Below are 57,671 nucleotides of genomic sequence, written 5' to 3'. Positions count from 1 at the left end.
ATCGATTACCGTCGGAGGGGTTGTCATCGCCTTGGGCAAGAATGTACAGGTCCCGTTGATGCTTAACGGGGTTCTGACGGAAGGCATACTTCTGGCCGATATCGAGGCAAGTAACAATGCCTACAAAGTAGCAGTCAAGCCGGTGCGAGACAAGCTGCTTGAAGCGATCGGCAATGGACATCTGACGCTATCGTTCCCAATGAAGGGTGCTGTCGACACGCTTGACTTCCAATTGGATGCTGAATTGGTCAAGCGTATGCAAGACAAGGACGTTACGCTTGAAATCGAGACGGATATCGGCAAGTATATTCTCTCGCCGAATGCCATTGACTTGGCTGGGTTGAGCAAGCAATTCCCTGGAATCAACCTGAAGGATATCCAATTGACGATTAAGGTAGCGAAGCCGGCGGAAACTTATATGAAGCTGGCGGAGCAGGTCGAGAAAAAAGAGGGCGCGAAAGCAATTGGCGAGCTTGCTGAATTTTCGATTACGGCAAACGCGAGCGGCAGGACGGAAGAAATAAGGCAGCTCGCATCCTTCGTGCGAAGAGAAATTCCGCTTCCTGACGGCGTTACCGAGAGGGGCGTTACAACGGCGGTCGTCATCGAGCCTAACGGTTCGGCGCGTCACGTGCCGACCAGCCTGCAAGTACATGAGGGCAGATATTATGCGCAGATCAGCAGTATAACCAACAGCGTGTATGTGCTGATCAGCAATTCCCGTACGTTCAAGGATACGACTAAGCATTGGGCATCCGATGCGATCAATGATTTGGCTTCGAGATTGATTGTGTCCGGCGACGGCAATGGAAACTTCAAGCCTTCTTCTGACATGACGCGCGCGGAAGTTGCCGCTATCCTGGTGAAAGCACTGGGACTTACGACAGTGAAGCAGGAGCGTTCACTCTTTAGCGACGTGTCCGTAAACGACTGGTATTACGATGCTTTGCATACGGCCAATCAGTACGGGCTGATCAGTGGGTACGGCAACGAACGGTTCGGTCCGAAAGACAAGACGACCCGCGAACAGGCGATGGTCATTATCGCGAAGGCGATGATGCTAGCGGGACTGGATTCCGCACCAAACGAGTCCGAGATGAAGCATCTACTCGGCAGCTTTAAGGATTCCGCGAAAGCATCGGCATGGGCGAAGGAAGGCATAGCATGGACCGTTAAATCAGGCGTTATCACCGGCCAGAAAGCCGATTTGCTGGCCCCTAAGGCCAACATGACGAGAGCAGAGTTCGCGGTTGCAATTCGCAGACTGTTGCAGAAAGCGGAGTTTATCGACTAGGCTGTGTACGCGGGGAACATGCGATGACGGCAGTCGCCAAGGTAATGTAGGTTGCCGGCTTGAAAGATAAGCTTCCGGAGCAATCGACAGACACGGCGCTTCGTACGTTCGTGCACACGGCACGGTAGTGGAATACGGTTGATCGAAGGTTGGCATTATCGAAAACGTGCAAGCCGGCATCGTTCGGATACTGCTTCTATAGTTCAATCTGATGTTACCACTCAATAGCAAGAGCCTTCGAGCCGATGAGGTTCCGAAGGCTCTTGTTTGTTCGTAAGATCTTGGGAGGCGGGATTCACCTCGCCAGTCTGTACGTCTCGTCGCTTTATGTGCAACCGTAGATGTGTTCCTTGCTAGAGATCAGGTTGAATGTTCTTGATGATGTCTTTTTAGAGATGAAAATAATTTATTTAGTCAAATAAATTGACACGATAAAATTGGATTGATATTATGGTAGCAGATGGGGGTGGGAGAAAATGGAAACGAGGAATAAACAAAACGCTCAGATTGCTTGTTTACAAAAAAATCTATCTGCAATCAGAAAAATTGCAGGATGGACGTCTGAGCAACTCGGCGAAAGAATTGGCGTTACGAAGCAAACCATTAGCAATCTTGAGAATGCAAAAACTTCGATGACACTAACTCAATATATTGCAATTCGATCAATCATTGATTTTGAAATCCAAACAAATAAGGAAAACACTGTCTTGCCGCAAGTTGTAGATATACTACTTAATAGAGAGGAAGAGTATACCGACGAAGAGCGTGAGAAAATATCTGAAAGTGTAAGGACTATTGCAGCTACTGCTTCAGGAGGAATAGGCGGGCCAGCTTTAGCAGCTGTTAGTGCAGGATTATTTGGAGGAATTTTAGGTACCCCACTTTTAGCTATTGGGGGAATTGTAGCCGGCTCTACATGGCTAGCGAAAATTCTAAAGGAAAAAGACAAAAATAAATAAAAATAAATTTATGCCGACGGGCTGACGCAGGGGTGAAAGATGGCGAACGAGAATGAGATGTTAGAAATTACAGAAATCGAAAATGCAGATTCGTTCGATTTTAATGAGTTGGAAACTAAATTGCAAAACGATTTGGATTCACAACTATCGGAACTGGAACTTTTGAAAGAAGATCGAGAAAAAATAGGCAGTCCCGAAAATTTAGGAAATACTGTTATGAATGTGGTTTGGGAACAATTTCTTAATCAGCTGACAGCTACTGCTGGCGAAGACTTTATTAAAGATAATCGTGGTCTAACGTTGGATTTGAGGAATAATGCCCATATTCAAACAACAGAAAATTTTGAAAACGGTAAGATAGCAAAACATAATAATAAAATAGATTACCAAAAACGGCATGACGATTGGCAAAATAATTTCCAAAGTGAGGATAATGGCAATATTGAAAAATATCAAAAAGTCAATTCAGATAATATTAAGATATATCGAAAAGACGATAATGGTAATATTGAGAAATATGATAAAAGGAGTAAAGCCTACAAAAAGGTTTTAAAGAAAGATGCCCGTGAGGCGTTTGATAAAAATAGGGATAAGGGTTCCGCCGCCGTAAATAAAGACCATACCGTATCGGCGGCGGAAATTATACGGGATCCTGAAGCAAACGCCCATCTCGACAAACGAGAACAAATTGATTTTGCAAATAGCAATAAAAACCTTAAAGACTTGGATGCTGCGGCCAATCAATCAAAAGGTGATAGCAAAATGAAAGACTGGCTGAATAGCGAGCGAGATGGAGAAAAACCAGCAGAGAGGTTTAGCCTTGACGAAGAAAAATTAAGTGAAGATGACAGGATTGCCCGTGAAGAATACGAAAATCGGAAAGAAGAAGGGGAACGCAAATCCATTGAGGCGGGAAAGCAATCCCAAAAAGAAGAAGCGTTCAGAATAACGGGCAAAGCGCTTAGAACTGTAGTAATGCAGCTTCTTGCAGAATTAATAAAAGAAGTAATCAGAAAATTGATTTTATGGTTAAAGACAACCCAAAAGAATCTGGAATCCCTGCATAATACCATTAAGTCGGCGATAAATTCATTCATTAGCAAGTTAAAAACGCATTTAGTAAGCGCCGGAAGCACGCTTATCACCACTATTGCTACAGCCATATTGGGACCTATTGTGAGAACCATTAAGAAAGTATGGACTATGCTTAAACAGGGATGGAGGTCGCTCAAAGAAGCAATTACCTATCTTAAGAGTCCAGACAACAAAAATAAACCATTTGGCAGACTGATACTTGAAACAGGGAAAATAGTAATCGCGGGGTTAAGCGCGACTGGTACGCTTGTATTAGGAGAGGTTATTGAAAAAGGTTTGATGTCAGTACCCGTATTTGCATTTGAGATTCCGATTCTTGGCAGTTTGGCCAGCTTAATAGGCCTGTTTATGGGCGGCTTGGTTGCGGGGATTGTAGGCGCAATTGCAATGAGCTTGATTGACAAAGCTATCGCCAAGCAACAGATGGCGGAGGCGGTAAATAAAGAAGTGAATAAAGGCAACGAGGTATTAAATACACAAAATGCGGTTATCGCCCTAAATGAAAATAAGCTGGAACATACTAAAAATAGTGTTGCTAGTTCTATACAGGAGAGGCATGAAATTGCCGCAAATATTATTAAAGAATCTTTAACAAATATCCATGATGAAAATGTCAATAATGAAGTTGCTGTCAGCGGAAATGAAGTTGCATTTGACAATATGCTTGATATTCTAAACAATTTATCGAAATAGAGGTATAAAATGGACCAGCTTACAATTCAAACACACGACTTCAATAATGCAAAAAAACAACTTAAACAATTCTCCGAAAAAATACCAGCGAGTGTAGATTTACAAACGGTTGCCTCAAAGGGGGGAATATTCAATTGGTCTGACCACAAAGTAACAGGCAACGAACTTAATCATTTAACGTCCCAAATTCAAAAACATCTAATCACTTTGAACAACCTGCATATTGAATCTATAAAAGAATTCGGTCAGGTTTACAAAGCGTTAGAAGCGTTGGATAAAGATTATATCCAAGCTATAATTCTGTCAATCAAGGCAGCTGAAAAAGCAAGCAGCCAAGCGAAGGAGAGCGCTTTTGAAGCCAAAAAAAATAGCGTCGATATCGCTAAAACAATAAAAGTGCAAACACAGATGATAACTGTTTTGAGTCAATTCAAAGAGCAAATTGATAAATACGAGCAGCTTAAAAATATCGATGAAATATGGAGCGACAGCCAGACATTTAAGAAAGACATTAGATCAATTAGTCTCGGAATCGAAAATATTGTTGAATCGATAGAAGGGCAAACGAAGACGATAAATGCTTTGGAACAGTTCAAAGAACAAATTGATAAATACGAGCAGCTTAAAAATATCGATGAAATATGGAGCGACAGCCAGACATTTAAGAAAGACATTAAATCAATCAGTCTCGAAATTGAAAATATTGTTGAATCGATAGAAGAGCAAACGAAGACGATAAATGCTTTGAAACAGTTCAAAGAACAAATTGATACATACGAGCAGCTTAAAAATATCGATGTAATATGGAACGACAGCCAGACATTTAAGAAAGACATTAGATCAATTAATATCAGAATCGAAAACCAAAAAGAAGAAATTGACATTGAAATCAAAGAACAAATAAATTATGTACGTAATCTGCTAGATGAAGCTAAAATGAATTATGAGGATCGAAGCAAGAGACTATTAAAGAAATTGAAAATTGCCTATATATTAGCAGGGAGTTCTGTCGGGATTACTTTGATTAATTTTGTTTTGTATATATTGGGGATTATATGATAGAAAATAAATATAAAAATGATTTATTAAACTATGCTTCGAAACTAGACGCGCTGGTTGAGGGATATGGAAAAATTACCGAATATGCGACAGCTATTGTAGAAAAACAGGATGAAGCAAGGACAATAATGCTGCTTAAAAAAATATCCATAGTAGTTGATTCAGGTAAATATCCTATGGAAGTTAAACAAATATCAAATGCATTAAAGGATAGTTTGATTAAATATTATGGATATATGAAAGTACTGGATATTTGTAACCAGGATCAAATGGACGAAGAGACGCGAACATTGCCTGAATTATTAGCAGAATTAAATCAATTGATTGGACTGAACAGAGTTAAAGAAAAGGTTAATAACCTAATGGCCTATCAAAAAGTACAGAAATTGCGTGAGAACCAAGGATTAACCACAGCAAAAAACACCCTTCACCTTGCTTTTACGGGAAGGCCAGGAACAGGAAAAACGACAGTGGCAAGGATTGTCGGGCGGATTTATAAACAAATAGGATTACTTACAAAAGGTCATTTTATTGAAGTTTCTAGAACGGATTTAATAGCGGGTTTTCAAGGGCAAACGGCATTAAAAGTAAAAAAAGTTATTGAAAAAGCAAAAGGCGGCGTGTTGTTCATTGATGAAGCCTATAGCATAACAGAGAACGACCACAGCGATTCTTATGGGCGGGAATGCTTGACAGAATTGACAAAAGCATTGGAGGATTATCGAGACGATTTGGTTGTAATCGTGGCTGGCTACACAGAGTCAATGAATAAATTCTTTGAATCGAATCCGGGGCTTAAATCACGTTTTAACACATTTATCGAGTTCGATGACTATACGGCTGACGAGCTGGAAGAAATTTTAACCATGATGTGTAAAAACAACGATTATGTTTTAAGTGAAGAAGCGAGAAGCAGAATCAAACAAGCTTTAAACAATCAAGTAGCCGCGAAAGATGAGCATTTTGCTAATGGGCGTTTGGTTAGAAATATATATGATGATATAGTAATGAATCATGCAAAAAGAGTAGTAGATATTAATGAACCGAGCCATGAGATCTTATCCTTAATAACCGATGAAGATTTTATAATAGATGGGAAGCTGTGAAGCACTTCCAAGAAGACATCAAATCCAGAAACTTAAGATAGATTTTCTTTACGACTCTTAAGAGGGCTTATGTATCTGATTGAAAAAGAAAAGAAAGTTAAATCACAAAAAAACTATATACAACACTTTTCAACAAGAATTCCATGGAAGGATAACGATTATACTGGGCGAATTGACGATAAACCGAAGTATAATGTAGCTGCTCAAGTAATCCCCAACATTGCAGCATCACGGGACTTAGAGTTTGAGGAAACAAATAAAGGTAAAAGTTACGAACAGGTAGGAACAGTAAGAATGCAAAGCTGGATTACAGAGAATGCCGCGTTCATGAGTGATACCAAGCTTTATCTTAAAATGAACCATCCATATAAAAAAGGAAATGCTAAGTTCAAGCATTTCGAAGAAACAATTTTCGAGATGGATTCCTATTCATTCTTATTGCGCCTCTTTTCATGGACTTTAAAGGATAATGCTAATGAGAAACAAAAGTATTACAATTTTAACTTTGACTTAGAAAAAACAGAACAAATGCTGAACTGGTCAAGTACATGGGTATCGCATGGAGAATCTCAAAAAGGGATTTTTGATTACTTCTTTTCCGGGATTAATCCGCACAATTCATTGATATTTCCATATTACAAACAAGTCCCATTTATTGAAGATAATCGGCGTGTAATTGCAGGAATGGGAAATATATCATGTAATGTAAAAATTCATGAGTATGAGTCTGATGGAAGTAATGACGAAAAAAACTACATTTGGGAGACGAATGTAGCTCATTCGATAAGAGTTGATGGCAAAGATGGCTTTTTAATGCCATATCTTGAAATTTCCGAGTATGTAAAAGAGCATACTGAATTTGATGTATCGAGTGTCACATTGTTTGAAGCGGCAGGTTTTAGATCGGAATTTTCATATGCAGTTGAATGGGTCAGCTACGCTGCGGCTATTGATGTGCTAAATATCAAGCGAAAATTGCATTGAAAAATATAGCTAAACTCAAGCTAAAAGAAGCTAATCATGAATGGGTTAATGTTCAACTTGAATATACTGTTAATCAATTAAAAAGCGTTTGGAATCACTCATCTAAGATATCCGTCTTATTGGGGAGAGCTGGGACGGGTAAAAGGCTTATAAGATGCCAAGCCAACCTAGTTCGAGTATTGCCAAAACAGTTATCGATAAGCGCCGATTTAGAGCTATGGTGATATTTGTTTTAGTGAAATTTGATAATTACAGAGGATGGATTAGACGAAAGTATGGATGCAACGTTAATAGAGAGTAAAATTCAAACATGGATAAAAAACAGTTGATTTTCAGGTACCAGGTTCTACACGATATTAAATTGTGTCAGAATCCGGTACCTAAGAGATGCTATGTTCCCGCCTACCGATAGCCCAAAATACCGTAAATATGTTTCCGAGAACGGACAATTACCTCATCGAGTGAGACTATACCAAAAATTGATGCGGCGTTATAAATTAATTATTATAAGTCAATGTAAACACTACTACATCATGTCTGCGATCAGCACTCAAGCCATGTGGAGTGTGTGGTAAGGATATATCGGGAGGTGTAAAGAATTAATAGACCCCTGATATTACCAATAAAGCCGTGCTAAAAATCGAATAAAGTCGTGATAAATTCATCGAATCGCTAAATGGAGCACGTTGTAAACTCAGATCCAAGTGAATTCCGCTGAGCCGACCGATTTTCAGGATTTCCTCCTGCTTTTCGCTCGGTTTTTTTATCTTTCTTTTCCTCAGCCCATCCTCGCCTCATCACCCAAATCCATTTTTATCAGGTAATTTTTCTCTCTCTTTTTTTACTTGCATAACATCAAGGATCTTGCGCCACGACTGCATTAAAAGGCTTTACTCGGATCTTTAATCGATCATTTTAATCAGCTATTCGCTTCAAACCAAAGCATAATCACATGTCTTTCTCATCAAGCTTTAATGGCTCATTTTATGCTCCGTTAACCTTCTGGCTCCGCGGCAGGCTTCGTAGTGAAGAAAAAGGCGAGAGAAGGGCTGAGATGCCTTACTGGGCGTGGGATTGCGGCGATTGAAGCGAGAGGGGGCGGGATCTTCGGATATTAGGCTTTTACCTGTGTTTGTAGCAAGAGTTTATTCAGATTATTAATAAAGTTGTAGAAAAGTTGGGTCAAAATTGAGGAAATGACCGTTTTGTAGCAAGGGTTTATTCTTATTGAACAGGAGGATATGTTAGAAGAGTACAAAATCAAATAAGCCTGCACTCCATACCAATGATTTTGTTAAAGTGATTACCGATTATCCGGGGTGAGGCCAAGCCTAACGATCCGATTTGTTCATTGTTCGAAAGCGAGCAGGAGCGATCCCATTCCAATCGCGAAACATTTTGCCAAAATGAAATTCATCTGCAAATCCGCAAGCGTCCGCGATCGCTTTCATTGGCTCATCCGTCAGCAACAGCAACGTTTTTGCTTGCTCATTCCGAACCTTACAAAGCTTTGCCTGTTGGAAAGCTTTCATATAAGGATTGTGCGACGTCGTATCCGTATCCTTCATGAAATAAATCAATCGAGACAGCACATATTGGAATTCTGCTTGCCGATCATGGGGTTCAGTTCCTTTAATCGACCAAATGCGTGTGAACTGCGATTCGATCCAATCCGACTGCTCTGGTGAGTATACCTTATAAAAAGGTATATTCAGCGAGTCAACAGGGACGGGCTTCAGCCAGTGATTATGCTCGTAGGGAATATTGAGCACATCAAAAAGGAGCATGCGAATGCATAATGGCTTGTCCATAGAGGAAACCATCGTCAATGTAAATCCATATTTCAAATACAATAAATCACCCGCCTGCACGTGCAGCGGTTCTTCCTCCACTCCATGAAGAAATTCGCCTTCGCCGCTATGAATCAAGTACAAGGAATGGACGTCCGTCGTATTGCGAATATCCTTCCATCCGGGAACAGGAGGCTTCTCATAAGATAGCCGATGATGGTAAATACGATGGTTATTCAAGGTGAAGGATCACCATCCTTGTAGCGATTTTGACAAATAGTGAAGAGGTTTATCCATTCAATTGTGCTCTTCTTTTATGATACGCTTTACGAAGCATACATAAAAGGGGCTTGTTTATTGTGATACGTACTTTTCAGCAGCATAGTTTGCGTCCTACGAGGCTTTTGAATGGATTATGGGATTTTATAACGGACCCTGACAATAAAGGTATTCAAGAGGGATGGGCCTCTCAATTTCCTGAAGGTTCGCGGAAGCATGTCGTGCCCTCCTGTTGGAATAATGAATTGGGCACTTATGATTATATTGGCGCGGCCTGGTACCGTACTTATTTTGATAATGTGCAAGAAGCGAATATTCGTCTGGTCTTCGAAGGCATTCTCCATCATGCAGATGTGTACGTGGATGGTCAGCATATAGGGTACCATTTTGGCGGATTTACACAATTCTCACTCCTTCTGCCGCAGCTTGCTCAAGGAAAGCATGAGCTCGTTATTCGAGTGGATAATACGGTGGACTGGCAAACGCTGCCGACGGACATTGCGGACTGGCATTCTTATGGGGGGATTATCCGCTCTGTCGAGCTGCAGGAGCTGCCTGATGTGTACATAAACTCGATGAAAATTAATTATCAATTGAAGGATGACTCAGCGGATATTCAATTGCAAATTGAGCTCCATTCACTTAGCAAGGGAGAATGTCGGGTTGAGGTGAGTGCCTTCACGGAGGGGCTTTCACTTTCTGCCTCTTATGTGCAGGTTGCTGCCGGTCAGGCTGTGAGTTTGACGCTTCAGGGGAGCCTTGAGGAGATTCGTAGATGGGAAGTAGGTGAGCCTGCGCTTTATACATTTACCGTTCAAGCGGGGGAAGATGACCTCATAGACCGTACAGGGTTCCGCACGGTTGAGGTGCGGGGCAACGATATTCTGTTGAATGGCAAAAAGCTATACCTCCAAGGCGTGAACCGGCATGAGGAGCATCCCGAGTGGGGATTTGCTTTCCCGCCGAAGCTGATGCTGAAGGATCTTGATATTTTGACCGACATGGGCTGCAATATCGTGCGCGGATCGCATTATCCGCAGAGCCAGTTCTGGATCGATTTGCTCGATGAGCACGGGATGCTGCTCTGGAGCGAGATTCCGATGTGGGGCTGTTTTATGAGTAGAGAAACACTGGCAAGCCCTATCTTCATAGAGCGTGGCGTCAAGATGCTGGATGAAATGATCTCCCGAGATTATCATCATCCGTCCATCATTTTCTGGGGAGCCCACAACGAAATTGATACGCGGACAGAAGAAGCGCTCGAGCTGACGAGAACTTTCGTAGGCAAAATTCGCAGTATGGATAGCAGCAGACTCGTCACCTACGCGACTATGCATCCGGAGCAGGATATTGTGCTGTCCTATTTCGATGTTATCGGTATTAATAAATACTACGGCTGGTATGAAGGCAGCGTGGATGGATTCAGCAGGATGCTGGAGAACTACTACATTCATGCCGAGAAGCAAGGCGCAGGCGGCAAGCCTGTCATCATGAGCGAGTTCGGCGCAGCGGGTATATTCGGAGATGCGGGCTGGGAGCCGCGCTTATTTAGCGAAGACTATCAGGCGGATGTGGTAACGCGTGCGTTGCAGATATTCCGCGACGACCCTCGCATCGCTGGCACGCTTATCTGGCATTTCGCCGACATTCGCGTCGATGTGCGAAGCGACCGGCCTTACTTCCGCGATCGTGCGCGGAGCTTTAATAATAAAGGATTGCTGAGCGAGTATCGCAAGCCGAAATTGGCTTATCGGTTAGTGAAGGAGATTTATCGGTCTGATCGGTAAGAGGAAGAGAGCAATAGAGTAAAGGAGTAAGGGAGTGGGGACTCATCCTAGTGGGATGGGTCCCTTTTTCTGTGCTATAACGTTGATATCTCCGCCATTAGCTTGGCACCTTGTGAACTGATCACGCATCTGATATATAGAAGTTTAATAGAATCAAGGTGATCGGATTGGCTGGATTAAAAGCTCTTCGTCAACCTGACTTAGTGTTGATCACTTGGACAAGAATCCCCCTTGTTCCCGGCTCTGCACGCCGAATCATTGCTGTTCGTGTGATCGGCAGCGCTGAGCCCTGCAAAGCTACTTTGGTAACGAATGGATTGCTTATCACAGCTTTGAACTGTCTGTTAGACGATTTTAAAAATCGTTTACAAGAAGAAAAAATCAAATGTGAGCGGTTATTTGTTGCTGCAGCGTTTTTGGAATATTAATGTGGGGAGGAGCGGCGGAGCTGCTCCTTTTTCTTATGACGAAGTGTATTATGAATTGCGACAGCTAGAAAACAAAAGGCCTGCTAGCTTCCTTTGACAAGTTTTAAATTTATTTTAAATTGGCTTCAGGTGAAGGATAGGTATCGCAGTTCGAAAATATCCATTAAAGAAAGAACTTAACAAAATGCACAATGCGTTAAGTTGGAGATATGCTTACTGAAAGTTGGAAAAACTATGTATTTAACATTTTGAATATATTGTATAATTAATCTAATTAAATTGAATAAGAGGTGGCCTATAATCAGAACATCTTTAGGAGCGAATACCGTTCAACCAATCAGGGACTAAATTAAGAGAGATAAAAGAATTGCTGAACCGTCGATCTTACCGAGACTATTTTTTATGAGTATTAATTCGGACCTAAGAATTAGTGATATTCTACCGCTACGTGTGAGGGATGTGAAATGGGCTACGCATTTAATGGTGCGTGAGAAAAAAACTAGAAATACTCGTCGTATATTAATAACTGAAACGCTTAAAATGAACTGGAAAAGTACTGTTATTCATTGGACGATTATGATTATTTATTTCCTTCTCGAAAGGGAGACAATCCGATTAGTCGGGTGCAGGCATGGAACATTATTAGCGCCGTAGCACGAGAGGTCGGCATCCAAGATTCGATAGGGACACATACCATGAGAAAGACCTTCGGTTATCACTTTTATCAAAAGTATAAGGATTTAGCTTTGCTTCAACAAATTTTAGGCCATTCATCACAATCCGTGACAATGCGATATATCGGTCTAACAGATGACATGATTGATCAGTCTATGAGAAACTTTGCTTTGTGAAAATAACTAATGTCTTAAAGCTGTTAAATAAATATATGGTACATACGTAATAGATTAACCGCGATTAGCAAATTAGAAACTAACCGCATTATTTTCAATACCTTCGGAAAGACATGATATCCTAAAGCTATCTAACGCGATTTAATAAATCCTTACTAGCAATTTTTTTTTGAACAGTTTGCTTTTTTCAGAAAATAAACTAGTTATGTTTAAAATTAAAAAACAATAGAATAGGTGATGAAAATGGCGTTAGCTGAAATTATGGATCTGACAGTTGCATGTCTAAGTTTCCCAAGTTTACCTACTGATATGGTTTGGAGAGACAACTTGCTTGATACAATTGAATCGTTATTCGAAGATGGACATCAGAATGTTATATTGGAGGCTAAGGAGGGTTTTGGAAAAACTATATTTCTGGGACAACTTGCTACAAGACATCCGAATAAAACTTTGTCTTTATTTATAAGACCAAATAACATGTATGGGTATGATCCTAGTATTATTAAGTATGATTTATGTAATCAGTTACAATGGATTCTTTATAAAGAAGAAATAAAAGATTTCAGCAATGTAGATGATACAGCATTGAAAATGAAACTTTTTGAATTACATAAAAGGCTTAGAAGAAACAAAGACAGATTTTTTTTCATAATCGATGGTTTAGAAGATATTCCAAAAGAGAATGAGTATATTAAAGAGTTAATTATAGAGATGTTACCGCTTGGTTATGAATCATTTAAATTTGTCTTTGCAAGTAAGAATGGATCCATAATTAAACTGCTAGATAATAAAGTAGAGACAAAAGGTTTCCCGTTGTCTGGTTTTTCTATTGATGAAACAAAATTATTGTATCACAACAATAGCATTACAGAAGACTCAATAAAAGAATTACATAAAATATGCAAGGGTATCCCGGGAAAGTTATCTGCTGTTAAAAGGAACATAAACTCAGGTCTAGATACTGAAAGAATCATTTTTGAATTACACAATCAGTTTGTTGATTTATATGAGCTAGAGTGGAGACAGATTGATGAGACGAATGATAAATTAATTGAGTTATTATCTATTACAGCACTCGATAGAAAGCTTAATGATATTAGTTTCTATTCAAAGTTATTAGATATTGATGCAAAGGTAATTGAAGGTTTCATAGATTCTATTTCCTTTTTAGAATTGAATAATAGTAAGCAAGTTACTTTTTTATCGGAAGAGATTCAGAAGTTTGCAGCTAAAAAACTAGCGCATAACAAACAACACGTTCATGATCTTTTAATTTCATTTTTTCTTAATGATCCGGAAAGTGATTTATCGATTGAATATTTACCTAATTATCTGGAATATGCAGGTAGATTTGAAGATTTTCTTAACTACTTATCACCTGAGCTGTTCGAGAAAATGCTAGTTCAAGCTCAGAGCATATATACAGTTCAACACAAGACAGATATTGCAATAAAAGCTGCAGATAATCTTTCAAGGGATGGGGATTTAATTAGATTTTGTTTGAGCAAATCTCTAATCAAGCAAAATAACCAGCCTAAGATATGGATCTCTGAAATTGAAGCAAGAATGTTACTAAATGATTACGACAGAGCTGTGGCTTTGACCCAAACGACTAACTTATTAGACGAAAGACTACATATGCTTACAATAATAGCAAAAATAAAAAAAGAGCAAGGATTAACTCCGGATTTCGAGATTTTGGAAGAGATAAAAAATCTCTACAATAGAATTGATTATAAACAGCTAGGGGAAAAAGCAGTAGTAATAGCCTCAAATTTACTTTATTGCTTTCCTGACTTGGCAATTGAGTTAATGGAGAAATTAACTGGAGGAAAATCAGGTAAAAGAGAAAACGAACTTGATTGGGCATTGGCTACTCTTTCATTAGCAGCTATTAGTACAAAGGTTGAATCTGATTCTAATCTTGAATTTACAGAAACTATTAAAGATATTAGAAGTAAAATTAAGAATCCAGAGGTAAAAAAATTCTCCACAGAAGCGGCCTTGTTGATAAGCGATTACTCTGCAAAAGAAGTGTTAGGAGAAGTTCAAAAATTAGAATCAAACACTGACCAACTTTATTTCTTAGGACACTGGGCAAAAGGGGGGAAATTCAAAGATGGAGCGGAGGACGTGCTTGAATATGCTTTGAATTTAACACTAAACAAAGCAGCGTATGCTCCAAATGCTCTGATATATCTAAACATTTCACAATTAATTAAACATATTGATGATGTATCTAAAAAGAAAAGTTATATCAATATATTTGATAGCCAAAAAAAGAATATTGAAAAATCAGGACCTACTGAAGATTACATATCATTACAGTTAATTTTAGCAGAGAATGAGAAATACTATGATGAGAATCATGCTTACCAAAGATTAATGGAAATTTATTTCTACATCTCCGAGATAGAGGATATTGAAACAAAAACTAGTGGGTTTGCAATGTTGTATATGGGAATAGCAAAAATAGATTTAGATAATGTATTAGAAGAAAAAGAAGGAATAAATACTGTTGTAAGGTCTGACTTAAACGGTGTTCTAGATAATCTATTACAAGGAACAGCAGATCAGATTCACCATCTAAAAACTTTTATTAATCAGTTTTCAAAAGTTGACATGGAATTTATATTGAACATAATTGAAAAAATTAATACAGAAATTAATAGAAATGCAGCCTACTCTTTGTGTATTCAATCTTTACTTGAAGAGAGGATAAGCGCTGTAAATATTAAGATAATTACAGATATAATCACTAAGATTACTGATCATGATTTAATAAATGAGGCAATATATGATGTAATTCATGTAGCAGCAGAAAAGGTAGAGGAAATAGATGATGATATCTTGTCAAAATTAATGTCTATATTTGATAGGGTAAGTTGGATAACAGAAGCAGAGATAAGATGTGATGCATGTTGTGAATTAATTAAAATTTTCAAATCTAATCTAAAATATAAAGTGTTCAATGAGAAAATACAAGAAGAGTTAAGACATACATGGGATAATATAGATATCGGTTGGAGAAAAATAGACATTGGTTTTAAAATTATTAGCGAACTATCTCATCATTCATTAGAACTTGCTAAAGAATATCTGGAATTGACTGAAGCATTCAGAGAAAATACTTTGTTAGATGATCCAAAAGGATCATGGACTTTTATTTCAACTTTACGACTTGTTATTCGTAGCTTTTCAGGTTTGCTTAAAGAAAAGTTTGATGTAAAGCCTGATTTTGAACGAATTAGCTTTTTAATAAAGACAATTCCTTCTAGTGGTGAAAAGGCAAGGTTATATTCAGAATTAGCAGTTTCATTTTTCCTATCAGGAAGAATTGAAGAAGGTAAATTAGTAGTTCGTGATTTTGTGAAGAAGAATGTAGAGCAAATTGCAGAAAATGATCGGCGTTATAAATATTTTATTATTAGCAACATATGCGTTTCACTTTATTTGGCACACAAATTAACAGCATTTGAAGTAATAGACGAGCTTCCGTCTCTTGAAAAAGACGTAGCTTATTTAAAGATTTGTGAGTATATTATGAGAAAATTATCTCCAACTCAACCGTTTGATGAGGTGTATGCTCAGACATTTAAATTAAACTATGAAGAGATTATAGATATATGTGAATTGCTGGAGAAAATTACCCACGATACAATCGTATATGATGTTATTAAAACAATATCATTTAGCTTGACTACTAAAGAATCAAACTCATTAATTTCAAAACAACAGAATTCAAGTATAATACAAAAATTACAGCAGTTAATTAGTGATAAATTTCCAAATCCAAGACATATTACACACGAAGGCTATAAAATCGCGTCTCTTGCATATGTATGGAGAATGGATAGAAACAAATCAATGAAATACTGGAATGATTTGGTTATAATGGCTAGGGATATTCCTAATACATCTGATAAAGCATTAGTGATTTCAATCTTATTAGGATGTTTAAATAGAAAAGAGTTTAATAACCAAAGTGATATATTGATTGAATTGGAGGGGATTGTAAGTAATATCCCAACCATGCTGGATAAAATTCAATCATATGAATCAATTTCAAATATTCTAATAGATATAGATTCTACGATGAGTAAGAAGTATTTAAAAAAGGCTATGGAGTTAACATTGAAAAAAGAGGACGAAGAGATTAATTCTGCTCAGAAAAGAATTATTGATTTTGCTCATAGAATTGATCCGGAACTTGCTAATTCTTTGGTTTCTTTAACAGATGATGACACTGCGAGAAAAAGTATTAATAAGAAACTTAATGAGCAATTGGGTGTGTTAGAACTAAGGAAGAAAATGCTCGAGAAAAAGAAGGAAAATAAACCCGAAGAAAATGGATACTCGAGGGAACAGTATGTAAAAGCATCATATAGGCTATTAGCGTCACTAAATGCTGGTAGGGTTGAAACAGTAAATTTCGAGAGTACAAAGGAGTATTTGTTATTAGCATCTAGTATTTTATTCGACAAATCATACACAACATATTCTTGGATTATTGAAAATGCAGTTAAGAGGTATTCAAATACAAACCACGCTATTACTTATTTGAGGCCAATTCTTGAATCGTGTTTAATTGCTGCTGAGGTTTCTTTAAAACTATCGAGTAGAAATACAAAACAACTTAAACTATTAAAGATAAATACAATAAAGGCAAATGACGAAAGTTTATTTATTAAGTCTGGTGAAAGAGAAGTAGCAATACAATATATTCGAGATTGGCTAGAAAAAGAGTTAAGCGACTATATAAAGATTTGTGACCCATACTTCGGCGTTGAGGATTTGGAGATATTACAATTAATTCGAACCGTAAATCCTGATTGTTATATTGAGATTCTTACAAGCGTTAAACACCACGAAAAAGTTGAGAAACCTTGGGAGAGTACCTATAAGAATTACTGGAGGATTCATCTTTCAGATCAAGATCCACCAGACACCAAAGTGGTAATAACAGGGACAAAGTCTAAAGGGGTTTTACCAATTCATGATCGTTGGTGGATTACAAAAAACTCTGGCGTAAGAGTAGGGACTTCATTTAATTCAATTGGAAAAAGAGAATCGGAAATATCTATATTAACGAAAAATGAGGTAGAAATTAGAGAAAAAGAAATGGATAAATATTTGAATATGGTTGAAAAAGAACATGAAGGTGAGAGGCTACAGTACTCAATTTTCAATTTATAAGGTTATGATAGTTTTCATCCTCATACCTCGGAAGCACCGATTGTGATCTCAAAAGTCTTTGTGAGTAGTCAGATGTGATGAGAAATATAACGGATAACTATATTTCTGTGTTCTTCTGCTAGCACACTCAATAAAGAGGTTGTTTTATTCTACGAATGAAACGAAGGACTGTATTAAAAGATAACTGAGTTTTTTGAAAAAAGCCAACACCAAATTATCAATAAGGTGTTGGTTTTTTTATGTTCGATATGCATTGCAGCAAAAGTCTAATATACGATCAATGCATCTGTTGCACTCTTTATATCGTATGCAAAGTAATGACAAAGGACATTAAGAAGGCTAAATGGAGAATAAGGTTGAGACGTATGCGAGATTATAGCAGCGTCTTTTTCTTTTCATGCTTTACTATTGAGTATTGAGATTTAATAATTCACAAAGAAGGACTATTGTACTATTTTGTCGAAATCTACCAAAGTTAATTATTTCCGTTTAGTGTTAATACATGGCGCTTAAGAAATTTCAATAGTTTACTTTAGTTAGTCATAAACAGTCCTAAGAAAAAATAATGAAACTCGACTATGAGCAGTAAACATAGCTACCACATTTAATTTGAACTGGAAGAGTCAATCAACTAGGAGGATCAGATGAGCGAGAAACAAATATCAACGACAGCATTAGCAAAAGAACTGGGGTTACAAGCAAAGCACCTGTTTCAATCTTTAACGGATGCAGGATGCATTCTAAGAGAAAACGAGGCTTGGGTATTAACCAATAAAGGTGTCGAGATGGGGGAAACAATGAAGAGTCATCCACAGCATGGTACCTATATAGCGTGGGATGGAAAGATAAAAGAATATCTTTCAGAAATTGGTGGCTCTGATAAATTATTGAGTGCAATTACACTGAGTAAGCATTTTAATATATCAAAGTTTAGAATTAACCCAATCTTATCAGAGCTTGGAATGGTTCAAAAAAATGTAAAAGGTTGGACAGTAACAAAGCTTGGAGAAAGCCTAGGTGGAAAACAATTTGAATATGAGCAAACGGGAGTCCCTTATGTTTGTTGGGATTCAAGTATACTAACAAACAAAAGACTTCTCGAGACCTTCCAGTCCGTTCAAGGAACACCTGCGGAAGATATTAAAGAAGATAAGCTACCTTCTAGTTCTAATTTTCGTGATAAGTTTGAGGCAAAGCATCGTGCAGCCGATGGACACTATGTTCGTTCTCGAGCAGAAATGTTAATTGATAATTGGCTGTATATGTCGGAAATCGTCCATGCCTATGAACGGAGATTACCAGTGGAAGAAGAGATTTATTGTGATTTCTATCTTCCTGTTGGAAAAGTATATATTGAGTTTTGGGGTCTAGAAAACGATGAAAGATATGCAGAACGAAAAAAAGAGAAGATAAAGGTCTATTCAAAATATGGATTTAATTTAATAGAACTTGTTGATAGCGATATCCAAAACCTTGATGATCTCTTACCCAAGAAGCTTTTAAAGTTCGGAATTCAAGCGTACTAAGAATAATATATTAAATATTTATTGATTTTATATAACTTTACTTAATAAGGAGTATTCCTGTTGAATAACGAATTAGCTCAATTAATGAATCAAAGTTTATTAGCTCCATTAATCTTTATATTCATGTGCATCCTCTTCTTCTTATTTCTAGGGGCAGTGTTGTATTACAGATTCCTCAGCCCTTGGATACCAGAAAAGCTTGCGAGCTTAGTTGGGTTTGCTGGATCTGCTTATATTTTAATAACCTGTGCAAATCAATATGAAAAAATAAAAAGCTTAGTTGCTTCTTGGAATGTGATAGCTATGATTATGATCATGTTTTTCTTGATAGTCACGCTTGGCGTTGTTATACGTTTAATTCCAAGTAAAAAGAAAAAGAGAGATAGGAAAACAAATCGGAAATCAAATAACAGTATTAAATCTCAACGACTGCATTCAAAGCTAAGTAGACCGGACCAAGAGATTTTAAGCAGCTCATTAGAAAGTATGTCTGGTGCTGAATTTGAACGAATACTCGCCCTCTATTTCCGCGATCAAGGATTTACGGTTCTTGAAGTCGGTATTGGTGGCAAGGATGGTGGTGTAGATCTTGTCATCATTGATCAGAGAGGTGAGAAAACAGCTGTACAGGCCAAGTGTTATGCAAATCACAATCTAATTGGCGTACAGGTTGTTCGAGAACTGGTCGGAGCTAAGCGAAACCATGATTGTATTCTTAGCCTTCTTATCACAACATCAGATCTAACAGGCCCAGCTAGAACAGAGGCGGAGAAGTTTAAAGTTGATTATTGGCACGGAGGAATAATTGAACAAAAATTAAAAACATGGGGCAAATGGAAACCGGGGAATAAGGAGTCTAAGAAAATACCTAAAACCATGAAATCCACAATTTCTGAATTACAGACAACTCAAAAACAACTAGCTGTGTCATCAGAATCTACTTGCACGTGTGGAGCTCCAATGATAAAAAGAAAGAGCAGAGAAGGTAGGGAATTCTGGGGTTGTACTTCATTTCCTAAATGTAGGAATACAAGATCAATATAGATAGATTCTATTTTTTACCGGTGATACACTTAAAGTCAGGAAAAGACGCCATATCTTGATTAAAGCCCAACACATAGAAAAGCCAAAAAGTCTAACTGATAGTTTGGAGCGAAATCATATGACATTGCCACAAGAGCTTGCTTCGATATTTCGGAGCCGACAAAAATCCTACAAAATGGTCTTAGTTCTATCTATTCTTGATGATTACAAAGAGTCATTTAATCGAAGGTTACCGCTCAACCAAGTGGCTGAGCGGTTTTTATCGTATTACCGGGATGGTAGCATGAATGGAGCACAAGTAGATTATCCGCCACAGGGATCTGCGTTTAAGTGGAGTGACTTTACACTGGGTCAAACCAAGTCGTTACTTAAAACACCCATTGATGCTTTATCCTCCATTCTGGAAGTAACACCTGATACTATTACCTTCAAACCTCATATATGGGATAAATTGAATGAAGATGTTATAGCCGAACTAAGTGAATATGCTCGCATTGAATTGTCGAACTACAATAGCCAATTGAGCTCAGCTCCGACAATATCCTTACAGGAGTCACTATCACTGATTCTAAATACGTACATTGAAGCTAAAACCCAACAGTTTGCTAATCATCAGCTAGGCAGGCTCTTTAGGCAATCGTTACCCGAGTATCTGAGAGAATTACCATTTATGAATGGAGACTATAAGGTACAAGGCTCGATAGGTCAAGGCAACTGGGCCAACATCCCTTGGCTGGCTATTCTAGATAAACGTCTTACAACAACTACTCAGCAAGGTGAATATATCGTTTACTTGTTTGCTGAAGACATGAGTGCTGTCTATTTAACTCTACTTCAAGGGGTTACTGTGCCTCTGCGAGAACGGGGAAAAAAAGACGGCTACCAGTATTTTGAGCAAAAGGTGAGAGAGATGAGGGAGCTCTTGCCACTTCAGAATCTACATAAAGACGAAAATATCCATTTAACTTCCAGTGGGATAGGGCGAGATTATCAGGTTTCTACTGTAGCGTATGTACGTTATGATCGAAACAACATCCCCGAAGATGACATTCTTATTGCTGATCTAGAAAACATGATGTATAACTATAAGCTTTACGCTGATCAAGTAACCGAACAACAGCAACCAACAGCCCCTTCAACTTTTAAATACACATTGGCACATCTCTATTTGGGTCAAGGAATTATCTCTTACTTAGGTAACAACAATTATTCTCCTATACACATCAACGAACTAGTCTCCAATCAAGCAACCGTGCTTATCTCGGGGGACGATGTTAAAAACCCCAAAGAACGGATTCAACATGTGGGGAGAGCCTTACAGGAGCTAGGTCAAATTTCGGTAGAAGATGGGTACTACTCATTAACTCCGCAAGGGACAGAATATTATTTAGCTTTTGATGAAAATAAGTGGAGATTGAGCCCAGAACAGGTTCAATTAATTAGACGTTATCTGGGAGAATCAAATGGTGACCATGCTACTAATCTCGCTAAGGTAATGAATCTAGCTATTTCAATAGTGGGGGAGCTTGGTACATTTACGCTAGACGAATTCAATACCGCTTTTATTTCGGCAATGGGGCTTGAAGAAGAATGGGGAACGGTTACGCAAGAGAACAGATCTCGCTTTATGCTGAATTGGTTAGAGGAGCTTCAATTTGTGAAGAAAACGGGAGATCAATATATGTTCCAATTAGATGAGGAGGCCGAGCCTTTGGATACAATGACGGTTTCGGACCGCTTAAGTTATATTAAATCCTTCATCCGTAACAAAGGATTTCACTTTCCGAATGAGTTAATAGAGAACTTATACCTATCTCTCAAAACAAAACCCTTTGTCATTCTAGCAGGTGTCTCTGGGACGGGAAAGACGAAGCTAGTGAAATTATTCGCGGAAGCGTTAGGTGCTCTTAGTCATAACCATCAATTCACTCTTATTCCTGTGCGTCCAGACTGGAGTGATCCGTCGGACCTTATAGGCTATAAGGATTTATCGGGTGCGTTTCGTCCAGGACGGTTGGCGGAGGCGCTTGTCGAGGCTTCAAAACCAAGCAATCAACGGAAGCCGTATTTCATTTGTTTGGATGAGATGAACTTAGCTAGAGTAGAGCATTATTTCAGCGATCTACTTAGTATTATTGAAACGCAGGAGTGGCAGGGTGAGGCAATCGTGACGATGCCTCTTATTAACAAGGACACTCTTGCATCAGATGACCAACCAATTTACGGGAACCTATCGCTCCCGGATAATGTTTATTTAATTGGGACTGTCAATATGGATGAGACGACGCATCCTTTTAGCAAAAAGGTACTGGACCGCGCCAATACGATTGAATTTAACTACATTAATCTTGAGCAATTTCCAGATCAAGTTATTCAATCGAATGAAGCAACAACTATTAAGACCTCTAATGCTTTTCTACGCAGTGAGTATTTACAGCTCATTGATGCTTACGGGGAGAATCAAGAGCTGGTGAAGCAAGTGACAGCGAAGCTGGTCAAAGTGAATAACATATTGGAGCAGGTTCATTCGCATGTTGGATTCCGTATACGAGATGCCGTTTGCTTCTATATGATCTATAACGAACGGTTCAGTCTTATGGGTGAGGATGAAGCATTCGATTTACAGCTTTTGCAGAAAATATTGCCACGCGTACAAGGCAGTAGCTCATCGGTCAAGCGCGTGCTTCTTCTCCTTATGCAGGAAGCGTTAGGCAAAGCTTTGTCAGTGAATAGCTTGATGGATGACGCCTCCGATCTGTACATGAAGTGGAGTGCACATGAACCGGAAGAAAGAGCTAAATACCCGATGAGTACTCGGAAAATAGCCTTTATGTTACGGAGGTTAGAGGAAGATGGATTCACCTCCTATTGGCTCTCTTAATCAGAGTGTTGAGCTGCTACGGGTCGAAACGAGCCTGTTTAATTTGTACATACAGGGTAAGCCGTTCCATCCAACGGTAGATACGCTGCAATTGCATAGAAATGATGACAATCAGCTTATAGAAGCACAACTGCAAATTTCTGCGCCCTCGACTGCACTTTCAATAGAAAAGGTTTCAATGTTTCATCCTGAGACAAAGGAACTATCGGATTGGAAGACGGGAATACCGAGCTATCCGCTCTTTTATGAAACGCAGGCTTACGAGATCGTCATCGAAAAAAAACAAGACATTCCGCTTACCTTTTTTCATGAAAATGTTTATTTGAGGCAAGCGGTCAAGCCGCTGGGCAGTATGATCCTATCAGGCGTTTTAAACTTTCAGAATGAGGTTGGACTGACTGATCTGGAGCTGCGTTTGAATGGACAGGCTATTTTACTGCTTCAGCTTGAAGTTTTTCCAGTCAAAATGGATTATAAAAATGATTATCAAATGATATTAAACGACGTCAATCAACAAATCTATAACTTATCTTTCGATTTTTTGCGTAAAACGTACAATCTCACGGGTCTCAAGGAAACACGCCATCAAAGCTTAACCGAGTTCTTCACGATCCTTCAGCATGTATTCGCTCAGCTTGTACAGGCGGTGGAACGGATTAATAGCTCGCCTCACTCCAAGCATCAAGTGGAGAACCGAGTAGTAGAATCAGGACGTTTGAAGAAGACGGGGAAGGAGAGCATTTCCTATCTGACCAAGCGTCCGCAACTGCTCGTACAGGACGATAAGCTTGGTTTTATTCCAATGAACGGACAACGCTATTACCCGAGCCATGCGATTGAGACGAAGCGGTATGTGGATTACGATACGAACGAGAATCGTTTTATTCGTTGGGTTCTGCTCCGTATTGCCAGCAAGCTTAAAGAACTGAAGGCTCGCCTAGCTGAGAAGGGACGCCTTAAGGATCCAATACTGGCGCGGAAGTTGAATGATATGCAATCACAGCTACAAAGGATGCTCAAGCTAGATTTTTTGAACGTTAAGGAGATGAGGCAGCTCTCCGTATCGCTTGTGCTTCAGATGGCGCCGGGATACCGCGAGGTGTATCGTAACTATTTGATGTTGATGAAGGGACTCTCTATCCAGAGTGATCTGTTCCGATTATCGATGAAGGATCTGGCGCAGCTATATGAATACTGGTGTTTTCTCAAGATTCATGACTTGCTGAGTCGTAAGTATGAGCTGTTGAAGCAAGATATTATTAAGGTGAACCGGACAGGCGTGTTTGTTACTTTAGACAAATCGCAAAAGGCAAAGATGGTTTACCGTAATCCGAAGAATAGCGAGATTTTTACGCTGTACTACAACACTTTGCCAAGTGGTGAGCAAACGCCGACGATTTCTCAAAGTCCCGACAATGTGCTGACATTGAAGAAGAACGATTCCGATGCGGAATATAAGTATATTTTTGATGCGAAGTATCGGCTCAATCCAGCGTATGAGGGGACTCCCTATCGAAGGGATTACACGCTTCCGGGACCGGAGGAGTCCGATATTAATACGATGCATCGGTACCGTGACGCTATTGTGTACGCAGAGGGAAGCGGGAAAGAACTGGAACGCAGCATGTTCGGGGCTTATGTGCTATTTCCCTATCACAATGAGGAGCAATATGAAGAGCATAAATTTTATAAAAGCATTGAGCTGATCAATGTTGGAGCTCTACCGTTCTTGCCGGGATCCACCAAGCTGATGGAAGCCTTCCTGGATGAAATCATTATGGATAGTCCAGAGAAGGCATACGAGCGCTCGGCAAGGCCGCGTGGAACGAAAAATTATTACGAGAACAAGCTTATCGGTAAAAATGTACTGGTAGGATCACTCCGGGAGGTACAGCAGCTCGATGATGCGTTACAACTTAAGTTTTATCATGTACCGCTTGAGAATATCTCGGATCACAAGCTGCTTACTCAGCTCGAATACGTGGCACTCTATCAGTCGATAAAGAAGTTTGAGCCACGCGGGGAAACGGGTATTCACTGGTACGGTAAAATCTCGGACTGGAAGGTCGTGCGGCGCAAAGAGATTACCGAGCGACCAGCAAGATCGGGCACGGAAGAAAAACTGTATGTGAAGTTTACGGTAGGAGAGTGGGTAAAGCGGGATAAGCCGATCATTCCGGGGGGACGAGGGATCTATACACTCTTGTACACCTCAAAGTATGTGTTCGACCGAGCTTTAGAGATTGCAGAGCTGAAGCTGGAAACGGAAGAGGATCTACGAGAGTGGCGTGAGCAACGGAGAATAGGACCTGTTACAGTCGAGCTGGATCACGAGCAAGTAGATTTGGCTAGTAGGGTGCTGGGGGTTGGACGGTTATCTTCAACGTAACGTATGAATGAAGCACTCTCTTGGACGAGCTCAGGAGCAGCGGAAGCAGAAGAAAACCTCCGTAAAGCACATGGGCTAAACGGAAACCAGCTTGATAGGAAAAAGACCGTCAAGGATGTAATCTATGCATCCTGACGGTCTTTTTTTTTACTAAACCACCATTAAACCAACCGCTCCGTATCCTGCGTACGCTCCACCAGCACACGCATCAAGCCCTGTAATACATGCAGACTTCAGCAATATTTATCCATCATTTTATTTAAAAAATTTCGAAAGTCTTCAACATAGGTTTTGGGCTCTACGATTTTTAGATTTGTGCCGAAACTTGCTAAAAATTGAAATCCAATACTGTTTTGAGGGACATAAATGGTTGCTAATAAAAATTCAGAACTATAGGATTCAATACTCTTTCGACCGTACCTTTCAATGAATTGATCTTTTATGATATGTGAAATTAATGCCTTAATAGCGACTAATTGCGGTTGATAACTTGCTTCGTGTTCTTGTTCTAATAAATATTGTCTAGGGTTAAATGTTTTTTCACCCATATTAAGATTATCGATCCGAGATAATTTAAACGTTCTATATCTCATACGATGTAAACAGAATCCTTTCAGATACCAACTTGTTTCGCTAAAATGAAGCTGATATGGCTCGACAATTCTATTCGTCGTGGTGCCATTTTTATCTATATAATCAAATGAAACTAATCTTCTCTTTAATATTGATTCTTGACACGTCTTCAAGGTTTGAATAATCTCAGACCGACCCTCCCAATCATAAAATGACAGTTGAATTGAACTTTTCAGAGACAATGGGCTAACCATCGCTTCTATTTTTTTTAGAGTAATTTCAACTTCTTCGCTAATTAGAATTTGTTCCAATCCGCCGAGCGCAGTTAATATATTCCCTAAGTCGGAGCTGCTTAAAAGACGTTTATCAACCTTGTATTCATCCATAATACCGTACCCACCATTAACTCCATGGATAGAATAGATCGGGATGTTTGATAAGCTCAGTGTTTCCATATCGCGAAGAATAGTTCTTTTGGAAACATTAAATAATTGCGCGAATTCTTTTGTTGAAACGACATTTTTTTTCAGCAATATCATGATTATAGAAATAAGTCTCTCGACCTTGTCCATATTTCCTCCTCTTATTTCTCTACTTAATCTAAGAATGGTGACAATGGAATTGCAGAACAAGTGATTGAATTTTATTCGGAGGCTTTAAGCTCAAATGAAGTAAAAAAGGTTAAGTTTAGGGATATCCCACAAGATCCAAACTATCCACTGCCAGAAAATGAGTTAAATATGATTATGGAGTCTTCAATAGAATTCACAGGCGGGAAAATAATGATGTCGGATATTTTGCCTTCAATGAAGATGGTGACAGGTGAGTTGGTGAAAGGAAATAATGTACTGATTAGTCTAGTCATCGATGATAAACAAATACTGGAACAATACTTTAATCATTTATCTGTTGGTGGCAATGTTATGATGCCGTTATCCAATACTCCTTGGTCTTCGTGCTTTGGAATGCTGGTTGATAAATTTGGGATTAATTGGAAATTTAATAGTGACGCATATAAGTTTCTTGATAAAGTCATATCCAACAAACAGTAACTCATTCTAAAAAAATGGTCTTGCAATTGAAGACCATTTTTTAATGGAAATATGAATCAATTTGAAAGGAAAATGTATTTTATCTATGGAAATTGAAAATATGATTCCAGCAAAATCGAGAGAAGATGTGAGGATTTGGCTGCAAGAAAATGGAAAGACTAAAAAATCTTGCTGGAGCTTGGTTAGTATGACGCCTACCCCTAATATGATGTTATATTTGGACGCGGTCGAGGAAGCTTTGTGCTTTGGATGGATCGATGGAGTCAAAAAGAAAAATTCTGAAACGGAGCTGGCTCAGAGGTTGTCTCCTAGAAGCAAAAAAAGCTCATGGACTGAATTAAATAAAGAACGTGTCCGCCGCCTCGAAAAGTTGGGGTTAATGAGAGACGAAGGAAGAAGAGTTCTTCCTAATATGGATTACAATTCTTTTAGAATAGATGAAGATATAGAGCAAAGGCTAAAAGAGGAAAAGCAAGTATACGATAATTTCATGGCATTTCCAGATCTTTATAAAAGAGTTCGGATCGACACGATACAAAGCAATAAGAATCAGTCGGAATTGTTTAGGAGCAGATTAGACAATTCATAACAAATACTAGAGAAAATAAAATGTACGGTCAATGGAATGATAATGGACGTCTACTAGATTATTAAGATGACCTGGATAAGTTTACCAGTGTCCAGTTATTTTACCAAGCTGCTAGCTGATTGTTTTTCTTTCCACATCATTGTAATGACAAGACCAATAAACATAATGACGGCGGCAAAGAGATACGGATAGTTGATGTTTACATCAAATAATATACCGCCTAACGCGGGTCCGACGATATTGCCCAAGCTTGTATATGTTGAGTTCATTCCAGCGATAAATCCTTGTTCTTTTTCGGCAGTCTTTGATAAATAGGTCGTTAATGCTGGTCGTAGCAAGTCAAATGCGAGAAAGATGAAGCAAGTAACTAGCAAAATGGCTAAATAGCTGGAGATCATGGTGGATACTACCGCAAGAAATACGCCAGCAATTAAGCATATCTGGATGAGTTTCTTTTCACCAAGCGTATCTACCATTTTACCAAACATAAAGACCTGAACGACAACCCCGAAGATTGCACTAATTGTAATTATGGTTGCAATATCTTTTGGATTGAAACCAAATTTATGATCTGAAAACAGACTAAATACTGTTTCATATGCTGATAAACCAAAGGCTAGTACAAACACAATAATAAAGGCAATAATGTATTGTGAATGAAGTGATCGTTTAAGATCAGTTACAAAGCTGGTACCTTTTTTGAGCTGAGTGGTTTCCAAAAGCTGCTGTTTGCTTAGCGGCTCTTTTAAAATAAATAGGGATGACATACATGTTAATAATGCGAAGCCAGCAGCAAAGTAGAATGGGGCACGCACACCTAGCTCAGCAATAAAACCTCCGATACCAGGGCCAATAATAAAACCGATACTAATAGCAGCGGAAATATAACCCATTGCTTTGGGCCTTTCCTCTACTGAGGTAATGTCTGCAACAAAGGCAGTTACGGCAGGCATAATAAATGCACCACTAATGCCTCCTAGAATTCTGGACAAATAAAGAACAGATACATGTGTGCCAAGTCCAAAGATCACCTCTGATATACTGAAGAGGAATAAGCCGATAACGATCATTTTCTTTCTGCCGTAAGTGTCAATCCATCGTCCTGCAAGGGGAGACATGAGAAGTTGTGCAAACGCAAAGGCCGCCATAAGATAGCCCATCGATTGGCCTGATAAATGCATAATATTCATAAAGGATGGCATAACAGGGACGATTAATCCGACTCCTAGAAAAACAATGAATATATTACTTAATAGAATGAGTAAAACTGTTTTTTGTTCTTTCAATGGTTTTTTCATGAAGAAATACCTCTCTCTGTACAATCATAGCTGTGAAATACCTCTCCAAAATACGGTCCATGAGGCATTTAATTTATCATCCAAACGTTGTTCATTATTCCCATATGCAAGCTCTAACATGATCGAATCAACTACACCTAAGAAGGCAAGAGTAGGGATGGAGGCGACATCTTCCATGATGGCTTTGGCATCGATCCAATCTTGGAATTTGCTTTCTAGTACGGTTTGAATTTTTTCTTCCGTATCAATTACTTCCTCATTAATCGCTTCTGCCAGATGAAGAGGGGGGAAAAAAGACATACGCAGCCAAAACTTTAACTGCTCGCTCTTTTGAAACAAATCAATGACCAATTGCAGATATCCAAATAAATCCGCTTTGGGATTTTGTTTATCCACTTTACTCAAATATTTTAGTTTCGATGAGATTTCTGCCTCTTTGGCATCTTGTAATACTTGTAGAAATAAATCATCTTTCCCTTTGAAATGAGCATAAAGAGACTGTTTTCTCATACCAACATCCTCGGCAATTTGAGATAGAGATGCTCCCTCATACCCATGAATTGTAAAAAACTTTAAAGCTACGTCTTTAATCTCATTACTTTTCAATATTATCACCTCGAATATTAACGAACGTTCGTCAGTTATTTTATCAAATTTAATTTCTTTTTACAATTGTAACTTGCTCTCATTGTTTAATAAAATTGGAGGATAGCCGAATTCCCCTAGGCTCCACCAATAAAACAAATCAACCACGCCCATAGGACGTGGTTTTCTGTTCATATCTACATTTTCAATAAACTTCCTTCAAAAGTTCAAAAACTTCTTCTATCGTGAGACCAAAGGATTTGTAATACGAAGTGTCAATAACCATCTGCTTCAAGATCATTTCATTGCGTTTTTGAAGCATCTCGTCGGACGAGAGTTCGGCTATAAAACATCCTTTGCCGGTTACGGTGTAAATCAAACCCAATCGTTCGAGTTCCTCCCACGCTTTTTTAACGGTAATGATACTAACACGAAGCTCCGTGGCGGCCTGTCGTATGGGTGGCAAACTATACCCATTTTCTAGTTCGCCCTTAAGAATTTGTGCGCTGATTTGTTCAAAAAGCTGCTGATAGATGGGTTTGTCAGATGTGTTCGAAATAGCGATGTTCATTATATTTCTACTTTCTCAAACCGTTTGATGGCAATATGATAAGCGATAATTGTAAATAGCGCAAATATCACGATGCCCGTGATCAGGATGGATAATTGAGTTGCCAAATGAGCAGTACCTGTTCCTTTGAAAAGATCAGACACGAATGAATTCTCTATTCCGAGCCACTCTGCGCCTCCAGCGAACAGCATAGCAGCTGTAATGGATGCAATCGTTGCTGCGCCGTATTTAAAAGCTGTCTTATAATACATGGATATAAAAATAATATTAAAGATCGCAATCATGATGAAACATAGTCCCCAAAAACCTAAGGATGGTCCGAAGAAATAGGATGTCAAATTCGGATATAAGCGAATACTAATCATGCCATATATCATTGCAACAACAATGTGCATTAATTCCAGGATTACAATAACGGATACCTTTGCTTTTACAATGTCTTTTTTTGTTACTGGCAGTATGCTTGTAAATATTAAATCATTCTGAGTTTTATACCCTGCAAACATATTCGGTATCGTGATAAAACAAAAGTAAAGGATGACAAGGAAATATAACCATCCTGGAATTAGCATTAAGGCTCCCGTCAAAAAAGGCAGGATATAAAAGAAAGGACTTACGCCTAATTTTAATTCTTTCATTAATAAGTTATACATACATATCCTCCTTTTTCGAGAAGTAGATCATAATCTCCTCAAGATTCGGTGCGGATGATTTAATATCTGATGATGGATCAAAGTCTTTCGTATGGATCAAGCCTGTAAAGCCAAAAGAATTTGTTTTGTAGGCGATTAGTTTGTTTTTGATCATATCCAATTGCTCTTTCTTACCATTCAACAAGAGATACGTATCTACAAATTGTTCCTTTTCCGCGCTGTTGATAATTTGTCCGTTATGGATATAGGTAATATAATCTGCACATTTTTCCAAGTCGGATGTGATATGAGTTGAAAACAGGATACTGATCTCGCCATCTTGCACCAACTCCTGAAAAATATCCAGCAGATTGTCTCTGGCAACCGGATCGAGTCCGCTTGTTGGTTCATCTAGAATAAGAAGCTTTGCACCGTGTGATAAGGCAAGGGCCAAGCTGTATTTTACTTTCATGCCGGTTGATAATTCAGATATTTTTTTGTTTTCATTCAAATTGAATTTTTTCAAATACTTGTAATAGGTTTCATCATCCCAATTCGAATAGAACCTTTTGATCACATTCGTTAACGTTTTGATTTTACTGCGCGAATAAAAGTTGATGTCTCCAAATGCAGAGCCAATCTCTTGTTTTAATTCAACTTCATGCTCGGCCATGTTCTTGCCTAAAATATCAATCTCGCCGCTATCCATACGTGTCAAATTCAAAATGGATTTTATAGTGGTTGTTTTTCCCGCACCATTGGCTCCGATAAATCCCATAATATAACCCTTTTCCAGTTGAAAAGATATATTTTGTAAATGAAAATGTTCATATTTTTTATTTAAATTTTTAATATCTAACGCAAGCATATAGCCAACCTCCTTAAAAATTGTGTATGTTGTGCATGCACAATATATCATTGAGACAGTTCTTATGTCAATTATTATTATCAAATCCACATCTACTCATATGGCATGCAAGAGATCGTCGTTTTGATCACGATAGTTTCCATATAAACTCAAATACGAACGGCGAAAATGCCGTTTTTTTGTTGTCAGAAATATTCTTGACTTGGAGTCAACTCCAAGTTGTAGAATTAAGTTAATCCTACGTAGGGAGCTGTTAAAGTCAAAATGGAAAAAAATCAACTGATTGAGTTTGTTGACGGTAAGCTTATTATTCATTTGATTACTAAATCGTGAAACGACAACCCTATATATTTCTGAAAAAATTAAGATTAAATCTAATGTACTAGATAGCTCAGTAATTTTTGAAGTTGCCCTTTAATTAAGAGGAGCAGCTTCTTTTTTATGAAGCAATACCGTTTAACATCAGAGCTTTTCACTTAGTGTCAGAATAGATAAAGGGTCATCTTGTTTATTTTTTGTTTATCGTAGCTTGGTATACTTTTGTCGATTAACAGCTAACAAAGTCGAATCGGCAGGACTATTGACTTATTTCAAGAGGAGGCTTAGCTTCAGACGATAATCAATTGACAGAAAGACAAAATATAATCTTGATTTGAAGGAGTGGGTAGTCTTGCGTAGAGCAATGAGAAAAATGATGGCAATCGTAATGGCCAGTGCCTTATTATTCAACTTATTCAGTATGGTAAATCCGGGAATAGCGGAAGTAAGCGGAGCACCTTCAGAAAAGTGGATCAAAAAAAGCTCGATTAGCCTCTCGAGCATTGCTTATGGCAACAACATGTATGTGGCGCTTACAAGCGGAAATGATCCTAAGATCGTAACTTCGACAGACTTGGTTAATTGGGTGGAACAGAAGCAGATCGATAACCAGACTAAGCCGCTCAATACGGTTAAATTTCTTAATGGACAGTTTGTCATTGGAGCTAACTTTTTTAATAACAGCCAGATAGGTTCCACTTTTTTATTTTCGCCTGACGGAGTCCATTGGACAGGGCAAACGATCGTAAAGCCACCGCAATACTCGATTTCATCTATTACATATGGAAAGGGTATTTATGTTGCTTCCAGTTTTTTTGGAGAAATGGCATCGTCTACGGACGGTGTAACGTGGAGCACTCCGGTGAAAGCTTTGAGTCAGATTGCCGAGGTGCGCTTTATTAATGGTCATTTTGTAGCGGTTGGCTACTATGAGACAATGCCGGGTATGATGATGGGGAATAACGCCATCGTAACCTCAACGGACGGTTTAACATGGAACAGAAAATTGCTCTCTTCCAATAGGATGGGGGGCTTGAATTCGGTCGCAAGCAATGGTGATAAGGTTATAGTAGCTAGTTTCATTGAGGCGCTTCGTTTTTCCGCAAGCGCTATGGATCAATCTACTATGTCAGTGGAATCAATAAATAGTTTAACCAACGGCTATATCAAAAAATTGACATATGCAAGCTTCGATGGTGGCCTTTTTGTTGCGGTTGGAATAAATGGAGGGATCCTGACGTCAGCCGATACGGTAGATTGGACAAGTGAGTCCATTTCTGGTGCCACTACTGATTTCCTCGATGTGATTGAAGCTGGTCGTTCCGTAGTCGCAGTTGGAGCAATTGGTGTATATCAACGTCTGGGGCAAATTCAGGACTCCGTTCTTACACCGAACATAGGAAGCTTTGATAAGAAAACATCAGCCCAGTCGGATGTAACGACGACGCTAACGTTAAACGGCAACACGCTTAGCGGCATTACGCAAGGCGGTCAAGCGCTCGATCCGGATACGGACTACACAGTAACAGGCAACAGTGTAACGATCAAGAAAGCATACTTAGCCGGATTACCGGTAGGCACCGCTACACTGACATTCCAATTCAGCGGCGGAGCCGATCAGACGCTGGTGATTACGGTTGTTGATACGACACCGAACAATAGTGTGATCAGCCCAGTAGCAGCGAACTTCGATAAGAAAACATCCGCCCAGTCGGAAGTAACGACAACGCTGACGTTAAACGGTAATACGCTCAGCAGCATTACGCAAGGTGGTCAAGCGCTGGATCCGGATACGGACTACACGATAACGGGCAGCACCTTAACGATCAAGAAAGCATTCTTAGCTGGACTGCCGGTAGGTACCGCAACACTGACATTCCAATTCAGTGGCGGAGCCGACCAGACGCTGGTGATTACGGTTGTTGATACGACACCGAACAATAGTGTGATCAGCCCAGTAACGGCTAGCTTCGATAAGAAAACATCCGCCCAGTCAGATGTAACGACAATGCTGACGTTAAACGGCAATACACTCAGCATCATTGCGCAAGGCGGTCAAGCGCTCGATCCAGATACGGACTACACAGTAACAGGCAACAGTGTAACGATCAAGAAAGCATACTTAGCCGGATTACCGGTAGGCACCGCTACACTGACATTCCAATTCAGCGGCGGAGCCGATCAGACACTGGTGATTACGGTTGTTAATACAACACCGAACAACAGCACGATAAGCCCAGTAGCAGCGAACTTTGATAAGAAAACATCCGCCCAGTCGGATGTAACGACAACGCTGACGTTAAACGGTAATACGCTCAGCAGCATTACGCAAGGTGGTCAAGCGCTGGATCCAGATACGGACTACACAGTAACGGGCAGCATAGTAACAATTAAGAAAGCATACTTAGCTGGACTGCCGGTAGGCACCGCAACACTAACATTCCAATTCGGCGGCGGAGCTGACCAGACGTTAGTGATTACGATTAGTGATACGACGCCGAATAACAGCACGATCAGCCCAGTAGCAGCAAACTTCGATAAGAAAACATCCGCCCAGTTGTATGTAACGACAACGCTGACGTTAAACGGCAACACGCTAAGCCGCATTACGCATGGCGGTCAAGCGCTCGATCCAGATACGGACTACACAGTAACGGGCAGCACAGTAACAATTAAGAAAGCATACTTAGCTGGACTGCCGGTAGGTACCGCAACACTGACATTCCAATTCAGTGGCGGAGCCGACCAGACGCTGGTGATTACGGTTGTTGATACGACACCGAACAACAGCACGATAAGCCCAGCAGCAGCGAATTTCGATAAGAAAACATCCGCCCAGTCGGATGTAACGACAACGCTGACGTTAAACGGTAATACGCTCAGCAGCATTAAGCAGGGTGGTCAAGCGCTCGATCCGGATACGGACTACACAGTAATAGGCAACAGCGTAACAATCAAGAAAGCATACTTAGCTGGACTGCCGGTAGGCACCGCAACACTGACATTCCAATTCAGTGGCGGAGCTGACCAGACGTTAGTGATTACGATTAGTGATACGACGCCGAATAACAGCACGATAAGCCCAGTAACGGCGAGCTTCGATAAGAAAACATCGGCTCAATCGGATGTAACGACAACACTAACGTTAAACGGCAACACGCTAAGCCGCATTACGCAAGGCGGTCAAGCGCTCGATCCAGATACGGACTACACAGTAACAGGCAACAGCGTAACGATCAAGAAAGCATACTTAACCAGAGTCCCGGTAGGCACAGCAACACTGACATTCCAATTCAGTGGCGGGGCCGACCAGATGTTGGTGATTACGGTTGTTGATACGACACCGAACAACAGCACGATCAGCCCAGCAGCAGCGAACTTCGATAAGAAAACATCGGCTCAATCGGATGTAACGACGATGCTGACGTTAAACGGTAATACGCTGAGCATCATTAAGCAAGGTGGTCAAGCGCTCGATTCGGATACGGACTACACAGTAACAGGCAACAGCGTAACGATCAAGAAAGCATACTTAGCTGGACTACCGGTAGGCACCGCTACACTGACATTCCAATTCAGTGGCGGAGCTGACCAGACGTTGGTAATTACGATTAATGATACGACGCCGAATAACAGCACGATAAGCCCAGCAGCAGTGAATTTCGATAAGAATACATCGGCCCAGTCGGATGTAACGACAACGCTGACGTTAAACGGCAACAACACGCTCAGCCGCATTACGCAAGGCGGTCAAGCGCTCGTACTGAACGCCGACTATTCAGTAACGGGCAGCACGGTAACAATTAAGAAGGCTTACTTAGCCGGACTGCCGGTAGGCACCGCAACACTGACATTCCAATTCAGTGGCGGAGCTGACCAGACGTTAGTGATTACGGTTGTTGATACGACACCGAACAACAGCACGATAAGCCCAGCAGCAGCGAACTTCGATAAGAAGACTTCGGCCCAGTCGGATGTGACGACAATGCTGACGTTAAACGGCAACACGGTAAGCCGCATTACGCAAGGTGGTCAAGCGCTCGATCCAGATACGGACTACACGATAACGGGTAGCATCTTAACGATCAAGAAAGCATATTTAGCTGAACTGCCTGTAGGCACCGTAACACTGACATTCCAATTCAGCGACGGAGCAGACCAAACGTTAGTGATTACGATTAGTGAGACGACGCCGAATAACAGCACGATAAGCCCATTAGCAGCGAACTTCGATAAGAAGACTTCGACCCAGTCGGATGTAACGACAACGCTGACGTTAAACGGCAACACGCTAAGCGGCATTACACAAGGGGATCAAACACTCACGCTGGATACGGACTACACAGTAACGGGCAGCACGGTAACAATTAAGAAGGCATACCTGGCCGGATTACCGGTAGGCACCGCAACACTGAAATTCCAATTCAGCGGCGGAGCCGACCAGACGCTGGTGATTACGGTTGTTGATACGACCATTATTAGTCCACCAATTATTAACGAGCCACAGCCTACTGAGCCTAATAACTCTGCAGATATTTATGTTAATGGAAAAGTGGTCAGCGCGGGGACTGTAACACAAAGTACAAGAAATAACCAATCGGTTATTACGATTGCGGTCGATCAAGCCAAATTAGCTGATAGGCTGGCAAAGGAAGGTCAAAGTCCGGTTATTACGATTCTTATGAATTCCAAATCCGACATAATCGTTGGGGAATTAAATGGTAATATGGTGAAGGCTATGGAGAACAAGCAAGCTACCCTTGAGCTCAAAACCGACAAAGCAAGCTACTTCCTGCCTGCAATTCAAATCGATATCGACGGAATTCAAAAACAGTTGGGCGGTTCTATTGCCTTACAGGACATAAGCATTCATATTGAGATTGACAAGCCTGCACCAGCTATGACAAGTGTCGTAGAAAACGCTGCTAGGAATGGAGCGTTTACGATTCTCGTGCCTCCGGTTGATTTTAAGGTCAGTGCGAGCTACGGGGAGCGAGTAGTAGAAGTGACGCAATTTAGCACTTATGTTAAGCGGCAGATTGCGCTTTCTGATGAAATTGTGCACAGTGGTATTACAACAGGCATTGTAGTCGATCCGGATGGCAGCGTACGTCATGTACCAACCCAGGTCACCTTGATTGACGGACAGTATTTTGCACAAATGAATAGTTTGACAAACAGCACTTATGCGGTTGTATGGCATCCAATTGAGTTTGCGGATGTTGCGAGTCATTGGGCGAAGGATGCCATTAATGATATGGGCTCCCGAATGATCGTGGATGGCAGAGGAAATGGGAACTTCGATCCTAGTCTTGACATGACCCGTGCCGAATTTGCTACGATTCTTGTTCGCGCTCTGGGTTTGAGGCCGATAGCTGAAAAAGCGCCTTTCTCAGATGTCAACCAAAGTGATTGGTATAATCAAGCAATCGGTACAGCACATGCGTATCACTTGATTAGCGGGTTTGAAGATGGCACGTTCAGGCCGAATGAGAAGTTGACTCGTGAGCAAGCGATGGTGATGATCTCTAAAGCTATGATACTCACGCAGTTGAAAGAAAGGCTTCCAATGAAAGATTTGGACGAGCTGCTTCGGTCATTTGGACTGGTAAACATGTCTAACTGGGCGAAGCAGGGCATTGCTGACTGTATCCAAGCTGGAATTGTAGTGGGGAAAAGCAATTCGGATCTTGCGGCGCAAGCCAGCATTACTCGTGCTGAAGTAGCCGTTATGATGAAACGTTTGCTGGAAAAATCGGATCTCATTTAACGAAATGCAATACAGCAGGTTCAGCTCGATCACAAAATGTGGTCGAGCTGATTTTGTCAGTATGGCAGACTAAAATGAAATAATTCTTTACTCCAATATCTGAATCAATATAATTACGATAGTGGCTATTCGTTCAATTTCTCGATGTGACTTCGCCATGCATATGCACTGGCTGTAAGACGATGACCAGCTGGAGCTTTTCAGAGAAAGGGGGAGAAAGCGTTGTTAAGAAAAGTTCTGATGATTTGTCTCATCGGTATAATTTCTATTTTGCTCATTCCGCTGTCTATGTACATGGATAATGGGAAGCGTACATACGATCCGCAAGTCCATAACGGCATCATGGATTTATCCTCGTGGCGTTACGGACAAGATGACAGAATCAGATTAGATGGCGAATGGGAATTTTATTGGAATCAATTGCTGACTCCGGAAGACTTCAAAGCTTCTAGCGACGGGCTGCTATCCGAAGATAAAATATATGTGGAAGTACCTTCCACTTGGAATGGCATAGATGATTTCGGAAGTCCGCTGCCTGCCTATGGTTCCGCTACATACCGGGTCGTATTGAAAAATGTGCCTGTCGAAGGCATATTCGCAATCAAGAAAACAAATATTCGATTTTCAAGTGTCGTCTTTGTCAATGGGCATCGTCTGTTGGAAGATGGCAAGACGGCATTGCAGTCTGCGGAGTACCAGCCGGGGAATGTTCCACAGTTGGGCTTTTTTGCATCTGATCAAGGAGAAATCGAGATTATCGTACAAGTATCCAATTACGATTATATTAACGGTGGTATTCCGCTCTCGCTATATTTCGGGGAACAGTCGGCGATGGTGGGGCATGAGAATAAGACTCTGATGGGTGAGTTCGTTATTCTTGCGATACTGGGCACATTGGCGCTTATCTACCTCATTTGCTTCGCTGTAGCGATGTTGTTTCACAGAATGGATTATTTGCTACTGGCGTTTTCGTTCATTTGTACGTTGTTTTCGATTTATCACGGTCTGATGGGAGAAAGATCTCTTTTGCTGCTTTTGCCCGATTTGTCATTTCAGGTTTTATATAAATTGAAGGATATCTGCTCTATCGCTTGTTTAATTATACTGGCTATTGTTTTCTATCAAATGCAAAAAAGTCTGATTTCATGGAAGCTTATTCAAATAATAACTGCTGTGCTTGGCAGTTTTGTGGTTCTGATTGCCATACTGCCTATTCACACGTATACGTCCATTCAGGGATATGTTATCGGCATATATGAATTTATGTTGATTTGGATGCTGGTGAAAGTTGCCGCGTTATATGTTAGAAGCGAAGCGAGAGATCGAATCAAATCCTTGTTGTGGTTCATAGCTATTTTGACGATCAACCTGTATTCATTGGACATCATTTTGCTTGCCTTGTCCTGGAAAGAAAGCCTGTGGCTTTGCCAGTTTTATATCGTGTTTTTTAATTTCATCATGATCTGTCTCATCGTGCTCCGCTTTTTTGAGGCCTATCACACAATCAACGAGATGAAAAATCAATTGGTTCAGTTGGATAAAATTAAGGATGACTTTCTGATCGATACGTCCCATGAGTTGAAGACGCCGCTGAATGCGATCGTAAGCATTACCGATACGTTGCTTAAAGGCGCAGAGGGGCCGATGAACGAGGGACAAGCCCGGAATCTCGCCATTGTTATGGGCAGCGGAAGAAGGTTAAGCCTGCTTGTCAATGATTTGCTTGATTACTCCAAGCTAAAGCACGGAGATATTGCATTATATCGCGGTTCCGTAGATCTCGCTGCGGCCGTCGATTCAGTCATTCGCATGCATTCCTTCCTATTGGGTGGCAAAGAGATAACGATAGTGAATAAAGTGAATGTCGCGCTGCCGCCGGTATATGCGGATGGCAACCGGCTTCAGCAAATTTTACATAATTTGATTGGCAACGCGATCAAATTCACTGATCAAGGTTTTGTGGAAATTAACGCCAGATTGGTCCGAAATCACGTTGAGGTGAGCGTACGCGATTCGGGAATCGGGGTTGCGGAGCATATGAAGAGTAAAATATTTCAGGCGTTCGAGCAAGTTGCCGATGATATTCCTTCTCCAAATGCCGGGACAGGTCTTGGACTCAGTATAACGAAGAAACTGGTCGAACTGCACGGCGGCACGATTGACGTAGATTCTGCTCCGGGGCATGGCTCTGAGTTCAGGTTTACGCTGCCGCTGGGTGTGAAGGGTGACAGAACCGTCAAGATCCGTCTGGCCGATGTACCAAAGACGGACATGCTGCATATTCTCACGGAATATCCGTTCTACGTGACAGGCGAAATTGATGAGACGATTCTTGTTGTAGACGATGATTTTGCCAATCTGCAGTCTATGACCAATCTTTTGAAACTGGAAGGCTTCTCTTTTGTTGTTGTGAATCGCGGAGAAATGGCGCTTGAAGAGATCGCCAGGCGATCGGATTTCTTCTTGGTGCTGCTGGATATCTCAATGCCTGATATGTCGGGATATGAGGTGCTCAGGAAAATTAGGGAAAGGTATTCGATCTTCGAGCTCCCCGTCTTGATGCTTACGGCGAAGAACAGAGTCAACGATATGAAAGTATCGATGGAGATTGGAGCCAATGATTTTGTTGGAAAGCCGTTTGAAGCGGAGGAGCTGATGGCACGAGTAAGAAGCTTGACCCGCTTGAAAGCTTCTATGAAATCAGCTAAGGATGCTGAAATGGCTTTCCTGCGCTCTCAGATCAAACCACATTTTCTTTACAATGCGCTCAATTCCATAGCCGAACTATGCGTTGACGAGCCGGAACGTGCTGAGGAGTTGACGCTGCATCTCTCGCAATATTTGCGCAGCAGCTTCGACTTTAAGCAATTGGACTCTTTAACGACACTGGATAGTGAACTGAAGCTGGTTGAGGCTTACGTTCATATCGAGCAGGCTCGGTTCGGTGACCGCCTGCAGGTAGACTACAATGTGAACGCGAATCGGATGGTTCTGATTCCTCCGCTTATTCTTCAGCCTTTAGTGGAGAACGCGATACGTCATGGGTTGATGTCAAATTTGGCTGGGGGAAAAGTCATCATTACGATTACGGAAGAGGGCGGAACGGTCAGGTTCCAAGTTGAGGACGATGGACGCGGAATGAGCGAGCAGAAGCTTGAGGAGATGTTAAGAACGAATGGAGAGCGAAGTGGCGTCGGATTATGGAACATCGACAGGCGTATCAAGTTGATCTATGGACATCAGATTCATATTAGCAGCCGTGAAGGGATTGGGACATCGGTCTCATTCGACATTCCGGTACAGCTGCGCAACCGATTGGAGAGGTGACTAATGCTGCGAGCCATTATCGTGGATGATGAGTTGTTATCAGTAAAACGATTAAATAGAATTTTGTCTGAAAGCGGAACTGTCAATGTCTGCAGAACGTTCCTCAATCCGCTGGAAGCTCTCGATTACGCTAGAGAGAATCCGCTTGATATCGTATTTCTGGACATTTCGATGCCCGAGATTGACGGGATGTCCTTAAGCGCCCGCCTTAGAGCCCATGATAAAGAGATTCATATCGTATTTGTAACCGGCTACGATGAATATGCTGTTCAGGCCTTCGATATGAACGCGCTCGATTATTTGATGAAGCCCGTTACAGCTGAGCGTGTAGCCCGTACGTTGGAGCGCGCGGGAAGCAAGACTGCTGTCACGGTTTCTGAATCATTGCTTTCTATCCGCTTGTTCAACGGATTGCAGCTGCATCGGCAGGACGAGAGCCGGAGTCTGTTGAGACTGAGAAGTCCCAAAACAGAAGAACTGCTTGTCTATCTGATATATAAGGGTAAAGTAAGTCGTGAAGAAATTATCGATACGTTATGGGGCGGGTTTGAACCGGAAAAGGCACATAAAAATCTCAATACCACCCTGTATTATATTCGAAAGACAATCAGTGAAAGCCAACTGAAAAATCCCATTAATGCTTATCGCAAGGAAATATGGATCGAAGAGGAGCATATGGATTGCGACCTATACGAGTTCAAGCGGTTAGTTAAGCAAATCAGGCAGGAACAAGGCATTAGCGCACTGAATCTGATCAGACAAGCGGAAGACCTATATACAGGGACCTTTCTGAAAAGCAAAGGATATGAGTGGGCTATCGCTCAGAGCAGGCAGCTTGAGCGCGAATTCATTGAGTTGTTGGAACTGGCGGGAAAACATTATTCGGAGTCCGGTCAATCAAATCCTGCTCTGCATTATTTTGAGGCGATTCTGAAGCTCGATCCGCTTCGGGAAGATATTAGCTTGGAAACGATACGTATCTATATCGCGAATGGGAGAATGAACGAGGCGGTCCGCCAGTACCGCAGCCTTGAGCAAATGCTCAAGCAGGAACTGGGGACGGTGCCAGATCCTCGAATTGCGGCGGCCATCCGAAATGTCGATCCACTAGCCCTTTCTCTGTAAATTCATGTCTAATGATGAAAGCGCGAATCGCTGACAGCGATTCGCGCTTTCATCATATTTTAATCAAAAAAAGATAGATATCCCATTTTATTCTATATACTCAACATATGTGAAGTGTTGCTCACTGTTGGTCAGAAAAGTTTAATAGCTAAGATTTATTGGCGGAACGAACTTTCATTACTTCAGACGTTATTCCTTTGTTCTAAGGTATTCAATGGTCACGTCGTTGTAACGTGGCTTTTTTTGATTTTGCGAATTTTGGACATTCATTCTATCGAAGCAAGGTTTTCATTTATCCTATTTAACCCTCTCGAAGGTCGCCTTCAAGCAATACACTATCAAGCTCTCTGTACTGCTTCGGGGTTAGCTCTGTTTCCCGTTTGAACAGGCTGCAAAACTGCGCATCCGTTGAAAAGCCACATTCCATCGCGATAACCGATATTTGCAAGTGGGTATGCCTTAACATTGTTTTGGCATGCTCGATCCTACGCTGCAAAATATATTGGCTGGGAGATAACCTGACCTTTTCCTTGAACAAATGACGAAACCGGTCATAGCTATAACCAGATTGGTGAGCAAGAGCTTGGATGTCAATTTTCTGCATATAGTACTCATCAATGAAAGCCTGGGCGAATCGTATAATGTCATGGCGGCTATCTGCTTCATAGGAGGGATAAGCCCGCAGCACCTCCAAATATAGGCGCGAAATCAAATTATCAAGCAATTGTTTATAGAAGGGAGGCTTATCGCGAAGCTCTTTTGCCAGCAACTGCATAAGGCCAAGAATAGGCCGTGACGGGGTATCATGGTAGATCCCTTCTTTCAAGGGAGGAAAGTCGGTGCTGGTAAAGCCTGTAAACATAACCTTCGACTGTTTGTCGTGCCGTTCCTCGTGTGGCGTGCAGGGTGCTATTATCGCATAATCACCTGATTTGAAAGAATGTTCGGCTTTCCCGATTCGGGTTGTACCTTGACCGCAGTCGTAATAGACCAGCTCGTAGCACTGGTGGTGATGCATCGCGATATGCTCATGCTTCACTCTCGTTTCTTGATAAAAGAAATCCAATGAGGCAGCCATTCATAGCTCTCCTATCATAGTAGCCAATTTGTGATATAGAACAACCGTATGATGCTACTGCATTATTTAAATTGTTTGTAAAATGAATTTATTATAGCATGGCTGAAAAGCCAATTCATTATATAAATGGAGGAAGAGTATATGGGACAAGTTTTTCCGATATTATCCACTGATGAGCTGGTTCGCAAGCTAGAGGCTCCAGGAAGTAGAGTTAGAATGGTGCTCGATACCGATACTTTTAACGAGATCGACGACCAATTTGCGGTCATTTATGCGCTCTTGTCGCCCGAAAAAATAGAGCTTCAGGCTCTTTATGCAGCACCGTTCCATAATGAGCTCTCAACTGGACCGAAGGACGGGATGGATAAAAGCTATGAGGAAATCATTCGTATTCTTAAGCTAATGAATCGAGAGGATGTCCCCGTCTATCGAGGTTCAGAAGCTTATTTGCCTGCCGCTAACTCCCCGATTCGGAGCGAAGCAGCGCTGGATTTGGTAGAGCGCGCAATGGCATGCGAGATAAATGATCCATTATATGTAGTTGGAATCGCTGCCATTACGAATATTGCGAGTGCCATTCTGCTGGAGCCGCGGATTATCGAGCGTATCGTCGTGGTCTGGCTGGGCGGCAACGCACTGGATTGGCCTGACACTCGCGAGTTTAATCTCGCACAGGATATCCACGCCTCGAGAACGTTGATGGACTGCGGCGTGCCTCTGGTCCTGATCCCATGCATGGGAGTCGCTTCAAACCTACGTACGACACTATCGGAGATTAGAGACTATGTAAAGCCTTCAGGCGCGATTGGAGAGTACCTCTATGAGACATACAAAAACTGCAAGGATGATCATTTCGCTTATTCCAGAGTGATATGGGATATCTCGGTTATCGCTTGGCTGAATCAGCCAAAGTGGGTTCCTTCGCGGCTTATTCCAAGTCCAATAATTTCGGAGGACTTTCGCTGGAGCACGGATACCACAAGACATTTGATACGCTGCGCGAGCTATATTGACCGTGACGCGGTGTTTCATGATCTGTTCTCCAAGCTTGCGCTAAGCAAAGCAGAGACGTAAGATAGCCATGCCTAGAGCCCCTGTCATCCCGAGTGGAATGACAGGGGCTCTGTTGATAAATCATACTTAAAAAAGGAAATTTCCGCGGCTAAAGAAGGTAGATTGAGTTTTTTTATAATGATAGTGAGTTGGAAAGCAAAAAATTCGTTGCCGCTACATTGAAAGACTTAATTTGAGTGAACGTATCGCCTCTTCAAATCAGCGATCAAGCTTTGAATTAAATCGAATGCGCCTTTTGGAGCCTCGAGCAAAATAATAATCCTGTGTGAATGCTTAATCCCATCCTGATTTTTATCGATAAAGCAGCTAGTGAATAAAAAAAAGCCAGATCATTGAGGTGACCTGACTTGTACGTCGGCGGCTTGTAAATGGCGGATTTATTAGTATGGTTTCAAACCAAAACTAGTGCCACTTCAGATCATTTCCTCTTGTCAATATAGGTTAACAGTGTGAGTATAAATAACCCAAATGCAAACATGATTGAAAGAGCTTGAAATATATCCATGCTTACAACCTCCACCTTTCTAGTGAGGTGTCCGCCGTGTACAAGTCGTCTAACGTAAACTTAATACTTTTTGGATTTATATGGAAGTGCATAATGTACTAACTATATGTTAGTGCTTATTCTACATAATGCGATAAGATGGCTTTTTAAACTACAAATATGAGGATCAATGTGGCTTATCATGGGACGTTTGCGAAATTAGAGTGGAGCAATGTGGAGCAATTTTGCCTACAAATTATTAATGGTCTAGTAGTTTGGACTTGTGCTAGTCAAAATTATTAATGAATAAGTGCTAGAAATTTATAAAGTAATTGGTCAAGACCCCAGATAGCGGACACTGAATAAAAGACACTACCTAACAAGTTGAAGCCGGCACTTAACCGGAGTCAGCTTGTTTAGTTTTCTCATACAAACTTTTATCTGTGTTCTATTGAATAAATTTTTATTTCGAAAAAAATAGAGTTCTATGACATAAAACTACAAACATCTGTGGTATTATTATGTAAAATTACGTAATGACTGCTTTTCTGGGAGAGAGATAAAATCGGGTTAACAAAAGGCAGTCCATAAGAACAGCAGGGGTGATGTAATGAAACGATCTACTCATATCCAAGCTCATGCTCCTAAGCGAGAGGTATCCCAATCGTCGCCACTCATTCGGCAGACTCTCTTTTGGCAGTTGTTCGCTAACTATTTCCTGCTTATTCTCATACCGGTTATTGTGGCTAGTGTACTCGCCTATATTCTTGTCGTTCGGATTATTGTAGAGGATGCTGAGCGCTTCAATAATGTTATTATGAGTCGCTTCGCTGAGCGAACAGACACAGAACTACAATCATTAAAAGACAATATGATCAATATGTTAAGCGCTTCCAATATACGCAGCGTACTTCGAATGCCTGTTAATTTGTCTTCTGATCATATGCAACGTATTGAGTTGCTTCATTCCCTTCGAGAACAGCTGCAGCAACTAGAATCCAATGAGCTGGTGGGGAAAGCCTATTTTTATTTTGTATATGAAGATTTGATTATAGATGCTGATACGTTTACGAATAAATCGTATTACTTTAGCTCTAAGAATGTACTAGGGCCCAGCTGGAGTAAAGATATTAATACTACCCTGACCGGTAAGAAAATGATGGATTTCATGGAGAATCCTACCTCTCTTACGGCGATGATGAGCTATCCCTTTAATACGCAAACGCCAGAAGTCTATCTGCTCGTCGACATTAAGGCTGATAAGCTCAAGGAGCAAATTTATATTTCGGAGGATTGGGTTAAAGGTACGGCTATTGTAGATGGGTCTGGAAGATTAATCGCTCATATGGGGATGTCGATGCAGGACCAAGAGGTGCTGCGGGATCGTATTGCTAAGGTTGGACTGACCTCACACTTTACGATATCTAAAGAGACGGGGCTGTTATTGGATCAATCTAGTTTCGATAATTCTTGGCATTATATTAGTATGACTGATCTAGGTACGGTAATGAAGCCTATCTACTGGACGCGTGGCATTAGCTTAATGTTCTCCATCTTTTTTCTATTGGTGGGAGGAATGGTTTCCTACTATTTAAGCAGGCGTCTGTATTTACCGATCAGAGAAATTAAGGATGGACTGGAGTCACATCATCCAAACCATGATAAGCCTTTGCATGCAGGTAATGAGTTTGATGTGATTAAGCGATACTCTGAGCGTATTATGACGGAGAATAAAGAGCTGTTTCACCGTGTAAATGGAATGCTGCCAATTATACAGGAGCAATTCGTTGCGAAAATATTGCAAGGACAGTATCGAGACGCGCTATCAATCGAGTATTACGCGAAGGAAATTGCATTCAGCTATAGTTGCAACGTGGCTAGAACGGTCGTAAGTATTGCGCTACATTATAATCCATCGGAATACCAGCTTCTATCAGAGTCCAAACGAATATTTATTCTAACAGAGCTGAAGGAAAGCCTCTATAAGCTGGATCCTATTGTGGCATGGTTATGCCAGACGAAGCCGGATATGCTGGTTTGTGTTCTTCAGCAAGATACGTTGATGAATCAGAAGACGGAGCAGCTTGAAGAAAGAATGAAAGAGTTATTAATGCTTTATGGGAATTACTTCAAAGCAACGATTGGAATAGGTATAGCTGTGGAAAGCATAGAACAACTATCCTTATCCTATGATCATGCGTTAAACGTTCTAAAGGATCGTAAATTGGATTCCACAGTGGAAATTTGCAATAACCTCAGTTACTGTGAGCAACAGGTAGATTCATTCTTATCCATTCAAGATGTACAGCGGATATTGAATCAATACAAAACCAGAGAGTATGACAAGCTGCTTGCATTCATGCTAGATCTGTTGGAAGAAGGCAAGCGGAAAGAACTGACAGCTTTGCAGATGAAGTATTTATGTACGGATGTGCTGAATACGTGGATTCGAGCCGTGGAGTCGGAGCATCACGATCCCAATGTTCCTTATTATGCTGGCCTATTCGAGCAGATGAGTTTTTGTATGACTTGGGAGGAATTGAAGCATTGCTTCCAGCACATTCATAGTTTCCTCTTCCGTGTGGCCGAGACGAGTAATCGCAGTCAGCAATTTCTAGAAATTGTTCATTATATTCAGGAGCATTATAACGAGGAATTGTCGATCGAATATTTTGCAGGCAAGATGAACATGTCTAGCGGGCATTTCAGCCGTATATTCAAAGAAGAAATCGGAGAGAAGTACGTTGATTATATTGCGAAGTGTCGGCTCACGAAGGCAAAGCAGTTTTTACTTGAAACGGATATGAAAATCGATGAAATTGCAGAGCAGGTAGGTTATTGGGGAAGGAATTCCTTGATTCGGGCTTTCCACCGCTACGAGGGTATTACTCCTGCAAAGTATCGTACGATTCACCAGTAGGGAACAAAGGGGACTTCATTATTTTCTGAAGTCTCTTTTTTTACAATATGTATGGAAAAAACCTAGAAAATCAGGGAAATGTAAGGAACGCGACTCTTAGAAAAAATAGGTGCTTTACGCTCCTAAGGACACTTCGTATAGTGAAGACAACTTAATAAATGTAAGTGCTTTCAACTGGAGGTGAAGGAATGGCGAGTCTACTACGAATTAGTCATGTATTGAAGAAGCATAAAGCGTTATACCTGTTGATGCTGCCTGGTATTTTGTACTACTTAATATTTAAATACGCTCCGATGTACGGCATTATCATCGCCTTCCAGGACTATTCAATCGGTCGAGGAATTTTAGGCAGCAAGTTTGTGGGACTCAAGCATTTTATTGAGTTTTTCTATGTTACTCCCGACGCTTGGAAGCTAATTCGGAATACGATGATGTTGAATATTTATGACCTTGTCTTTCACTTTCCAGCGCCAATCCTATTGGCTATTTTATTTCATGAATTAAAAGGGAAATGGTTTAAACGCATTGTACAAAACATTAGCTACTTGCCCCATTTCCTTTCAACCGTCGTTATTGCTGGTATTCTTGTCACTTTCCTCTCTCCGACGACAGGGGTAGTGAATCATTTTCTCGTACAAATACTCGGTATGGAGCCCATTATGTTTCTAGGTATACCAGAGTGGTTCCGAACGGTGTATGTCGGCTCTGAAATGTGGCAGAAGGTAGGCTGGGGCACGATTCTATATTTGGCGGCTATTTCCGGCATCGACCCGATGCTCTATGAGGCAGCTAAGATGGATGGTGCAAGCAGATTACAGCAGATGCGGCATATTACCTTCATTGGTATGATTCCGATTATGATTATTTTGTTCGTACTAACCCTAGGCCACTTCATGGAAGCGAGCTTTGAGAAAATATTGCTCATCTACAATACGATGAACTATGAAACATCGGATGTCATTAACACCTTTGTTTATAGACGAGGTATTCTCAATGCTGATTTCAGCTTCGCGACAGCGGTTGGTCTATTCCAATCTGTTATTGGCTTTATGCTAGTCGTTCTAGCTAATCGCATCGTACGTAAACATTCAGAAACTAGCTTGTGGTAAAGGAGGAGTGCTATGAATAGGCAGGAGAGCTGGGGTTCGAAGCTGTTTGATGTCTGTAATATTTTATTTATGCTTGTTCTTATTATGGTTATGGTCTATCCCATTCTGTATGTATTCTCAGCCTCCATTAGTAATAATGCAATGGTAGCGAGTGGGGCAGTGTTACTTTGGCCGAAGGATATTACCTTTATTGCTTATGAGAAATTAATTTACAATCCTGATCTATGGATGAGTTACTGGAACACCATTCGATATGCTATAGTCCATACGGTTCTTACACTCATTGTAACCTCTGCCATGGCGTATCCATTAGCCAAACGCTGGCTGCCAGGTAGAAGAATTATTTTGATGCTGGCTGCCTTTACGCTTCTCTTTAATGGCGGTATGATCCCAACCTTTATTATTGTGCAGAAGCTTCAGCTGCTTAACTCCATCTGGGCGATCGTGCTTCCTTCCCTTATTAGTACATGGTATTTGTTTATTATGCGAACGTTCTTTGAAGGACTGCCTGAGGAGCTAGAGGATGCAGCTGCAATAGATGGCTGTGGAACGATACAAATACTCATTCGAGTTGTTCTGCCGTTATCATTGCCTGTTATGGCGACTATAGGACTGTTCACAGCAGTTAACCAATGGAATGCTTTCTTCAATGCTCTAATCTATTTACAGGAGCGTGATATGTATCCTCTTCAAATTATGCTGCGCAATATTCTAATAGCAGGTGCGAATGTGCAGGGAGAAGGGGATATGACTTATCTAGAAACGTTGAAATACGCCATGATTATTATTGCAACTGTACCTATTCTATGTGTCTATCCGTTCATTCAAAAATATTTTGTACAGGGTACGATGGTGGGCGGTATTAAGGGATAGCTATAGGCTTCATCGGAAGTCTATCTCTATATAGTAAGGCTGCTTTAGCATATAAAAGGAGGTTATGGTATGAAGCAAGCTCACATTAAAAGGCTGATCGTTATCGTATTGCTCGGTGTAATGATGATAACAGGCTGTTCTAGTGGCAAAAGTACAACCTTAGGTCCAGACAATCCGATTACCTTCTCATGGCTAGTGTACGATCGGGTAGAGGGCAAGGTGCTGGATGATTGGGAAATCTTTAAAGAGATTGAGGCTAAGACGGGGGTAAAGGTTAAATTCCAAGTGGTAAGTCAGGATGGTTTAGACGAGAAAAGACAAATTATGATCGCGACAAACACAGCTACTGATTTTATTCAAATAAATACACAAGATGGTCGGGAGCATGGGCCAGATAAAGTATTTTTGAATTTAAAAGATTATTTAGATAAGGCGCCTAATTTGAAAGCATTCTATGACAATTACCCCGAAGCGAAGGCGTTAGCAACAGGATCTGACGGCGGCTTGTATACTGTGCCAGTCCTAGAGGGCGATGCAGCGGGCAAAGGCTTCAACTTCATCTGGTATGCACGTAAGGATATTCTAGATAAGCATGGTATCAAGGCTCCAACTACGGTTGATGGCTTCTATGATTTTTTGAAAGCATTGAAGGCTCAGTATCCGGACTCCTATCCACTCATTTCGAACGGTATAGTGGGAGATACAGGTCTGTACACAACCTTTGGCAGAATATTTACGGGTATTCATGGGTTTTATAATATCGATCCTTTAACAGATCAATATGCATTCGCACCGAATCAACCAGGCTATCAGGAGATGCTGGTGTTCTTGAATAAATTGTATTCGGAGAAGCTGCTTGATCCAGAGTATTCATTATTAACGCAGGCTCAGTGGGAAGAGAGAATTTTGACGGGTAAATCAATGGTTACGTATTTCTGGAAAGCGGATTTAGAGTCCTTGGTTGATAAAGCTCGTAAAGCGGGTACAGCTGAGTATGATCTAGATGCGATACCATTATTTGCAGCAGAAGGCATTAAAAACTATCAATATTCACGTCCTATTGTAGGCACGGTCGGTCGTGCAATTTCTGCAAAGGTAAAAGATAAAGATCGTGCTGTTCAATTTCTTGATTATCTGATCGGAGACGAAGGCTCTAATTATCTCAGCTTAGGAATTGAAGGCAAGACGTATACGATGGAGAATGGCAAAGCGGTTTATAATCGTGAGTTTGGAACATCGCCATTTGCTACACTTCGTAAGGACTGGGGCGTATGGTATGACTTGATCACGCTCAATAATGCGAAATCTCGTGAAGTATGGGAGCGTGGATTGAGTGAGAAGAGCTTAGCGATTAATGCGGGCTACGAGCAATATATCATTCCTTCACCGAAGCAAATTGTTAAGACAGTGGAAGAGCTAGAGCTTGAGAAATCGAAGCTTAACAACGTGAATAAATTTTTGGAGCAGAAGATTACAGAGTTTGTAACAGGTAAAATACCTATTAACGATGAGACGTACAAACAATTTGTTGATCAAGCGAAGAAGCTGGGCTCAGAAGAGCTGCTCACTATGTATAACGAGGCATATACACGCACGTACAGCAAGTAATCCTGCTTGGGAGATGGAGGATGCAGGCAATGAAGGGATATAAGATTATCGATGCCGATGTTCATAATGAACAGGAGGATGCAGCGCTGCTCCCGTATTTGAAGGAGCCTTGGCGATCTAGGGTTGCTGCATCCGGCATTGGTTATGCGGGTTCTGGCTACTATTCACCTATCGGTGTCATGAAGAAGGACTCTATTCCCCCAGGTGGGGGAAGGGCTGGCTCTAATCCTGATTTTATGATTAAGCAGCTAATCGATGGGTATGATCTTGATTATGCGATTCTGACAGGGGTAGTCTATAACATTTCTACAACACATGATCCTGATTATGCTGCCGCGATCTGCTCTGCCTATAATGATTTCTTGATTGCGGAATGGTTTGGCAAGCATAAGGCGTTCAAGGGTGCAATGGTTGTCGCTACCCAGGACCCATTGCTTGCCGCACGTGAAATAGATAGAGTTGGCGGACATCCCGACATTGTAGAGGTGATGATCTCCAGCGCAGCTAGGGCTCCACTAGGACAGCGCTATTATCATCCGATCTATGAAGCGGCTGAGCGCAATGGTCTTCCAATTGCTGTTCATCCGGGTGCAGAAGGTGGTGGGGGCTCGACGGCTCCTACATCTGCAGGCTACCCATCACGCTATATTGAATGGCATACATGCTTGTCCCAGATGTTCATGGCACATTTAGTTAGCCTTGTATGCGAGGGAGTATTCGTTAAGTTTCCTAATTTGAAGTTCGTTATGGTAGAGGGAGGCGTTGCATGGCTTCCAGGTCTGATGTGGAGACTAGATAAAAACTACAAAGCTTTACGCTCTACTGTTCCTTGGCTAACGAAGCTGCCTAGTCAATATATTCGAGATCATTGTTATTTGACCACACAACCGATTGAGGAGCCCGATAATCCTCAGCATCTTATTGATCTATTCAATATGATTGATGCAGAGAATATGCTGCTTTATTCAAGTGACTATCCACATTGGGATTTTGATTCCCCAGATCATATTTTACGTAAGCTCTCTCCAGAGGCTAGGCGCAAAATATTTCGTGACAATGCATTACAGCTCTATAAATTGACGTGATTTTCGATTGGGGCGTAAGGGAGGATCACTATGGCAGTGCACTATGTGCTGAAGGAAGAGGATATTCCAGAGGGTGGATTTTCCCTAGTGCAAGTAGATGGCCGTGAGATAGGCATCTATCACGTGAACGGCGAATATCATGCCATTCATAATTATTGTCCACATCAAGGAGCGCCGATGTGTGCTGGGCTTGTATCTGGAACGACGCTTCCTTCCGAGGTGTACAGTTATGAGTATGGGAAGGCTGGTCAAATCATTCGATGCCCATGGCATGGTTGGGAATTCGATTTGAAGACAGGTAAAGCATTGTTCAATGAGAAGATTAGAGTAAGGAAGTATACGGTTGAAATTGAGGATGGTAAGATCGGAATTTTAATAACCAAATCTATCACTGGCAGCGGTGCGATCAGGGATTCGATCCTCTAGGATCCACCATACAAAAAGGTCCGAAGAGGCTGTCCCAAAAGCATTAAGCTCGCTGAAATAGATGCTCGCTTCGAACAGGAATGTAGGAAAATATTAATAGCAGAACAGGGGGCTAATCCTGTACTGCTATTTTTTTATTGTGGTCTATGTTTGCTTGCTTCATGAGAAGCTAACTGCGACAGGGCATATTTCAACGATCAGGGTACCATTATTGATAAAGAATTAAAGATCCGTCACGGATTCAGGTCCCTCATATATTGATAGTTTTTTCTAATCTAATCATAACGTCGACATTTATTATTGACAAGGTTGAACTATAGTAATAGGGTTTAAATTAAAGGCATTATTTGGGAGGAGATCAATTTGTCAGTGGAAATTAACGACTTCTTAGTTCCTGATATCGGCTACTTAATATATAGAAAGTGCACACCAACATGGGAAATCGCAAAAAATGAAATCTCATTTTGTGACATCACTTATGTCTTAGAAGGGAGAGGAATCTATATCATTAATGGAGTACAATACGAGGTGAAGCGCGGTGATCTTCTTTGCATTCCACGTGGAAGTATTCGTATGGCTCACTGCATCGTCGATGACCTTATGAACGTGTACTCCGCTAACTTCAAACTCTATGAAATGAACGGACAACTAGCCGACCTTCCTCTTCCTTTGCTGACGCACATTGGGATTAAAAGCGACCTCATCGGGCTCTTTCGTGAGCTATCCAATGCCTGGGTTCGTAAGGAAACCGGGTATCACACAAAAACCAGAGGTCTGCTGCTTGTCATTATTCACAGATTGTTTGAGCTGATTCTCTTAAAAAAAGACCACACGAGCACCGACTATCGGGTGAAAAAGGCTATCAACTATATATCTGAAAACTACGCGAGCAATGTTTCTGTAAAAGAGATTGCAAATATGGTAGGGCTCAATACGGTATACTTTGGGGCACTATTTAAAAATGAAACGGGAATACTGGTCAATCAATATTTGACGCAAACGAGAATTAACCATGCAGAGGACATGCTGCAAAATGGCGAATGTAACGTAAGCGAAGCCGCGGAGCGTTGCGGGTATAATGATCTGTCGCACTTTCGAAAGCAATTTAAAATGATCAAAGGATATTCGCCATCACAATGTCTCAGAAATCAACCAGACTAGCGTATGCTAGTCTTTTTTTTGAAAAAAATAATCTTTAATTAGGCATTGTTAACTATATTCAGACTATTGTCGAAAGGTATCTTCAATGCTAAGTTTTATATTAAGAAACAAAAGTGTTTTGGCTATCTTTATAGGTGCTGCACGATGAACTTAATATGAATAAAATGTTGAATTCACACCCTATATTTTTTAGTTGATGAAAACGCTTTAATTTATTTAATAGAGGTGCTTCATGGATCACGCGGGACGTATATATTCCGAATACAATGCTTGGCTGCAGCCAAAATCCAGTCTAGAGCCTAAAGCTTTGCGAATCAGTGCAGGCTTCGATTTAGATTTTATCCATCAAGAATGTCATCTAGGTCTAATTCGCCTATGGGGAGAAATTCAAGAATGCGCTGAGTACACGCTGCAATTAAAAGTTGATGACTTGGAGCCTGAGGAGTTTTCACTTACCCCACTGGAAAATGGATTCGAGATCGCAGGCGGCAGTAAGAATGGTCTCTTATATGGTGTTTATCGCTTCCTAAACCGTCTTGCCACTGGAGAGAGCATGGAAAAGATTCGTGAACGCTCTGCACCCAAAGTGGACTATCGCATTATTAATCATTGGGACAACATGGATGGGCACATTGAACGCGGATATGCCGGTAATTCTTTCTTCTTCCTTAATAATAAATTTGACTACGATGAAGAAAGAATTAAAAATTATGCCCGACTGATGGCTTCTATCGGAATTAACGGAATTTGCATTAACAATGTGAACGTGAACAAAGTAAGCGCTGGTCTGATTGCTGAACCGTTGCTTTCTGACACGGCAGAACTAGCTGCACTGTTTAGACCTTTTGGCATCCGATTATTGGTATCCGTACATTTTGATGCGCCTATGATCGTCGGCGGTCTTACAACCTCCGATCCGCTGGATGCGGGAGTAAAGGAATTTTGGAAAGCTCAATCCGCGGTTGTATACGATAAAATCCCGGACTTCTTAGGTTATGTGGTGAAAGCGGATTCAGAGTTTAGAGGCGGCCCGGAGGCCTTTGGACGAACTCAGGCAGACGGTGCCAATACGATTGCCGCAGCGGTCGCTCCATATGGAGGGTTGGTCTTTTGGCGGTGCTTCGTATATAACTGTAAGCAAGACTGGAGAGATACGCAAACCGACCGCCCAATGGCAGCTTATAAGCACTTTCAGCCACTGGATGGCACATTTGATCAAAACGTCATTCTTCAAATCAAAAATGGTCCTGTAGATTTTCAGACGAGAGAGCCAGTTTCGCCTCTTTTCTCAAGCCTTAAGAAAACCAACGAGGCCATTGAGTTTCAAATTGCTCAGGAGTACACAGGCCAGCAAATCGACCTGTTCAGCCTAGCTGTTCAGTGGGAAGAAATTTTGACAACTGAAGTTGATAAAGGGAAACAGTTGAAATGTTTGTTTGGTCAAGAAATCGTTGCTATGACAGCGGTTACAAACACAGGCAATAACATGAACTGGACAGGCAACACCCTTGCACAGTGCAATCTGTACGCCTTTGGGAGAATGGCATGGAATCCGGAGCTTACTGCTAAAGAGCTGATCAGTGAGTGGATTCGGATTACGTTTGAAACAGATGAACATGGACGCCAAACGATAGAAGAGATGCTGCTTAAATCAAGAGGGATTTACGAGAGCTATACAGCGCCTCTTGGTATTGGCTTTATGGTAAATCCAAGTAATCACTACGGACCTAATGTTGACGGATATGAGTTTTCAAATTGGGGGACTTATCACAGAGCAAGCTTTGATGCGATTGGAGTCGATCGAACTTCCAAAGGAACGGGTTATACACTTCAGTATCCAGAGTCAATACAAAGGATGTACGACCATATAGAAAGCTGTCCAGAGGAATTATTGCTGTTTTTCCATCGAGTTCGGTACGACTATAAGATGAAAGACGGACGAACTTTGCTTCAGTACATATATGATAGTCACTTTGCGGGTGCTCAGCAAGCGGAAGCATTGTTACAATCCTGGGAGACTCTGGAGAACCGGGTTCCACAGGAAACCTATAACTCGGTGAAAGAGAGACTTGAACTTCAGCTAATCAATGCTCACGAGTGGCGAGATCAAGTGAATACGTTCTTCTATCGCAAAACAGGAATTGACGATGAAAAGGGAAGGAAAATTTATAGGTAAGGCGGTACAGATATGGAAATTACAAATAAAAGTAAATCGCTCAGCTATATTAAACGTTACTGGATACTCTATTTAATGATGCTTCTCCCATTGGCCTTCTTTATCATTTTCCGTTATATACCGATGGGCTACATTCAAATTGCATTTAAAAATTATAGCATTGTAAAAAGTCCCTGGGAGATGGGATGGGCAGCAAATCATGGGTTCGAATATTTTATTAAGGCCTTTTCCAATCGTGACTTTCTCTATGCACTTAGAAACACCATTCTTCTTAACTTTCTTGACTTGCTGCTTGGCTTCCCTGCACCTATTATTCTGGCCATTCTCTTAAATGAACTCGCGTTCAAACGTTTTAAGAAGTTTACCCAAACGGTTGTGTACATGCCACACTTTTTATCATGGGTTATCATTTCAGGTTTGGCACTTCAGCTTTTTGCACCGACTAATGGGCTTGTCAACATCATGATAAACAAGATGGGCTTTGCATCAATTCCGTTTCTGAATGAACCTGCGTATTGGGTGGTCACCTACATTTTTCTGGGCATTTGGCAAAGCTGTGGTTGGAATACCATCATCTATCTAGCAGCCATTGCAGGAATCAACCCAGAACTGTACGAGGCTTCAGCGGTGGATGGAGCGAGTCGTTTACGAAAAATTTGGCATATTACGCTGCCGGGAATTCGTCCTACGATTATTGTTTTGCTGATTCTAAGTCTAGGACACATTTTAGGTAGTGATTTTGAGAGACCTTACGCGCTCAGAAATACGCTTGTCACAGAAGTTTCTGACGTTATTTCCATATTCGTATACAATAACGGTATTCGTGGATTGCAATTTTCTCTCACCACTGCCGTCGGTTTATTTCAGTCCGTCGTGGGCGTCATATTTTTGTTTGGAGCAAACGCTCTGGCAAAAAAATCTGGCGAACGCGGTATCTGGTAGGAGGTTGTTAATATGATTAAATCAAAAAGTACTAGAATCGGAGACTGGATTATCGCTATATTATGTTTATTATGTGTTTTAGCCTGTCTCCTGCCGGTCTTGAATATATTGGCACGATCCTTAAGCTCTGCGGAATCCTTGATTAAAAGTGAAGTTCTACTTCTGCCTAAAGGACTTAATTTCGAGGCTTACAAGATTGTGCTTGGAGATTCCAAATACACATGGGCGTTGTTGTGGACAGCAATACTAACTGTGATCTGCACACTTTGGTCCATGTTTATGACGATTATGTGTGCATACCCGCTTATATATGACAACCTAAAAGGGAAAAAGCTAATCATGGCAGTTATCATCTTTACGATGTATTTTAGTGCAGGCATAATCCCGAACTATTTGCTTTTGAAAGAGCTGCACTTGCTCAATCATCCGTTAGTACTGATTCTGCCAGGCTCTATTAGTGTATTTTATGTCATCATCATGCGCAGCTTCTTCTATGGGATTCCTGAGAGTCTTAAAGAATCCGCTGAACTCGATGGAGCAGGACCGCTTAGGGTACTCACCAACATCTATCTACCCCTTTCCACTCCTGTGCTTGCAACGCTGGCTCTTTTCTATGCGGTAGGTCGATGGAACGGATACTTTGATGCATTGATGTTTATGTCCGAT

The 57,671-nt window shown here is 40.9% G+C and carries 37 protein-coding genes and 2 pseudogenes (2 of these 39 cut by a window edge); 30 read left to right on the top strand and 9 right to left on the bottom strand.

The genetic code is table 11. The features are described from left to right. From CEF13_RS20175 to CEF13_RS20150, 6 genes are all read left to right on the top strand, one after another. A protein-coding gene (locus CEF13_RS20175) for an S-layer homology domain-containing protein (RefSeq protein WP_102713381.1) crosses the window boundary here: on the top strand, window positions 1-1,294 show its 3' end. Its footprint begins 6,359 nt before the window's first position; 1,294 of the gene's 7,653 nt are visible here — the last part of the coding sequence; the start codon falls outside the window, past its left edge; the stop codon is at window positions 1,292-1,294. A gap of 476 nt (window positions 1,295-1,770) precedes the next feature. Further along, complete coding sequence (locus tag CEF13_RS20170) at window positions 1,771-2,253, top strand: helix-turn-helix transcriptional regulator (protein ID WP_102713379.1); 483 nt, start codon at window positions 1,771-1,773, stop codon at window positions 2,251-2,253. A 39-nt stretch (window positions 2,254-2,292) separates the two neighbouring features. After that, window positions 2,293-4,041 carry an AI-2E family transporter gene (locus CEF13_RS20165; RefSeq protein WP_102713377.1) on the top strand — a complete coding sequence of 583 codons (1,749 nt, stop codon included), beginning with the start codon at window positions 2,293-2,295 and terminating at the stop codon, window positions 4,039-4,041. Window positions 4,042-4,050: 9 nt separating this feature from the next. After that, complete coding sequence (locus tag CEF13_RS20160) at window positions 4,051-5,100, top strand: V-type ATP synthase subunit I domain-containing protein (RefSeq protein WP_102713375.1); 1,050 nt, start codon at window positions 4,051-4,053, stop codon at window positions 5,098-5,100. Then, on the top strand, window positions 5,097-6,206 hold the full coding sequence (locus CEF13_RS20155) for an AAA family ATPase (protein ID WP_102713373.1): 1,110 nt from the start codon (window positions 5,097-5,099) through the stop codon (window positions 6,204-6,206). The genes CEF13_RS20160 and CEF13_RS20155 overlap by 4 nt, the downstream gene beginning before the upstream one ends. A gap of 69 nt (window positions 6,207-6,275) precedes the next feature. After that, window positions 6,276-7,190, top strand: coding sequence for a hypothetical protein (locus tag CEF13_RS20150; RefSeq protein WP_102713371.1), 915 nt, complete (start codon window positions 6,276-6,278; stop codon window positions 7,188-7,190). A gap of 1,331 nt (window positions 7,191-8,521) precedes the next feature. Here CEF13_RS20150 and CEF13_RS20145 read toward each other — a convergent pair. Next, window positions 8,522-9,220 (bottom strand): AraC family transcriptional regulator, encoded by a 699-nt coding sequence (locus CEF13_RS20145; RefSeq protein WP_102713369.1) that lies wholly within the window; start codon window positions 9,218-9,220, stop codon window positions 8,522-8,524. A gap of 119 nt (window positions 9,221-9,339) precedes the next feature. Here CEF13_RS20145 and CEF13_RS20140 point away from each other — a divergent pair, with 119 nt between their 5' ends. The 8 genes and pseudogenes from CEF13_RS20140 to CEF13_RS20105 all read left to right on the top strand — a co-directional run bounded on the left by CEF13_RS20140 (window position 9,340) and on the right by CEF13_RS20105 (window position 25,361). After that, window positions 9,340-11,046, top strand: a complete 1,707-nt coding sequence (locus CEF13_RS20140) for a glycoside hydrolase family 2 protein (protein ID WP_102713367.1) — start codon at window positions 9,340-9,342, stop codon at window positions 11,044-11,046. Between the two features lie 167 nt (window positions 11,047-11,213). Continuing rightward, entirely contained in the window at window positions 11,214-11,474 is a 261-nt protein-coding gene (locus CEF13_RS20135; RefSeq protein ID WP_208414278.1) for a hypothetical protein, read from the top strand. Between the two features lie 336 nt (window positions 11,475-11,810). Continuing rightward, window positions 11,811-12,325, top strand: a pseudogene (locus tag CEF13_RS29720) (tyrosine-type recombinase/integrase). A gap of 243 nt (window positions 12,326-12,568) precedes the next feature. Then, complete coding sequence (locus CEF13_RS20125; RefSeq protein WP_102713365.1) at window positions 12,569-17,521, top strand: hypothetical protein; 4,953 nt, start codon at window positions 12,569-12,571, stop codon at window positions 17,519-17,521. 644 nt (window positions 17,522-18,165) lie between these two features. Next, complete coding sequence (locus tag CEF13_RS20120) at window positions 18,166-19,047, top strand: glycerol kinase (RefSeq protein ID WP_102713363.1); 882 nt, start codon at window positions 18,166-18,168, stop codon at window positions 19,045-19,047. A gap of 60 nt (window positions 19,048-19,107) precedes the next feature. Then, complete coding sequence (locus CEF13_RS20115) at window positions 19,108-20,091, top strand: restriction endonuclease (RefSeq protein ID WP_243864277.1); 984 nt, start codon at window positions 19,108-19,110, stop codon at window positions 20,089-20,091. 118 nt (window positions 20,092-20,209) lie between these two features. Further along, window positions 20,210-22,972 carry an MrcB family domain-containing protein gene (locus tag CEF13_RS20110; protein ID WP_243864278.1) on the top strand — a complete coding sequence of 921 codons (2,763 nt, stop codon included), beginning with the start codon at window positions 20,210-20,212 and terminating at the stop codon, window positions 22,970-22,972. Then, a complete protein-coding gene (locus tag CEF13_RS20105) occupies window positions 22,944-25,361 on the top strand; it encodes a restriction endonuclease-like protein (protein WP_102713361.1) in 2,418 nt (805 codons plus the stop codon). Before CEF13_RS20110 ends, CEF13_RS20105 begins: the two co-directional genes overlap by 29 nt. 233 nt (window positions 25,362-25,594) lie before the next feature. Here CEF13_RS20105 and CEF13_RS20100 read toward each other — a convergent pair whose 3' ends face one another. Next, entirely contained in the window at window positions 25,595-26,506 is a 912-nt protein-coding gene (locus tag CEF13_RS20100; protein WP_102713359.1) for a helix-turn-helix transcriptional regulator, read from the bottom strand. 60 nt (window positions 26,507-26,566) lie between these two features. Here CEF13_RS20100 and CEF13_RS20095 point away from each other — a divergent pair, with 60 nt between their 5' ends. Next, window positions 26,567-26,986: a VOC family protein gene (locus tag CEF13_RS20095; protein WP_244917105.1), complete on the top strand. Its 420-nt coding sequence runs from the start codon at window positions 26,567-26,569 to the stop codon at window positions 26,984-26,986. A gap of 85 nt (window positions 26,987-27,071) precedes the next feature. Next, window positions 27,072-27,640 (top strand): annotated as a pseudogene (locus CEF13_RS20090) (YdeI/OmpD-associated family protein). A gap of 30 nt (window positions 27,641-27,670) precedes the next feature. Here CEF13_RS20090 and CEF13_RS20085 read toward each other — a convergent pair. The 5 genes from CEF13_RS20085 to CEF13_RS20065 all read right to left on the bottom strand — a co-directional run bounded on the left by CEF13_RS20085 (window position 27,671) and on the right by CEF13_RS20065 (window position 31,529). Beyond that, on the bottom strand, window positions 27,671-28,873 hold the full coding sequence (locus CEF13_RS20085) for an MFS transporter (RefSeq protein WP_102713355.1): 1,203 nt from the start codon (window positions 28,871-28,873) through the stop codon (window positions 27,671-27,673). 24 nt (window positions 28,874-28,897) lie between these two features. Next, the gene (locus CEF13_RS20080) at window positions 28,898-29,479 is read right to left on the bottom strand and encodes a TetR/AcrR family transcriptional regulator (protein ID WP_102713353.1); all 582 of its coding nucleotides are present in this window, start codon (window positions 29,477-29,479) and stop codon (window positions 28,898-28,900) included. A 184-nt stretch (window positions 29,480-29,663) separates the two neighbouring features. Further along, window positions 29,664-30,029 (bottom strand): GntR family transcriptional regulator, encoded by a 366-nt coding sequence (locus CEF13_RS20075; protein WP_102713351.1) that lies wholly within the window; start codon window positions 30,027-30,029, stop codon window positions 29,664-29,666. After that, on the bottom strand, window positions 30,029-30,682 hold the full coding sequence (locus CEF13_RS20070) for an ABC-2 transporter permease (RefSeq protein ID WP_102713349.1): 654 nt from the start codon (window positions 30,680-30,682) through the stop codon (window positions 30,029-30,031). The genes CEF13_RS20075 and CEF13_RS20070 overlap by 1 nt, the downstream gene beginning before the upstream one ends. Next, window positions 30,675-31,529 (bottom strand): ABC transporter ATP-binding protein, encoded by an 855-nt coding sequence (locus CEF13_RS20065; protein ID WP_102713347.1) that lies wholly within the window; start codon window positions 31,527-31,529, stop codon window positions 30,675-30,677. Before CEF13_RS20065 ends, CEF13_RS20070 begins: the two co-directional genes overlap by 8 nt. 670 nt (window positions 31,530-32,199) lie before the next feature. Here CEF13_RS20065 and CEF13_RS20060 point away from each other — a divergent pair. The 3 genes from CEF13_RS20060 to CEF13_RS20050 all read left to right on the top strand — a co-directional run bounded on the left by CEF13_RS20060 (window position 32,200) and on the right by CEF13_RS20050 (window position 42,069). Then, window positions 32,200-37,617, top strand: coding sequence for a X2-like carbohydrate binding domain-containing protein (locus tag CEF13_RS20060; protein WP_102713345.1), 5,418 nt, complete (start codon window positions 32,200-32,202; stop codon window positions 37,615-37,617). A 222-nt stretch (window positions 37,618-37,839) separates the two neighbouring features. Then, entirely contained in the window at window positions 37,840-40,944 is a 3,105-nt protein-coding gene (locus CEF13_RS20055; RefSeq protein WP_102713343.1) for a sensor histidine kinase, read from the top strand. Between the two features lie 3 nt (window positions 40,945-40,947). Beyond that, a complete protein-coding gene (locus CEF13_RS20050) occupies window positions 40,948-42,069 on the top strand; it encodes a response regulator (RefSeq protein WP_102713341.1) in 1,122 nt (373 codons plus the stop codon). A gap of 301 nt (window positions 42,070-42,370) precedes the next feature. Here CEF13_RS20050 and CEF13_RS20045 read toward each other — a convergent pair whose 3' ends face one another. Further along, window positions 42,371-43,147, bottom strand: coding sequence for a helix-turn-helix transcriptional regulator (locus CEF13_RS20045; RefSeq protein WP_102713339.1), 777 nt, complete (start codon window positions 43,145-43,147; stop codon window positions 42,371-42,373). 141 nt (window positions 43,148-43,288) lie between these two features. Here CEF13_RS20045 and CEF13_RS20040 point away from each other — a divergent pair, with 141 nt between their 5' ends. Further along, window positions 43,289-44,221, top strand: a complete 933-nt coding sequence (locus CEF13_RS20040) for a nucleoside hydrolase (RefSeq protein WP_102713337.1) — start codon at window positions 43,289-43,291, stop codon at window positions 44,219-44,221. Between the two features lie 418 nt (window positions 44,222-44,639). Here CEF13_RS20040 and CEF13_RS29330 read toward each other — a convergent pair whose 3' ends face one another. After that, on the bottom strand, window positions 44,640-44,726 hold the full coding sequence (locus tag CEF13_RS29330; protein WP_268760193.1) for a putative holin-like toxin: 87 nt from the start codon (window positions 44,724-44,726) through the stop codon (window positions 44,640-44,642). A 589-nt stretch (window positions 44,727-45,315) separates the two neighbouring features. On the opposite strand from CEF13_RS29330, the gene CEF13_RS20035 reads away from it, so the two are divergent. From CEF13_RS20035 to CEF13_RS19990, 10 genes are all read left to right on the top strand, one after another. Further along, a complete protein-coding gene (locus tag CEF13_RS20035) occupies window positions 45,316-47,625 on the top strand; it encodes a helix-turn-helix domain-containing protein (protein ID WP_102713335.1) in 2,310 nt (769 codons plus the stop codon). Window positions 47,626-47,813: 188 nt separating this feature from the next. Beyond that, window positions 47,814-48,734, top strand: a complete 921-nt coding sequence (locus tag CEF13_RS20030) for an ABC transporter permease (RefSeq protein WP_102713333.1) — start codon at window positions 47,814-47,816, stop codon at window positions 48,732-48,734. Between the two features lie 12 nt (window positions 48,735-48,746). Continuing rightward, a complete protein-coding gene (locus CEF13_RS20025) occupies window positions 48,747-49,607 on the top strand; it encodes a carbohydrate ABC transporter permease (RefSeq protein WP_102713331.1) in 861 nt (286 codons plus the stop codon). A 120-nt stretch (window positions 49,608-49,727) separates the two neighbouring features. Further along, window positions 49,728-51,215, top strand: coding sequence for an extracellular solute-binding protein (locus tag CEF13_RS20020; RefSeq protein ID WP_424991943.1), 1,488 nt, complete (start codon window positions 49,728-49,730; stop codon window positions 51,213-51,215). Between the two features lie 29 nt (window positions 51,216-51,244). Next, window positions 51,245-52,300, top strand: coding sequence for an amidohydrolase family protein (locus CEF13_RS20015; protein WP_102713327.1), 1,056 nt, complete (start codon window positions 51,245-51,247; stop codon window positions 52,298-52,300). 30 nt (window positions 52,301-52,330) lie between these two features. Continuing rightward, complete coding sequence (locus tag CEF13_RS20010) at window positions 52,331-52,726, top strand: Rieske (2Fe-2S) protein (protein ID WP_102713325.1); 396 nt, start codon at window positions 52,331-52,333, stop codon at window positions 52,724-52,726. A gap of 369 nt (window positions 52,727-53,095) precedes the next feature. Then, a complete protein-coding gene (locus CEF13_RS20005) occupies window positions 53,096-53,887 on the top strand; it encodes an AraC family transcriptional regulator (RefSeq protein WP_244917168.1) in 792 nt (263 codons plus the stop codon). Between the two features lie 232 nt (window positions 53,888-54,119). Beyond that, entirely contained in the window at window positions 54,120-56,063 is a 1,944-nt protein-coding gene (locus tag CEF13_RS20000) for an alpha-glucuronidase (protein WP_102713321.1), read from the top strand. 12 nt (window positions 56,064-56,075) lie between these two features. Beyond that, on the top strand, window positions 56,076-57,005 hold the full coding sequence (locus tag CEF13_RS19995) for an ABC transporter permease (RefSeq protein ID WP_102713319.1): 930 nt from the start codon (window positions 56,076-56,078) through the stop codon (window positions 57,003-57,005). Between the two features lie 12 nt (window positions 57,006-57,017). Further along, window positions 57,018-57,671, top strand: the 5' portion of a protein-coding gene (locus tag CEF13_RS19990) for a carbohydrate ABC transporter permease (RefSeq protein ID WP_102713317.1). Its footprint extends 216 nt past the window's final position; the window shows 654 of its 870 coding nt (coding positions 1-654); the start codon lies at window positions 57,018-57,020; its stop codon lies beyond the right edge, outside the window.

The sequence above is a fragment of the Paenibacillus castaneae genome (assembly GCF_002884445.1).
In the GTDB taxonomy this organism is placed as follows: Bacteria; Bacillota; Bacilli; order Paenibacillales; family Paenibacillaceae; genus Pristimantibacillus; species Pristimantibacillus castaneae.
The sequence above is the reverse complement of the archived record's forward strand: the minus strand, read 5'-3'. Positions and strand labels throughout refer to the sequence as shown.

Bases quoted from the DNA above. Each gene is read 5' to 3' on its own strand.
- CEF13_RS20170 (WP_102713379.1), top strand. From the start codon at position 1,771: ATGGAAACGAGGAATAAACAAAACGCTCAGATTGCTTGTTTACAAAAA.
- CEF13_RS20165 (WP_102713377.1), top strand. From the start codon at position 2,293: ATGGCGAACGAGAATGAGATGTTAGAAATTACAGAAATCGAAAATGCA.
- CEF13_RS20160 (WP_102713375.1), top strand. From the start codon at position 4,051: ATGGACCAGCTTACAATTCAAACACACGACTTCAATAATGCAAAAAAA.
- CEF13_RS20155 (WP_102713373.1), top strand. From the start codon at position 5,097: ATGATAGAAAATAAATATAAAAATGATTTATTAAACTATGCTTCGAAA.
- CEF13_RS20150 (WP_102713371.1), top strand. From the start codon at position 6,276: ATGTATCTGATTGAAAAAGAAAAGAAAGTTAAATCACAAAAAAACTAT.
- CEF13_RS20125 (WP_102713365.1), top strand. From the start codon at position 12,569: ATGGCGTTAGCTGAAATTATGGATCTGACAGTTGCATGTCTAAGTTTC.
- CEF13_RS20120 (WP_102713363.1), top strand. From the start codon at position 18,166: ATGAGCGAGAAACAAATATCAACGACAGCATTAGCAAAAGAACTGGGG.
- CEF13_RS20110 (WP_243864278.1), top strand. From the start codon at position 20,210: ATGACATTGCCACAAGAGCTTGCTTCGATATTTCGGAGCCGACAAAAA.
- CEF13_RS20105 (WP_102713361.1), top strand. From the start codon at position 22,944: ATGGATTCACCTCCTATTGGCTCTCTTAATCAGAGTGTTGAGCTGCTA.
- CEF13_RS20100 (WP_102713359.1), bottom strand. From the start codon at position 26,506: ATGGACAAGGTCGAGAGACTTATTTCTATAATCATGATATTGCTGAAA.
- CEF13_RS20085 (WP_102713355.1), bottom strand. From the start codon at position 28,873: ATGAAAAAACCATTGAAAGAACAAAAAACAGTTTTACTCATTCTATTA.
- CEF13_RS20075 (WP_102713351.1), bottom strand. From the start codon at position 30,029: ATGAACATCGCTATTTCGAACACATCTGACAAACCCATCTATCAGCAG.
- CEF13_RS20070 (WP_102713349.1), bottom strand. From the start codon at position 30,682: ATGTATAACTTATTAATGAAAGAATTAAAATTAGGCGTAAGTCCTTTC.
- CEF13_RS20065 (WP_102713347.1), bottom strand. From the start codon at position 31,529: ATGCTTGCGTTAGATATTAAAAATTTAAATAAAAAATATGAACATTTT.
- CEF13_RS20050 (WP_102713341.1), top strand. From the start codon at position 40,948: ATGCTGCGAGCCATTATCGTGGATGATGAGTTGTTATCAGTAAAACGA.
- CEF13_RS20045 (WP_102713339.1), bottom strand. From the start codon at position 43,147: ATGGCTGCCTCATTGGATTTCTTTTATCAAGAAACGAGAGTGAAGCAT.
- CEF13_RS20040 (WP_102713337.1), top strand. From the start codon at position 43,289: ATGGGACAAGTTTTTCCGATATTATCCACTGATGAGCTGGTTCGCAAG.
- CEF13_RS29330 (WP_268760193.1), bottom strand. From the start codon at position 44,726: ATGGATATATTTCAAGCTCTTTCAATCATGTTTGCATTTGGGTTATTT.
- CEF13_RS20035 (WP_102713335.1), top strand. From the start codon at position 45,316: ATGAAACGATCTACTCATATCCAAGCTCATGCTCCTAAGCGAGAGGTA.
- CEF13_RS20030 (WP_102713333.1), top strand. From the start codon at position 47,814: ATGGCGAGTCTACTACGAATTAGTCATGTATTGAAGAAGCATAAAGCG.
- CEF13_RS20025 (WP_102713331.1), top strand. From the start codon at position 48,747: ATGAATAGGCAGGAGAGCTGGGGTTCGAAGCTGTTTGATGTCTGTAAT.
- CEF13_RS20020 (WP_424991943.1), top strand. From the start codon at position 49,728: ATGATGATAACAGGCTGTTCTAGTGGCAAAAGTACAACCTTAGGTCCA.
- CEF13_RS20015 (WP_102713327.1), top strand. From the start codon at position 51,245: ATGAAGGGATATAAGATTATCGATGCCGATGTTCATAATGAACAGGAG.
- CEF13_RS20010 (WP_102713325.1), top strand. From the start codon at position 52,331: ATGGCAGTGCACTATGTGCTGAAGGAAGAGGATATTCCAGAGGGTGGA.
- CEF13_RS20000 (WP_102713321.1), top strand. From the start codon at position 54,120: ATGGATCACGCGGGACGTATATATTCCGAATACAATGCTTGGCTGCAG.
- CEF13_RS19995 (WP_102713319.1), top strand. From the start codon at position 56,076: ATGGAAATTACAAATAAAAGTAAATCGCTCAGCTATATTAAACGTTAC.